Raw genomic sequence first — 57,671 nt, 5'->3', positions numbered from 1 at the left:
ATTTGTCCATTGTAGGATTGATCAGTAATTGCTTCTTGATATCCGCTCATCCCTGTTGTAAAAACAAGTTCGCCGATTGTTTCTATGTCGCTTCCAAAAGCCGTACCTTCAAAGTATGTTCCATCTTCAAAAACTAGGTATCTTTTCATATTTGTCCTCCGAATTGATAAAAATTTGATACATAAAAAGGGATGCTGATAAGCATCCCTAAAGTTAGTCCTAGACGATTGATTAGACTGAACTTTTGGGACCTCTCTGGATCCAATTAAAAATTCAAATTTAAAGACTTTTCACCAGTACGAATTGCTCAGAGAATCCTCTCTGTGGTTCTTTCGCCTTCAAGATCTCACAGGGTCCCATTAAAAGTTATTGTTCCCATAATACAAACATCTTCGTGAATCGTCAATAGTTTTATTAAAATAATTTTAATTTAAATCATAGTTTTATTAGATATTTTTAAATATATTAAATCTAAGGCAATAAAAAAACTTCCTCTGCCAGCAGACAAAGAAAGTTTAGTTTGAGAAGGTTCCCCTCCTAATTGATGCTTTCTAAGCCTCTCTGGACTTAATTAAAAGTTGTTGTAATTATAATACAAATCACTTGTTGATTAGTCAATAGCTATTACCGCTTAAAAATGTGCTCACGGTGGTATTGTAAATAATTTTTATTAGGAGAATATTCTCTATTCATATGTATTTTTCTATTTTTGTATTTATTTAGTGTTTTGTTGAGCTCTGGGTCGTCTGAACTTAGATCTGATAAGATTATATGTCCTTGGTCAGAAAATGTGAAATAGCCTTGTGTGAAGGCTTTTTTTAGTATCTTGGTTAGACAGATACCATTACGATAATCTAGGCGAGTGGTTTTGTTGTCTTCCCACGGGATGATTCTAGTGGCAACTAACTCATCCTCATCAGAGGTTCCAATTAGAGCTGATTTATAACGATAATTAAATTTTACTTGGTCAGAGAAATATTTATCTGCAGCTCTACGAGTTGGTATTCCTTTGGCAGTATCTTCAATTGTATATAACTCGTGCCTTTGAGCTTGATAGCATTTGACTGATAACAGCTCTTCATCACTAGACAAATCGTCAAATTCTGGAGATAGATTGCTTTGTCGCTCCAATAAGCCAAAGTAATCTTCTTTGGTTATTTGAGTAATACCGTTCATGTTGAAGAAGTTAGACCATTTGCCTTTGAATTTGCGAAACTTCCAGTCAAAGGTCCGTAAGTTTTGTTTCATTAGACGATGAGAGAAAAGATAAGGATTCTTCACTTCGAGTAAGCTGTTACCCGTTGTTGGGTCTACTTGGACTACATCCCCTAGTTGAGCTGCTCCGTATAGGTAGAATTCGTTGCCCCATTCCGATGCACTGCCGGACCTGCGATAGATTATCAGGTCTCCGGAGTGGAGTTGTTTGTTAGTTTGATTTTGGTAACTGTAGTATTTGAAATCTACATCGTTGTGGTTGGGGCTCGAACTGGAATCTATTATGAAGTAGTTGGTTTTGGGATTGGTTGTTTGAAATTGATATCCATACATATTTTTTCTCCCATCTTTTAATTATTACCTATATTTTATACTTTGAATTCAGTACATACCTACATTTGATATACTAGATCTATTGAAATAACGATTAATAGGAGTGGTCATATGGGTAAAATTCAAGTTGTAGGAGCAATCATTATTAAAGATCACAAATTACTTGCTGCTCAACGTGCATCTAATCGAGTTCTTGGAGGATATTGGGAATTTCCCGGTGGAAAAATTGAACCTTCAGAAACACCAGAAGCTGCTATGTCACGAGAATTAAAAGAGGAATTCGGTGCAAAAGCAACTGTATTTGAAAAATTTTCTATTGATGGAATTGCAGAATTAGAATTTGGAGAAGTAATACTTCATTGTTATTACGTTAGATTAGACAGTAATATTTCCAAAACTATTGCGCATGATGAATTACGTTGGGTTACCCCAGATGAAGCTCTTGCATTAGACTGGGCCCCTAGCGATGTTGCTGTAATTAAAGCCTTAGCAAAGACTGGATTCAATTATGAATACTGATTACGAAAACGACATAAGAAAAGGAATAGATTTTGGATTTATTGATAACTCAATCGAATCATTAGATCGTTATCAGCCTTCTCTTGTAACCAATCATAATGGAACCGTTCTTGATACCTTGGAAGAGGAATTACGTAGTACCAAATCGTTTACCATTGCTGTAGCATTTGTCACATCTGATGGCCTATTAGATTTAAAAAGTACCCTGGCTGACATCGCATCTCATGGTATACGAGGAAGATTAATTACATCAACCTATTTAAAATTTAATAATCCAAATATGTTTGAAGATTTATCTTATATTCCTAATCTAGATGTCAGAGTTTTACATCAAAATGGATTTCATACAAAAGCTTACTATTTTAATCATGGTAATTATGAAAGTATTTTAGTTGGAAGCGCCAATTTAACTCAGAATGCTCTGAAGAAAAACTTTGAATGGAATCTAAGAGTAACTTCTACTGAACGTGGAGATATTGTCCAAAGTATTAAAAGAGAATTGGACGATCTCTGGCAAAAGGCTACTCCTCTTACTAACTCTTGGATAGAAAAATATCGACAAAACTGGGAACCACCAGCTCTTTCAGTATCAGAACCTTCTCAAAAAGATCAAGCTCCTGGAACAATTTCACCTAATGAAATGCAAAATAACGCTTTAATGTCGCTAAAAGATTTAAGAGAAAAAGAACATGCAAAAAAGGCCCTAGTGGTCGCAGCGACAGGAACAGGAAAAACATATTTAGCCGCTTTTGATGTTAAAAACGTTAAACCTAAAAGAGTTTTATTTGTTGTACACCGTGCACAAATTCTGGAACAAGCAAAAGAAAGTTTCCAAAAAATTTTAGGTGGTCCTGATAAAGATTACGGCATACTTAGTGGAAGTAAAAAACAAATTGATGCTCGCTATCTCTTTGCTACAGTAAACATGGCTTCTGACGAAAATATTTGTAAGCAATTAGGTTCAAAGAGATTTGATTACATAATTATCGATGAAGCCCACCGAGTCAGTGAAAATCAATCTACCGAAAAACAAACAATGTATCAAAAACTAATGAACTTTTACGAGCCCAACTTTATGCTTGGTATGACTGCCACGCCAGAACGTACCGATGGTACAAATGTTTATGCATATTTTGATTACCATCTGGCCTATGAAATTTCCCTTTTAGATGCATTAGACCATAATTTTCTTACCCCATTTCACTACATTGGCGTAACAGACTATGAAATAAATGGTCATATTATAGACGACAAAACCAGTCTAAAATATTTAGTCTCCGATGAAAGAGTCAACTATATAGTAGACAAAACTAAGTACTATGGACCACGTGGAGAAAATGTTCATGGACTAATCTTTGTTAGTCGTATAGAAGAAGGTCGTGATTTAGTAGTCAAATTAAAGTTACGAGGTATAAATGCCCAATTCGTTTCAGCTGTGGACTCAATCGATACTAGAGAAAAAGCTGTTCGGAAACTAACCAAAGGTGAACTTCAATATATCGTAACTATTGACATCTTTAATGAAGGTGTAGATATTCCATGCCTAAATCAAATTGTTATGATGCGCCCTACTAAATCCAGCATTATATTTTTACAACAGCTTGGACGAGGATTACGTAAATTCCCTGGTAAAACATCAGTTACCGTATTAGATTTCATTGGAAATTACGACGAAAATTATATGATTCCAATGGCTTTTGATCAATCTAACACCAGTAATAAGGAAAAAATACGTAAACAAATTATTAGTCCTAGCATTTCTGGAGTCTCTACTATTCATTTTGAAGAAGTAGCTCGTAATCGAGTACTCAAAGCTGTCTCAAAAGCTTCACTAGAGAGCATGAAAAGATTCAGAGATGCCTATAATAATCTAAAAGATAAGATTGGTCTTCGACCACCTATGTTTATGGACTTTGCCAAATTAGGAACTATCACTGTTTCTGATATAGTGCATAAATTTAATACCATATATGATATGCAATTAAAATTTGAAAAGGGATTTTCTCAATCATTAAACGAAAAGCAATACGCATTTTTAGATTTTATCTCCAGGGAAATCACTGTTTCAAAACGTCCAATTGAAGCTTGGATTTTAAAACAATTATCAATAAAAAAGACATTAACCGATAATGAAATCTTATCTGGGCTTCGAGCCACAAATATCTTTTATGATGATGACTCTTTAAAAAACGTCGCCTCTATACTAGATTTAAGTTACTTTATGGATAGAAATCGTCAAAAATATGGTGACATACCTTTGATCAATCACTTTGACAACAAATGGGAATTAACTTTTGAATTCAAATCAGCTTTAAGCTCAAAAGAATTCAAACGATATTTTGAAGATGCTATTAATGTGAACCTATTAAAACTTCAAAATCATCCAACAGATTTCAATACTCGTTTTATTGTTGGCGAAAAATATTATCGTACTGATGTTATTAAATTATTGAATTGGTCAAAAGAACAAAATGGTCAAAATGTCGGTGGCTATATCATGAGATCTGACTCTAAGTTCTTACCTGTATTCATAGCATTAGAAAAAACAGAAAAATTTCAAAATAAAATGGCCTATGAAGATTCATTCTTAAGCCGTTCAACAATGAGATGGTTTTCAAAGAGCGGTCGTTCAACTACTAGTAAAACTGAGAGTAAAATTATTAGTAACAAAAATTTTGGAATGATTCAGTTATTTGTCAAAAAATCTGATGATGACAAACGTGAAGGTAAAGATTTTTACTATTTAGGATCTGCACGTGTTATAAAGGCTGAAGACAAAGTTGCCAAAAACTCGGACAATAAAAAAACAAAATTAATTGATTTTACTCTTCGATTACAACGGGAAGTAGATCTGAGTTTATATCGTGCTCTAATAGAAAGTTAACAAGAATTATAATTTTTAGACTCCTTGTAATAGGGGTCTATTTTTATATAAAGATTCTGCCCACTCCACCACAATTCCACATCTGCTATACTTATCCCAAAATCACTAAATACTAGGAGCTCACTAATGAATACCAATCAAGAAATCAATAAAGGCGTAAACTTTGGTTTTATCGACAACTCAATCCAATCACTATCTCGCTACCAACCAGCTCTAGTGACCAACCAAAATGGTACAGTTCTCGACACGATTGAAGATGAATTGCGCAATGCCACAACGTTTACGATTGCAGTCGCCTTTGTTACTTCTGGTGGTCTACTAGATTTAAAAAGTACTCTAGCTGACATTGCAACTCACGGCGTTCATGGAAAACTAATCACTTCAACTTATCTTGGCTTCAACAATCCTGAAGTTTTTGAAGATTTGCTCCAAATTCCTAATCTCGACGTTAGAGTTTTAGATCAAGATGGATTTCACACTAAGGCCTACTATTTCAACCACAATGACTACGAAAGTCTAGTAATCGGAAGTGCCAACTTGACTCAGAACGCTTTGAAAAACAATTTCGAATGGAATCTGCGCATCACTTCAACTGAGCGTGGCGAAATTGTCCGCAATGCCAAATCTGAACTGGAGAAACTTTGGCAACAAGCTACTCCACTGACTCAATCATGGATTAACGAATACAAAGAAGATTGGCAGCCAAACTACTCATCATTTTCTCGAAAGAAAAAAATTAAAAAATCTGGCAAAATAATTCCCAATCAAATGCAAAAACCGGCTTTAGAAGCTTTGAAACACCTTCGAGATGTTCAACATGCAAAAAGAGGTTTAGTCGTTGCGGCCACTGGGACTGGAAAAACTTATCTGGCAGCTTTTGATGTCCAACAATTCCAACCTAAGCGACTATTATTCGTCGTCCATCGAGAGCAAATTTTGCGTAAAGCGATGTCCAGTTTTCGAGAAATCTTAGGCGGCCCCAATAGTGATTATGGTATTCTCAGCGGCAGTCAAAAGAACCTCAACGCTCGTTATCTTTTTGCTACCGTCAACATGGTTTCTAAAAAATCAGTCCGTGAACAGCTCGGTGCCAGAGCCTTTGACTACATAATTATCGACGAAGCTCATCGAGTTGGTCAAAATAATCATGGCGAAAAAGAAACTATGTACCAGCATTTGATGAATTTTTACAAGCCACAATTTATGTTAGGAATGACTGCCACTCCCGAACGAACTGATGGAACAAATGTCTACGAATATTTTGATTACAATTTAGCCTATGAAATTTCTTTGCTAGATTCATTGGATCACAATTTGTTGACGCCTTTTCACTACATTGGTGTCACTGACTATGAAAAAAATGGCGAAATAATCGACGACAAGACTAGTCTCAAATACCTCGTATCCGACGAACGAGTTAATCATCTAATCGAAAAAACTAATTATTATGGCCCTAGAAAAGATGACGTCCACGGATTAATTTTTGTCAGTCGCATCGCCGAGGGTCGTGAATTGGCCCTCAAACTCACTAATAAAGGCATCAAATCTCAATTTGTTTCCGCCGAAGATACTGTTGAAGCACGCGAAAAAGCAGTTCACCGACTAACTAAGGGTGAACTGCAATATATCATCACGGTTGATATTTTTAATGAAGGCGTCGATATTCCGATTCTCAATCAAATTGTCATGATGCGTCCCACCAAATCCAGCATTATCTTCCTTCAACAACTAGGTCGTGGTTTGCGCAAATTTGCTCATAAAGAATATGTCACTATTTTAGATTTCATCGGTAATTATGACGAAAATTATATGATTCCGATGGCATTTGACTATTCACACACTAATAATAAAGAAAAAATCCGCAAACAAATCATCAGTCCCAGCATCTCCGGCGTTTCAACGATTCACTTTGAAGAAGTTGCCCGACAAAAAATTCTGGCTTCTGTTTCCAAAGCTCGTTTGAATGACATGAAACGATTCAAAACTGCTTATCAAAATCTCAAGGAAAAAATCGGTTTACGTCAACCAACGCTTTTAGATTTTGCCAAATTTGGTAGCATCGAAGTCTCTGATATAATTGACAAATTCGACACTCTCTACGATATGCAAAACAAATTTGAAGATGATTTTTCAAACGTCCTCACTGAGAAACAATATGCATTTTTAAAATTCATCTCCGCAGAAATCACTGTATCTAAACGGCCTGTTGAAGCTTGGATCTTGAAAAAATTATTAGATCAACCAGTCTTAACCGACGAAAAAATTTTATCAGGCTTAAAAGCTCAAAATATTTTTTGCGATAAAGAAACTTTGGACAACGTGGAATCAGTTTTGTGCTTCACTTATTTCTCAAAAGTAAAACAAAAGAAATACGGTCAAATGGTTATTATTAACCACATTAACAACAAATGGGCCTTCACTTCTAAATTCCAGCAACTATTGCAATCATTAATTTTTAAAAGTTATTTTGAAGATGCCCTTGATGCCAATCTCTGGAGTGTATCGCAAAGCCCAGAAATTTACCAAAACAGATTCACTATCGGTGAAAAATACTTCCGTCCGGATATTATCAAGATGTTAAATTGGCCCAAGGAACCCAACTACATAAATATTGGTGGCTATGCTCTAAGAGACGATGAACGTTTTCTTCCTGTCTTCATTTCTCTCCAAAAAAATAAAAAAGTTCAAAATAAGCTAGTCTACGACAATACTTTCCTCGACCGTTCAACGATTCCCCTATTTTCTAAAAGTGGACGCACAACTTCTAGTACGGTGGAGAGCAAACTCCTTGAACACAAAGATTTCGGCATGATTCAGCTATTCATCAGAAAGTCTAATGATGACCGAATTGACGGCAAAGATTTCTACTATCTTGGATCCGCAAAAACGCTCAGTGCTAAAGATGTCATCGAAGAAAATGTCGACGGCAAACCAACGAAGTTAGTTGAATTTATCTTACGATTGGAGCACGAAGTCGACCTAGGCCTATACAGATTTTTAGCTGAGGACTAAATCGGCAATCTTTTTCATAGCATCATTGAATTCTTTTTCGGTCACATAGGCAAACGAAATCCGTAACGACCGATTGTGTCGAAAGTCATAAATATCACCAGGATTCAAAAGTATCCCTTTATCCAAGGCTCTCTCAAACAAATCATCCACTTCTATATCAGGATTAAAGGTCAGCCAAATATAAAAACCACCGACTGGCACATCCCATGTAGCGATATCCTTAAAATATTTTTCCAAAGTTTCTAAGGCATTATCACGACGTTTCTTCAAAGTGATCTTCAAATCGGCCAAATACTGATCATACATACCGCTTTTCAAAAATTCTGTGAACACTAGTTGCGACAAGGAACTAGCGCCATAGTCCATTTGCATTTTGGCATCCCCTAGCCGTTTGATAACTGCTTCTGGAGCAATCACCCAACCAATTCTCAATCCTGGTGCTAAGGCCTTAGAAGCACTGCCCAGATACATCACCATACCGTTCTCATCAATTGCATTGAGTGGCAACGGTGCTTTTTCAAAACACAATTCCTGATAGACTCCATCTTCTATGATTGGCAGTCTATTTTTTATGCAAAAATTCATCAGTTCTTGGCGACGAACAGAACTCATTGTAATACCAGTGGGATTTTGATTGGTCGGTATCGTATAAAGGATTGCTGGCTCAGTTTCTTTTAAATATTTCTCCATTTGCCAATATTCCAAACCGTCATGATCCATAGAAATACCTTTCAAATTCAACCCGGTCGACTGGAACATCTGAATCGATTTCAAATAAGTCGGTGCTTCAGTAAAAACGGTGCTGCCTTCTTCCAACATGCACGACGAAATCAATTGCAAACCTTGCAGTGCACCCGAAGTTATCAAAATATTATCTACCGATACTTTTACTCCAATTTTTTTCATGTGCTCAACTATCGCCAAACGCAAATTCATCATTCCTAAAGGTTCAGCGTATCCCAAAGAAGTAACTTCAGTACTCAATTTTTGCATAATTTTTGACCACATTTTTTGTGGAAATAATCGTGGATCTAATTCACCAGTTCCTAAACGAATGATATCTGGTGAAAATTCCAGTTGATTTATTTGTTGTAACCTACGGTCACTTTCCTTTAAATATCCAGCCGAGATAAATTTTTTCCAACTTGGTTTTGTTGGCAACATCACCGACCAAGTATTACTGACGATTTTCGTTCCCGCACCGTGTTGACCAGAAATAATTCCATAAGATGTCAGTTCATCGACAGCTGTTGAAATGGTGCTGCGATTGACTTTGAACATTGTTGCTAAAGCCCGTTGCGATGGCAATCTTGAATTAATAGGCCAGGTCCCACTAGCAACTTGATCACAAACGTACTGCACGATTTGGCGATAAACTGGAATTTTAGCTTTTTTATCAGGTTGCCAAGTAATTTGTAATGGTATATTTTTTTGCATGATTAACTCCTTTTGGTTGGGTAAAGTTAATCAGTTTGGATGGTTACTTTACTCTCTAACACTTATATAATCGTTAATGTTGGTAAAAATCAATACAATTTGGTTGGTAAAGGGGGACTAATCATGAACTTTTTCTTACAAGGATTAACTATGGGGATTGCTTACGATGCACCAATCGGCTTAGCGAATTTATTCGTTATCAATTCTGCTCTGACCCAATCGCGCAAAAAGTCATTGTTAACGGCAATTATCATCATTATTTTTGACGTAAGTCTTGCCTTTGCCTGTTTCTTTGGTATCGGTGCTATCATGAAGAAATTCGAATGGTTACAACTAATCATCTTGTTAGTCGGCAGTTTGATCGTTATTTATATGGGAATAAATCTTCTGCGCTCGCAAACGACTGATATTAGTGCCGAAGCCACGACTGAAATGACGCTTTTCAAAACTATTTCTTCAGCCTTTGTAGTCATTTGGTTCAATCCACAGGCAATTATCGACGGTTCAATGATGTTGGGAGCTTTTCAAGTGACTTTGCCTAGTTACAGCCACCCTATCTTTATCGCCGGTGTGGGAATTGCCTCAGCTCTTTGGTTCATTTTATTGAGCATTATTGTTTCTAAATTTAAAGATAAATTCAATGCTAAAGTATTAAGAATTATCAATTTAGTTTGTGGAATTATTATTATTCTCTATGGTGGCAAACTATTTTGGAATTTTATTACTTTGTTAATAGCATAAAAAGAGCCTCAAGTTCTCAACTGAACTTGGGGTTTATTCATTCTTTGAGTTTTTCAATATTTCGGATCAAAGACTGGCTAGTTTCAATTCGTTGATTAATTTTATCGACACCTTCAAGAAATTTTTCAAATGATTCCTCCGATTTCGGACGATTCTGAAACGCTTGATAGTCCATCTGCAAATCCAGCATTAGACCATCTAAATCATCACGCAAATGAATTTTTTCTTTAGCCAAAATATTATCTAAAGATGGCCGCAACAAATTCATCATCTCATCGCTTAACCCATTGGTTTTATTGAATGGATTGTACGAATATGCTGTTACGACAATGTATTCATCCACGTTCAAAACTGCTAAAACATCGTCTAATTTGAAAATTTGTAACTCACCTGATTTACTATTTTCACATTCTTTAAAAAAAGTTGCCTGTGCTAAAAATCGATCTACCCATGCCTTAACTCGGTTTTTAGGAATATTGAATCTCGTATGGATTCTCATAGTTGCGTGTTTACTAATGGTGTATTTTTGCGAATTCGAAACTCCCATTTTGCTCATCCTTCAACTAAATATTTATAGCCATTATATCATTAAATGCGAATATATGTTCGCATATTATCATTAATTATCCTCTAATAATTCATGCCAAAATTAATAAAAATCAAATTTACTTGTTTACATTTTCAAAAAAGATGCTAATATTAGTGTCACAAGATAAAAAACGACAAGAAAGAGGAGTAGAATTTTCCACACTAACAGTGAGTTGGGAATGGTGAGAACCCAATTAGTAAATGGACTTTTCGAATAACACTTTCTTAATGTTTCTGGCTAAAATGAGCAATCAAAGTAAGTACAGACGTTAACCGGTACGTTACCATCGGTGGAACATGTTAGTGTTCTTATTGAGCTGGTCTATTTTATATAGGCAACTTGGGTGGTACCGCGAAGTCTTTCGTCCCAGTTATTATTAATTTAATAACTGCGATGAAAGACTTTTTTATTTTGCAAAGAATAAGGTTGACCAATCGGCCACTAATTGGAGGAAAACAATATGAACTTAATTATACCTAAGGATTATGATCCAAAATTATCTGTTAAAGAAACACAAAAAGCTATTCAATACATCCGTGAAACATTCCAAGATGAATTTGGTAAAGAATTGAATTTATCACGTCTCTCAGCACCTATGATGGTTGAAAAAGGTACTGGTTTGAATGATAACCTTAACGGTGTGGAATCCCCTGTTTCCTTCACTATGAAAGGTCTACCTGGCGAAACTATCGAAATCGTCCACTCTTTGGCTAAATGGAAACGTCTAGCTTTGAAACGCTACGGCTTTGGTATGCACGAAGGTATTTACACAAATATGAATGCTATCAGAAAAGACGAAGATCTTGATAACATCCACTCAATCTACGTTGACCAATGGGACTGGGAAAAAATCATCGCCAAAGATGAACGTAACACAGCTGCTTTGAAGCACACAGTTCGTCAAATTTTCAAAGTTATCAAGCACATGGAACACGAAGTTTGGTACAAATTCCCTAAGGCTGTTCACCACTTACCTGACGAAATTCACTTCGTAACAACTCAAGAACTTGAAGACAGATGGCCTGACAAGACACCTAAAGAACGTGAAGATGCTATTTGTAAAGAACTCGGCTGTGTCTTCTTAATGCAAATCGGTGGACCTATGAAGAGTGGTAAACGTCATGACGGCCGTGCCCCTGACTATGATGACTGGAAACTAAACGGTGATATTTTATTCTGGTATGAACCTTTACAACACGCCCTAGAAATCTCAAGTATGGGTATCCGAGTCAGTGAAGAATCAATGAGAGAACAATTAAAGATTGCTCATGCTGAAGACCGTGAAAAACTTCCATTCCACCAAATGTTATTAAATGGCGAACTACCATACACAATCGGTGGTGGTATCGGACAATCTCGTCTATGTATGTTACTTCTTGGCAAAGCTCACGTTGGTGAAGTCCAAGCTGCTGTTTGGCCAGAAGACTTACGTCAAAAATGTGAAGAAAACGACATTCACTTGCTATAAAACAAAAAGTCACTGATCAATTTCAGAGTTGTTAAAAAAATTGAGTTTTTAAACCTTTGAGCAAAAAGAGGAAATTAAAGTTAAAAAACTTTTAATTTCCTCTTTTTGTATTTCTTTTATTATTCAATTTCATTTCTCTTTATAAGTTGACACTTCCATACAAGCAATATTCACACTTTTCTACATAGAAAATCATTTTTTAACGATTAACATCTGAAGTTTTTTCACTTTTTTCTTTAATTATAAAAAGTAGAACTAAATACAGATCTCCGTAAATTCTTTTCCAAGAGTAGTTATCATCAAGCGTCCTTTTCCAATTGTAACAGTCGAATCAGCCTTTTTCTTTAGGGTATTCATATATTCAGAGCTAATAGTTACTTCGGTATTCAATCTTTCTTGGTACTCACTCTTTGCGGATTCAATTTGTTGGCCACATTGAAAGTATTCCGGTGTTTTGGAAAATAACTCGTCATAATCAAACTTTATTAGCCACTCAGAATATGATGTGTCTACTAATCCCATTCTAGATAAATTGATAATTGACGAGGAAGCCATTTTTCTATCATTAAGATTATCTAGTAAATTCATGGTAAGTACATCAGATTTAAATGTTAGAATTCCTTCATTATCATTAAATTTTTGTTGAATAGTGGCTATTGGTATATTGGGACCAACTTCATTTGAAAAAATAGCAAGTAGCTTAGCATCAAAAGGACTCATTTGTTTTACAAAGTCCACAAATACGGACCGTGTAATTTGCTCTTTACTCGAATCCATAGAACTAGCGACTAATTTGGAAAACATTTTTCTTAAAGCGGGCGCATCAATATAATACTTTGATGCTTCAAGGGCCGGACCAATTATATCCAATTGAGGCTGTTTTATATTTTCAGCAGGAATTTTTTTAACTTCATCAAAAATATCTTCTTTATAGGCTTCGATTTTTGATTCATTTAATAGTTGAGCCTCAGTACGACGAAGTTCAGTATTCTTACCAAAATGATAATACCACCAATCATTTAAAGATTTTATTGGACCTGATACTGCTCCGGCACTTACGGCCCCTCCAATAAAGCTTCCAACAGTTGGAAGTAAAGAATTGAAATCAATCATTTTGAACCTCCTAATACTTTATAAAACTAATTATACAATAGAAGGTACATTGATAATCCTTTCATATCTGAATATTTGCGTGGAGATAGTAAACAATACCTTATCTAAATTTAAGGATAATTATAAGTCATTAAAGCTTGAGTTCTTTAGAAAATAAAATCCATGTGTTAATACATTTGTCTGATATCTGCATCGGTAATAATAACTGTGCCGACTTCAGAATACTGTTAACCATCTTAGACAAGATTGAATATTAGCTTTTCAGCGACTTTTTTAGTTAATATCAAATAATTTTTTCATAGCTTCAAAGTTATCGGGATACTTGTTGGAACCAAAAATTTCTTTATTCTTACCGTTGTCAAAGGAAATCTTCAAACTCCATTGGGTACCATCCAAAATGTCATTATCACTATATTCATCCTGCCAATCTTCCAGATGTAAATCAGCAATTCTTTCTTGTAACGATTTGATTTGTTCTTCATTCAAATCATTTTTCACAGCCGAACCCGAACGTTCAGAATCCAGAATTCCCTTGCTATATTTAAACGTTTTATTCAGCAGATCTATTTCACCAAATTCTGGTACTCCAAAGAATCCGCCTTCTTCAAAGAATAGTTTAGTGATTTTCATAGGCTTACCTCGGACTAATTTTTCTTTATTATATCAACGTAATCTTAATATAAAAATAAACAGCCCTTTTAAATGGAACAACTGGCATTCAGCAGTTATCTAACTTCCTTTAAATAGTCGCTAATTTCGTCATATTCGCCTAACTTCATAACTTTATGAATATTTTCCTTCGTAATAGCTGAATCATTAGAAGAAAATTCATAGAAGTAGTCAGTTAGTAAATTAAACTTGGCAACTAACTCTTCATCCTCTAAATTGGTTCTCTCACGTAAGGCTTGCATGATAACTTGAGCCCATTGATCATAATCTTTAAAAATAAAAACTGGTTTAGCGCTGATTGAGAAGTCCAAAATTCGATCAATAACCAATGATGCAGCGTATTTAGCCGATTTTAAATCTGCATAACTCTTATCGGCCTTTAAGGTAGCATTTTGATAAGCCAATAAATGCAAATCACAAATCTTCAAATTATCAAAATAAGTTTCATCCGCCTCATTTTTCAAAAAATCATAATATTTAACTTTTGAATCTTGGTGCAATAAGTAAAAATAATACGAATCTAAATAATAATGTTCACTCTTACCCGCCTTTAAATTACGTAATTCTTGTCCCAAAATATTAGTATCCGTCGAAACAACTTCTTGAGAATAATTATTTACTTCTGGTTTCAACAGGCACAAAAATAAATTGGCCGATTGTGGATTCCCAACAACTTGACTTGGATTAACGTCCGTTTTACTAAAATCCAAAACTTCCCTATCTGTATCTAAAATTCCTTCATTTGTTTTAACCCAAGGGTTAATGTTTACCTTTAATCCCATAATTTCCTCCTATTTAATCCGAAATCGCTGTGCTGTATGAAAATCATCAGGCAGTCCATCCACCACATCCCCGATTCGACAATAATCAAACAAATTATTTTGATATGAACCATTTTTGTCATAAATACTAGCCACGACGAATTGGTTGTCATGATTTTTACTAATTCCAATAACAAATTCAACATCTGTTAAAATAATTTGTTTCATCGTAGCTTGTTTCAAAAGCTTCAATTCTTTTGGTTCCAAAAAGAAGAAAGATGTATTTTTAACAATGACTCGATGTACTTCTAAATCTTTTTCTTCTAAAGGAACTAGTAAAATTTTGCTATGCGGTTTACCGTCTTGATCATTTTCAACTTTCATTGCGACCTCCTTTATTTCTTCAACAACCATATTTTATAAAATGGGTGTGACATATTATGTCGTTTTGCCATTTTAAAGACAAAAAATGACAACTTTTTTTAATAAAAAATTGCCATCAATATTTTTATTCAATTTTTTCAAAATATAATTGTTCAGAAGGATAATTTCCCTTGAAACGACCTAATTTTAGACCGGCATTCATCAAAGCTGCCCCTGAATAAACTTTATCATTCACTCGATAATTGGCATCTTCATCTAGGCCTCTTAACTGCAGGTAAACAAACGGTGCATTGGCTACAACATTAGTCACAACAACACTTAGAAGGCATTTCGTTTTGTCTTTTGATACAATTTGCCAGGCTACTAAATCATTGTGATTATCAAATGGACTAAATAACCGATAATAATCACCACTAAACGTCAGTTTTTGAATTTTTTTATAAAATTGTGTATATTCTTTAGCTTGTTGTTGTTCTTTGTCACTTAACTCAGTAACATCCAATTCATATCCAAACGTTCCGGCCATGGCTACCGCTGCTCTAGTTGACAAAGGAGTCACACGACCATTTTGCAAATTAGGACTGGCTGAAACGTGTGAACCCATTGTAGAAAGTGGATAGAAGAAACTCGTCCCATATTGAATACCTAATCTATTAATAGGATCTGTATTATCTGATGTCCAAATTTGTGGTTCATAAGATAGCATTCCTAAATCAAACCGAGCCCCACCAGCTGAACAGCCTTCAAACAATACATCTGGATAACGTCTAGTTAAACGTCCTAATAGTTTATACAATCCCAAAACATACCGATGTTGTAGTTCACCTTGACGGCTTTGACTAAGATTCTTGGAATACCAATCCGTAATTGGACGATTCATATCCCACTTGATATAACTCACATTGGCACTATCCAAAATATCAACGATACGATCAAACAAATATTGTCTAACTCTTGCTTGAGACAAATCCAATACTAGTTGATTTCTATCCAGTAAAGCCTTACGTTTAGGAAAATTCAAAGCCCATTCAGGATGATGACGATACAATTCACTATCCTCATTAACCATCTCAGGTTCAAACCAAAGTCCGAACTCCATTCCCATATTGTTGATTTTTTGAACCAAATCTTTCAAACTGCAACCTAGTTTTTTTTCATTAACAAACCAGTCTCCCAATGATCGATTATCGTCAAAACGATTTCCAAACCAGCCATCGTCTAGAACAAATAAATCAGCACCAATATTTTTTGCGGCACGAGCAATTTGTAACAGTTTTTTACCGTTGAAATCAAAATAAGTTGCTTCCCAATTATTAACTAAAACTGGACGTGCTACTTTTTGATATTTGCTATGACATAAATTATTGCGAATAATATCATGGAAATTGTGTGACAACTGCGTCAATCCATCATTAGAAAAGCTCATGATAGCTTCAGGACTTTCAAACATTGCTCCAGGTTCTACCTTCCAAGTAAATTGATTATCGCCTAATCCTAAAGTTATTCGACTTTGTCCCAGCGTACCTTGTTCAGCGGTGGCACGAAAATTCCCACTGTAAACTAGATTGAAGCCATAACAATCGCCATGCATTTCATTAGTATCTTTCCCAAGCAAAATAAAACCAGGATTCTCTTTAGCGCTGGAAACACCATAATTTGAACCAAATGTCGTTACGTTGTGAGAAAGTGGTATCCGTTCAAAATTACGTTCAGATCCCCAACGACCGTGAAAATGAACCAAATCATATTGACCAGAAATTAAATCCAAAACTAATGATTGTATTTTTTGGATGCTAAGTGAGCTGTCGCCAAGATTACTCAAACGAGCAGCTCTAGTAATGACATCATATTTGGCATAAACTCCATAAAATAATTCGACTTCTACTCCAGAAACATCATCAACCAAAGTTATTTTTAGTGTTTGTGCTTCATCTTCTTTTGCGAAAAAACTAGGTAGATTTTCTAAATCATACTTACCATCTATAACTTCATAGTTTTTATATTTTAAATCGACTACTCTAGTGCCGTCATGATTTTTTATATCTAAGGCAACACTTCCCAAGTCACCGCTACCGACGGTTGGATATTCTTGCGACATTAAAGTCAAAGACCCAACACGGCCTTTAGATTCGTGAGGATAAGGTACATAATGCGAAGGTCCATTATAAAGTAAGTACGACAAATCTTGATGTTCAATCTTTTTACCATAATAAATATGATAAAGATGATCGAACCTGCCCACCTTCATTTGATAAGTTGTATTTTTAGTCTGCAACGTAAAAAGCTTTTTATTTTTATCAACTGAAATTGACATAAATCAAGTCTCCTCTCGTCTAACACGTCGATAATATAATAAAAAAGGTTGAAAAGTAAATGGATAGTTCTTTCTCAAGTTAGGTTAGTGTTGGCTGTCGTCGTCCGTTCTGCTTTGTGGATTGCTGGAACGTACTGGGCGCAACTTTAAGCCAATTCCAGAACCGGGAACTGTTTTAAAGCTTGACCTTTCACTAAGCAATAAATTGCTAAGTGAAATTTCAGTACTGAGCATCCACAAAGCTGCCACTCCCGACTGGAAAACATCATTTATTATTTATTTCAAATGATTTAAAGTTAAAAATAGCATCCATTCAAATATAGTTGATTAACCATTTATTTGACTGCTAAAAATATAAAACGTAGAATCTAGTCCGGAATAGCAAAGAAAATTGGCTCAGTAGTGAAGTTATTCTTTGCAACTTGTTGCTTAGAATAAGGCCGAGTTTTGAGATTTTGCGCACTTGGTTTATGCAAAAGCTTAAAATCGTGCCCACTACGTTCCAGCCAAATTTTCTTTGATATGGAGGACGGAATATTACTACTAACCCGACTTAAGAAAGAACAAATGGTTTCAGCAGTTTCTTAATTTTACGAGAAATGTTATCCTATTGTACAATTATTATAGTAGTTAAAATAGAGGTGGATTATATGCAAACAATAGACAAAGTAAAATCCGCTGGTTTGGCTAAATTCACATCCCTAGTATATTTATATACTGGTTTGGGAATTGCCTTTTGGATGATCAGCGCGCAAGCCATTGCTAATAACCAAGCATTTTCAATGGCAATATTCCAAGGAATGGCACAACATCGAATTATTTCCATGATTTTGATGATTGGTATTCCAATTGCTTTCATTAGCTTATGTGGACATTTCGCAACGAGATCATACTTCCTAACTTTTCTTAGTTATTTAGCTTTCTTGTTCACATTGTCCTTTATCGGAGTTCCAATTTTCTACATTTACTCAGCTAGAAGTATTGTTCAAATGTTATCTCTTACTTCAGTTGTCTTCGTTGTTTCAGCTGCTATCGGTTTCTTTACTAAAAAGGACCTGATGAAGTGGAACCGCACTTTGATGATTGGAATTATCTCAATTATCGCAATTGAAGCTATTAACTTATTGATTTTCAAGAGTACTCCATTGATGATGTTAGTCAGTGCAGCTATCGTTATTCTCTTCTTGTTCTACATTGCTTTTGATTCTCAAAATATCAAACGCATTTATCAAAACAATTCAACTTCAAATAGTCTTGGTGCAATTGCCTTACTTGCTTCAGTTACTTTGGTGCTTGACTTCATCAACGTCTTCTTGAGCTTGTTACAACTATTTGGGGATAATAACTAGATAAAAAATCGGACATTAATTTGTTCGATTTTTTTATTTTCTCATTGAAAGCCCTTTACAAATAACCTATGATTATCTTGTCCTTTAATAGGGAATTAAATATTTAGGAGGGAAATAATATGAGATTATCAAAAACTGCTTCAATCGTTGCAGCTTTAGCTCTAGGGGTTACAGGAGCCTTGACCTTTTCTCAAAGTACTGCTGATGCAGCTTCGGTTGTAACAGTCACTGCACCTAGATATGCCAGACTTTATACGTCTACTGGTCAATTAGTTCAAAATCGGGCATTAGCTTATAACACACCTTGGAAAGTTGGTAAAATCATCCAAATAGATGGTGAACCATACTATCAAGTAGCAACTAATGAATATCTTAAAGCTAGTGACGGGTCTTTGAATTATAATGCAAATCAAGTTTTGCATGGAAGAGTCGTTGGCAATGCTTCAATTTACAATGACCAAACTCATTCAATCGAATCACGAATTTTACCTAATGGTTCTGACTGGACTATTGGTAAAACAGTTCGCAATTCAAATGGTGACATCTACGCTCAAGTTTCATCACATGAATACATCAATGCAAATCAAGTTCTATTCGATGCTCCACCACAAAATACCATTGAAATTTCCGATTTTGGTCAAATCGATCCTAATGCAAATCAGAATAATAACACGAACACTAATTCATCAGTACCAAGTACCCAAGCAGTTCAACAAGCCTTCTTAACATCTATTAATAATGAAAGAGCTTCAAAGGGAATTGCTCCTTTAACCATGGATAATTCTCTTAATCAAACTGCGATGACTCGTGCCCAAGAAATAGATTCTGTCTTTGCTCACGTTAGACCTAATGGCTCTCCTTGCTGGTCGGCTTTTCCTAGTGGGAGTAACAATATGGAAGAAAACATTGCTGCCAGCTCTACTTATCTCTTTGGCAATTCAGCCACAAAATTTGCTGACAACATCATGAAATCATTCAGAGCAGAAAACTTCACGCCTAGTCATTACACAAATGTCATGTCAACTGACGTAACTAAAGTTGGTATTGGTGTTTATTATGATGCCAACAAACAATGGATGTACGTTGCCGAAGATTTTGCTAGTTAATATTCATTGACGAAACGTATCTTTTGATTTAACAAAAATAAGGTAGTATTATATGTAATCTACAAAAAGACCCGAAAACATTTAGCCCTCAGCTATGATTTCGAGTCTTTTTGCTTTTTATTATTTAAATTGTATCGGATAAAACCCAGTTCATTTCTCCAGAGTAATTACCACTAGCATTACTTCCGTTAGAACGTAACAATAATCCTTCTGAATCATTCCACATTTGGCTGACATTAGTAACTTGTTCACCGTCTTGAGTCTTACTACCACTAGCTATCATCGTATTAGAACTGTCATTTAAAATTTTTTCAATTCCGTTAGCATTTTTATAAATCACATTACCATTAAATTTAGTTCCAGAATCATATAATCCATCAGTTCCAGCTGATAAGTACCATGGATTGGAATCTTTTTCACGACTATCATCAACTACAATCTTCCAATCACCTTTTCTAGGAATCAATATAGAGGAAGCCACTTGGTTGATAGAACCAAAGGAATACTCATCAACTTTTAATGCTAAAGCTCCTCTTTTAGAAATTTTAACGGTCGAAGTAGTGGTTTTATTGCCATTAGGATCAGTTACGTAAACTTTCAAAATATTAGTATCTTCGGTCAATTTGTCTGCTGGTATTTCAAAGTTTAAATTCCCTGAAGCATCATCGTCACTCATCTTGAAATTATCCAAATCAGTTCCATTTAAATTAGTATGAACGGTCATATCAGAGTTCTTTACAGCTGTTCCATCTACATAAGAAACTGTTCCAGTAATTGGAGCTGATTTGTTAGGATTTACTGAAATATTATTTTTATCTAGCACCAGATTGATTGGTTTACTTTTTAAAATCGTAAATGGCAACATGTCGACATCTTTAATAAGGGTATCACTGTCAATTGTTGAACGAACTGAAGCTACATCAGTATTAGTGGTTACATTATTAGCTACACCATTAATCGTAATTGTTGCCATAGTTGGACCACCACGATCACTACTATCCAAATTTCTTTTTAAAACATGATCTAATGTATTGGTACCAGTTAATTCACTAGCATAAATTGGCTCAGAATCTTGACCATCGCCGTAATCGACACTACCAATAACATCACTAGAATTACCTGTTTGATAAGTAACATTTTCTGGCAAAACTAATTGTGCATTGATATTGCTCCATTTATCACGACCACTATCGTATTTCAAATTATACTTGATAGCCAATTGGTCGTTAGAATTAACTGTTCCATTAGATGTAACTTCTTTTTGTTGAGTAGTATCAGTAATACTAGGTGTGGCGTCCCCTTCAACTGAAGAAGGAATCGATTCAAAAGCTATCAAATTGGCTTCATACGCTGAACCTGTAGTGGCGGTAAAGCCCCATCTCAATTTGTGGTCACTCAAATTATCATAACCACCGAATTCTGCCGCTTTGACTGAAGGTACGTCAATTTCTACCGGATTAGTGCCAATCGAGCCATCAGGATTTTTATCATTGAAAACACAAGTGGCTTGAAATTTAACCGGGTCCCAAGTGACAGTCAAGTGATGCCAAGTACCATCGTGTAGATCAACTTGCTTAGTTCCTTGGTGATTCATACCATAATAATACTTATCTGATGTAAATGGGAATAATCCGTTCTTTGTCTTTTTAACATACGTATCGGGATCTCCAGGATATGCATAAGCAATGTGTTGTCCAGAAACCGCTGAATCAAAATAAGCAGCCGCCCCTGGAGTTGAATCATTATTCGTATGGGTATCGAATTCCATCGCCCAACTATTCTGAATTGCTGTAGCCGCAATACCAGCAGTCGTACTAGTGTCAACATTATCATCAACGCCCCAAGCACCAAGGGACTCACCCGTACCAATACTAGATCCATCATGGGCAATAGCATTAGCCCCATCACTGGATTTTTGCAAAACAAAGGCCATACCATCACCAAAATCTTTGCCATCAGTATGCTTTTTAGGTCCAAAATACATCCACATAGACATAGTTTGCTTCTTAGTGATATCGACGTAATTTCCACCCTCAAGGTTTGACCAAATGGCCCCAACTTGAGATGGTTGGCTAGTCATAAGAATAGCTCTAGAATCTCCACCACCAGCGGCCTTAGATTTGGCATTTTCATCAACTAAATTAGCAGAATTGAATCCGCCACCATATTGACTAAAATCTGCTTTAGTAAACATTCCACTATCAAGACCTAAATTATCTGGAGCTGATCCCGCTCCAGCTCTAGCTTCATCATATGCTGTACCTGAATACGCCAAAACTTCCAAAGGGCTAATAAAAAATGTCAGGATACTAAATAATATGATTATCAAATAACCATAATTTTGTTTTTGCATAAAATCCCCTCATTTACAAATAACATATAATTATCATTATTATACATTTTTATAAAGAGATATAAATAAAGCTAACAATTATATACAAATAATTGTTAGCTTTTATCATTTTATTTAATTAATCCTCTGTAAATATGATCAATATTCCATTTCATCATAGAATAATAAGTATCTCCGTCACTACCCTTTTTAGCTAAAGAGTCAGTGAACAATTTAGAATAAATCTCTAAACCAGATTCTTTCGATACTTTTTCCATTGACTTAGGTGAAACAGAAGATTCCACGAACAAGCTTTTAACGTCAGATTTTCTAATCTTACCCAAAACTCGTTGCATTTGTTCAGGCGTTCCTTGCGATTCAGTATTGATTTCCCAAATATAGGCGGGTGTTACGTGATAAGCCTTACCGAAATACTTGAATGCACCTTCTGAAGTTACTAACAAACGTTGTTTTTCGGGAATTTCTAAGTATTTTGATTGTGCTTGATGATGCAATTTCTCTAACTTAGCAATGTATTTATCAGCGTTTGCTTGATAGTAGCTGGCATTTTTCTTATCTTTTTCCTTCAAGACTTTCGTAATAGCTTGAACGTATTTGACCCCGTTGGCTAAATCTAACCAAGCATGCGGATCTTCTTCATTCGCGTTAGTCGTCAAATGTTCCGGCGTCACTTCACTACTAGCTGAAAAAACATCCTCGCCAAATTTCTTATGCGAAGTCTCGACTAATTTGTTGAACCAGCCATTTCCACCAGTTTCTAAATTCAAACCATTGTGGAAAATCACATTAGCTTCAGTTGCGGCTGAAACATCACTCGGTTGTGGTTCATATTCGTGTGGATCCGTTCCTCGTTTGACAATACTGTACAATTCGATTCGGTCGCCACCAACGTTTTTGACCATATCTTCCAAAATTGAATTAGTCGTCACAACTTGCAACTTATCTCCAGCGGTTAAATCAGCGGAATGATTATCTCGACTATGTAAAAAGAAATAAACTCCACTGATCATCGCAATCACAGCGACTAAAGTTACCCAAATTCTCTTCATCGAGCCACACTCCTTTTCAACTTAAAGAAGTTTTGTTTTGGTGAAAAGACAAATGATAAGGCGAACAAACTAGCTGCCACAATAACGATTGCCGGACCTGATGCCCAGTTGAAAGTGTAACTAAAATACAATCCAGTTATCGCTGAAATCATTCCCACGACCGCCGATAAAACTAACATAATATTTAATTTGTCAGTCCATAAAAAGGCTGTTGCGGCAGGCGTAATCAACATCGCTACCACCAAAATAATTCCGACTGTTTGTAAAGCGGAGACGGTAACTAAAGTTAACACCAACATTAAAGCGTAGTGAATAACCTGGACTTTCAAGCCGTACGTTCTAGCGTAAGTTTCATCAAATGACGTCACTAACAATTCTTTATAGAACACGACTACGAACAAGATGACTAAACCTAATACGACAGCTGTAGTCATAATGTCGCTGTCACTAACCGCCAAGATATTTCCGAATAAAATATGATGCAAATTAGTGGAACTTTCTGCCATCGAAATCAAGATAAATCCTAAAGCATAAAAGGCACTAAAGACGACCCCAATTGACGTATCAGTTTTAATTTTACTTCGTGAGGCAACAAAACCAATCAATAAAGCTGCTAGAACACCAAAGACTGATGCTCCCAATAAAATATTGATACCTAACATGTAAGCCACGGCTACTCCGGGTAAAACCGCATGCGAAATGGCATCTCCCATCAAAGACATCCCTCGTAAAATAATGAAACTACCGATTATCCCTGACATAATTCCGACCATAACTGCTGTCAATAAAGCACTTTGCAGAAAGTCGTATTTGGTTAAAGCGTTAAAAAACTCTATTATTGATGCCATCACTGCACACCTTCCTTTTCCGCAAACAAGACTGAAGAAAGATCTGCACTAAAAGCTCGTTCGATATTTTTTGGATTATAAACTTCATTAGTAGGTCCAAAGTCCACGATACCGTGATTCAAAATTACCAAATCATCAAAATAATCGTGAACTTTGTTCAAATCATGGTGGATGACGATAATTGTCTTACCAGCATCCCGCCATTGTTTCAAAATTCTCATAATAGCTGTTTCACTTTGCAAGTCGATTCCAACAAAGGGTTCATCTAAAATGATAATTTCTGCTTGTTGGACGATTGCTCGAGCTACGAAAACCCGCTGCAATTGCCCACCTGATAAATTCCCAATTTGACGTTTAGCAAATTCCGTCAGTGAAACTTGTGCCAAAGCATCTTGTGAAAGTTTCTTCTCAGCTTTGCCTGGATTTTTAAACAAGCCTAATTTTCCATAAGTTCCAGTAAGGACGACGTCAAAGACATCGATTGGAAAAGTTAAATCTAAGTCCTTTCTTTGTTCAACGTAAGCAACTTGCTTTTGAACTGATTTCATTGTCTGACCATCATAGTCAATGTGACCACTTTTGATTTTGATCAGATTTAAAATTGCCTTAATGAGTGTAGATTTCCCTGCACCGTTCGGTCCAATGATTCCAGTGATCTTACCTGCGTTAAAGTTAACGGCAACATCAGAAAATACTGGTGTGTCATCGTAAGCGACAGTGAGGTTCTTAACAGTTAACATAAAGAGCCTCCATTCTTAGGCGGATTAACCGCTCTATTCAAAGAGTAACATATACCTTATGGTGTTTCAAGAAAATTATTAGGTTTACTTAACTTGGATTTTAAATATAGTTTAATATTTTTTGGAGGGGGGTGGGAATAAATATGCCGTCGTCCGCAAAAGCTCTGTGATTGGCTGGAACGCTGCCGGCACTATTTTGAGCTTTTGCATGGCCCCAAAGACGCAAAATCTCAAAACTAGGCCTTTTACTAAGCAACAAGTTGCTAAGTAAAATCTGGCGGCTGAGCCATCACAGGGCTTTTGCTCCCGACTAGATTTCATCTTCTATTCGGATAGAATTAGACACATATCTTCTGAATAACTACTCTATTTCTTTGTAGCATTACATAAAAAAAGAAGATACTACCAGAACCACAGCAATATACTGCAATTCCAATAATATCTTCTATTAATTTTCTGAAGTTACTTATATAAAGATAGAAATTACTATCTAGTCGGGAGCGAGGCCCTGAAAAATGCTCAGCCGCCAAATTGTCCTTAGCGATTTATCGCTTAGGACAAGACCAATCTTGGAAACAATCCCCGATTTTGGGATTGGTTTCAAGTTGTGTCGGCAGCGTTCCAGCGTTTTTCAGGGCCGAACGGACGACGGCAGCTTAATCTCTACAAAAGATTATTTATTTTCAGCGACTGCCTTATTAACAGCATCCTTTTCGCTTTCAACCAATTGAACTTTAGTTTCAACAATCTTAATATCCATCTTGATTTCACGTGTCAAACCTGGTGTATTAACCTTTGGTTCAAAGAAATCTTTAAATTCAGCCAAACGTTCTGGTGTATGGAAAATCATTGAAGTAACTGTGATGTAAGTTGAGAATTCCATGTCTCCACCAACAGTCTTTTCTAGCCAGTTCCACTCATTTCTAATCCAGTCCCAAGCATCTTGTTGAGCATTTTCATTAGCTAAGGTTCCACGATACCATGCACGTAGGTCTTGAGGTTTGATGACATCAGCATTTTCAAATTGTTTAACGAGTTTTTGAATCAAGTTGGCATCTGGTGTACTTGTGATAGCTACTGCCAAGTCGGCTTTGTAACTAGGGTCACTTGATTTAACATAATCATTTAACAAATTATCGAACAATTCTGCACTACCATAATTCTTAACTTCATTTCTCAAAACTAACAAACGAATATCAGCTGATAATGCACCTAAGTTATCTTTGTTATTAGTAAAGATTTCGTGAGCTTGGGCTACGGTATCCTTGTTCTTAGCATACAAAGCAGCGTTGAGTACGTAAGGACGAGTCAATTGATCATCATTTGATTCATTTTCCTTTGGTTCCCAACCTAGACGAGCAACTTGGTTAGCACTCAATTTGTTGAAGAAGGCTTTCAAGTTTTCTTCAGCTTCTGAACCTGGTGTGACGAATTTCTTCAAGTTGTTAGCTGTACGATACAAAGCAGCGTTAACTACATTTGACTTACTGTCAGAAACTTTTGTCAACAATGGCACAATTGAAGCGTAAGAAATTTGATGAGCATCGGCCAACAATTGTAAGTCTTGAATAATACCGAGTTGAGAAATGGCATCGATTGAATCAATATTTTCCAAGATATCGCTTAACAAAGTATCATCATATTTAACGATAAAGTGTGAGTTATTACCGACATTTAGACGGAATGGCTCTCCAGCATCTTTATGCAATGTTTCGTAATCACCAATTGTGATTGTTTGATCAGCCATGATCTTAGGAGCAGCACCGTAGTTACTGTTCAAAGGAATTTGCCATAGACGGCCTTCATCTTTACCAGCACCAATAAAGAATTGTTGTTGTGACAATTGAATCTTACCGTCAACGACACTAGCTGAAACTACTGGATAACCTGGTTGTTGAAGCCATGAGTGCATAATCTTACCAACGTCGATACCAGAAGCATCACCTAAAGCATTCCAAAGGTCATCACCTTGAGCATTGCCGTACTTGTGAGCTTCGAAGTACTTCTTCAAACCAGCACGTAAGTTGTCGTCACCTAACAATGAACGTACCATAACTAGCATACGGGCACCCTTAGCATAGACGATAGCTGAGTCAAACAAGGCGTCAATTTCAGCTGGATTGTTGACTTGAACGTGAACTGATTGAACACCGTCAGTCGCATCACGTTGTAAAGCAGCCGGAACATCGGATGTTTGGAACAATTCCCAGACATTCCATTCAGGCTCGATAGCATCAACGGCAACGTATTCCATCATGTTGGCAAAACTTTCATTTAACCATAAGTCATCCCACCACTTCATAGTTACCAAGTCACCGAACCATTGGTGAGCTAATTCGTGAGTAATAACAGTAGCGACTAATTGCTTAGTATCAAGTGAAGTATTGTCAGGATCGACCATCAAGTAAGCTTCACGATAAGTTACTAGTCCCCAGTTCTCCATTGCACCGGCAGAGAAATCAGGAAGTGCCAATTGCCATGAATGTGGAAGTGGATATGATGTTTGATAGAAGTCTTCGTAAAATTCGATGGCACGTTTAGCAATGCTCAAAGCAAAATCTAATTCGTTAGCTTTGTGAGCTTTAGTTGCGAAAACGCCGACTTCAACACCACTCTTAGTCTTAATAACTTTACTTTGAAGATCACCGAAGGCAAAGGCGATTAAGTAAGTTGACATCTTAACGGTTGTATCGAAGTAGTGAATGCCATTTTCAGTTCTAATTTCAGGCATGTTAGCCAAAATTGTTTCGCCGGGCTTTTCATCAAACTTGATAGCCATGTCAAATTTAGCTTTAGCTTCAGGTTCATCGACACATGGGAAGGCTTGACGAGCAAAAGTAGTTTCAAATTGTGTACCGATAATTTGCTTCTTTTCGCCATTTACTTCGTAATATGAAGGATAGATACCCATCATCGAGTCAGTAAGTTTGGCATTGTATGTAATAGTTAAAGTTGTTTCACCAGCTTGTGGTAAGTCGATGTTAATGGCATCGTTGTCATCGTCAGTTGTGAATGGAACGTCTTTACCATCAGCTTGAACGGATTCAATATTCAAATACTTTTGGTGGATAGAAATTGATGGCACTTTAGCTTCACCATCAATAACAGTCTTACCAGAAAATTGTTTTGTGCCACGATTGATATCGATAAAGACATCGTAGCGGCTAGGTTGAAATTTATCATAAAAACGTGTTATTTCAGTCATAAGTTCCCCTTTAATCTTTTTTTAATACACTTCTAATTAATTATAATCTTTAGTTTAGATGAGTTTCAACAAATATGGAATGATTTGAATCAAAATAAAAAAGCTCATTGGGACTATAAAGGTTCTTTCTTAACTTTGACTAGTAGTAATATTCCGTCCTCCATAGCAAAGAAAATTTGGCTGGAACGTAGTGGGCACGATTTTGAGCTTTTGCAAAGTACGCAAAATCTCAAAACTCGGCCTTATTCTAAGCAACAAGTTGCTAAGAATAATTTCACTACTGAGCCAATTTTCTTTGCTATTCCGGACTAGATAGCGGTTTTAATCTTTTATAATCAAACAAACAAATAAAGAAGGAACGGACGACGTCATCCAGCACTAACCTAACTTGAGAAAGAGCCACCGTGAACTACATCGGCACTAAAGTACCGAGCTTCTAGGAACATTCCATACTTGCCAACTAGTATTTCAACTAGTCGGTAGAGGCTAGAACTATTTTACTAAGGCTTGTTCCAAGCCATTGTTCAATATGTTTTTACTTGCATTGATATCACGATCATGATGAATATCGCAATTAGGACAATCCCATTCCCTTATATCTAACTCATGTTTACCATCATCGTAACCACAGTTAGAACAGATTTGACTAGTCTTGAATGGATTAACAATTAGAAGTCTCTTACCGTACCATTCACATTTGTATTCAAGCATCAATCTTAATGCTCTCCATGATTGATTAGCGATAGCACGTGATAATTTATGGTTGCCAAGAAGATTTTTGGTTTTCAAATCTTCAATAACAATCAAATCATTATCTTCAACCAATTTGCGAGTTATCTTATGGAGATAGTCTTTTCTTTGATTAGCAATCTTCTCACTATATTTAGCTACCATGAGTTTAGCTTTCATATAGTTTGAATATTGTTCTAAAGACTTTGAATCAATCAATCCAAATTTCTTTTTATACTGGATATCTTTTAGAGCTTGAGCACGTCTTCTAGCTAATCGTTTTTCCCAATAATGTTTCTTTTTAGCAAGTTTCTTATCAAAACGAATAGTTTTATATTTATTTCCGTCTGAACAGATTACTAGATCAGAAACACCCATATCAAGACCAACGGCTTTGTTAGTTTTTGACAAGTGAGCAATATTTTCGTTAACAGTCAAAATTGCGTAATATTTGTTAGTTGATGATTTACGAATAGTCACGTACTTGATAGTACTAGGGATAGCTTTCTTGTTCTTATATTTCATTACTCCAAGTTTAGGTAATTTGATATAAGAATCATCAAAGATTTCAACATTGTTATTAACAAATTTAGATTGATAACTTTGTTTTGGATATTTCTTACTTTTGAATCGTGGGAATTTACGTTTTTTACTAAAGAATCCTTTATAGGCTTCAAATAAGTCTTTATTAGAAACTTGTAAACTAGTACTTTCAGCTTTCTTTAACCAACTATGTTCTTTTTTGAAAACTGTTAAAATGTAATTCAAGTCAAATGCTTTCAAAGATTTCAAATCAGGATTATTTTCATGACGTTTTATCATCATGTCTAGCATATTGTTCCAAACGAAACGATTAGCGCCAAAGTTGTATTCAATAAGTTCCTTTTGGTAATCATCTGGATAGATACGTAATTTGATACCCTTTAAGGCCATATGAACCCCCTCCCATGATTTGGTATCGTAATTATATCACGTTAAAGAGAACATATGTTTGTTAAAGCGTCTAAAATTGCATAATTCATTGATTCATCACGGCAATAAATTACCGTGTTTTCTCAATTAGCAATTTTTATAAACAAAATATCCAATTGCACCAATAAGTGATATTCCCAACCATAATACAATGATAATTAATAAGGCTAATATTACTGCTAACCCCTTTTGATCTATAGCGACAAACTGATTCTTTAAATCAACGAATTCATTAAATTCAAAAAATAACTTGCGTAATGTCCTCAACAATAGCCAGGCTACAACAACTGCTGCCGAGCGTTTGAAACATGTCCAAAAACTTATTTCTTCCATATTACCCCCCCATTTGAGATTTCTTTCAGGGTATCATAATTTATTTGGACACGAAAATTTGCTCTAATCATTCAATTCTTTAACCAAGTTATACCAAGTCTCACCAGCGTGTTCCGAATCTGCTACTCCAAGATTTTTAAAACCATTCTTCAAATAAAATGGTAGATTCTTTTCCAAACTAGTTAAAGAAATACTTTCTCGTTGGGCTTTTCTGGCGTTATTTTCCATTGCTTTCAACAACTTACTACCAATACTATGTCCTCTAAAATTAGGATCAACAGCGATGGTAAAGATAATTTGATTGCCGCCAGTTGGTAAATTTTTGGGTGTATTCTCATACATCCAGTCTTCTACAAATTTTTCTTTGACAGCTGGTCCTACTACAAAACCTACTACTTGTTCATTAATGCGAGCTATTAAAAAAGTATCTTGTAATTTCTCAATTCGATCTTGATATTGTTCTTTTGTCCCGGCTTCTTCAGGTGTGAAACCTAAGTTCTCAATTCTAACAATTTCTGGTAGATCTTTTAATGTTACTTTAGTTATTTCCATGTGTGACCTCAATTTAAATGATTAATATTTTGATTAATTTATACTATCATAATCATAGAGTTAAAAGAGGAGTGTTGATGTTATGGAAACTGAAAAAATGATTAGTTCTCGTAAAGCTGTTCGTCAATATAGTGGTCAAATTACTGACGAGCAACTCCACAAAATTTTACTAGCTGGTAATGCTGGACCTGTTGGTATGGGCGAATATGATAATTACCGTTTGACAGTTATTCAAAAACCTGAAATTCTTGATAAAATGAGCGGTATTTACGATGCTCCAACCGTTATCGTCGTTTCAGCCAAGAATCCCGATACTATGGAAGATATTTCTGCCGGTGCTATCGTCCATAACATGGAATTGGCTGCTGAAGATCAAGGATTAGGTGCCAATTACAATATGGCTAGTGTTGGTTCAATTCCTAGTGGCGTTATTCCCGATGGTTTTAAAGCAGTCTTTGCTTTAACTATTGGTCAAACTTCTGAGAAATTTGTTCCACGTGAAATACCTATGGATAGAATTAAAACTAATATCGTTAAATAGAAAAAGTGAGTAGACTGATTAATCTACTCACTTTTTTCATTTCTAAATTACTGTATCAATAATTTGATACCTTAAACTATTTAATCTAAACCATACTTATCTTTATTATCACGAATATAATTGTTTAAATAATCATGAACATATTCTTCTTGTTCTTCTTTATCTTTTTGTCTTTTTTCATCATATTCTTTTACATAATCTCTGTCCTCCTCATTCTTTTCGCTATAATCAGTATCATCCGCATCGTATTCACTAGAACAGGCCGTTAAACTTACTGAAAAAAATGACAAAAAAATAAATAAGCCCAAATATTTTGTTAATCCCCTAAACATATATGAAACCTTCTCTTTCTTTATACAACTAAGTTATTATCAAACAAATATATCATTTCCCTATTAGATTTCATATATAAACCATAAGATTTATCTATTGTTATTTGGAATACTATAAAACAATTTTTTTGATTACTAACAATAATAAAGATTACACGCAAACTATCAAATATTAAATCCATCCAAATTATCAAAAAAAGTAAACCAATTCAATTTTGGTAATCTAATACAAAATAGCAGCTGATTAGTTCTTGCTTTAATTTCAATTATGTCTTTCGTCACTATTTTTAACTATATTTATTATCATTTAATTCATCCAAAGAAACAAAAAAGGACATTCATCAGTCTACTCACTTTTTTCATTCTTCATTTCTTTTAAAAATTCCTCTGCCAAACGTGATAAAGTCCGTGATTTCTTCCAAATCAAGACAGTTTTGGTTGAATCTAAATAATTTAAACTCTTAAAGACTAAGTCTCCACTTTGATATTCTGGTTTATTAAAAGTAATCGCATACCCCATTCCCGACATGACCATTGCTCGCATATTATAATTCATATCATAAGTACCCGTAATTTTATAATCACGAACATACTCATCCAAATAAGATGTCAATTGTGAATGAACATCAATTTGCCTTGGTACTATTAAGTTCATTCCCTTTAAGTCAGCTGCCACAAAATTATTTTTACCGAAGTTGTCCTCTGATTTAGGCATTACAATTCCTGTTTCATTATCAATTGGCAATGATAATTTATTATAACGATCTAAAGAATCATTAGTATAAACGACACCAAAGTCCAAAATCCCTGCATCAAGGTTCTTAAATATTTGATCTGCATCCTGAGTTTCAAAGTTAACACTGATATTTTCACCCTTTTTAATCAACTTATTAAAGGCCTTTGTCAACATCGCATTTGCTTTTCCCTCACCGGCCGCAACATACAAATCTCCTGACAAAACTTTCTTATTCAAAATAGCGGAACTAGTTGATTCCACCAAACTATTAATTTCTTTAGCACGTTCTAATAAGAAATAACCGTCATCGGTCAAAGAAATTTCTCGTGGACCTCTTTTGAAAAGTGTTGTTTCCAGTTCTATTTCCAAATCTTTAATTTGTCGTGACAAAGTTGACTGCGAAATGTGTAATTTTTCCGCCGCTGAAGTGATGCTTTTATCATTTACAATCTCGACAAAATACCGTAATACTCGTAGTTCCATCTCATCCATCCCTTTTAGTCATGGCTAGTACTGCAATATAACTGTTTTACATCATACCTTTTAGCACTTATATTATAAACATAAATTGATTCACAGGAGGAATTTAAAATATGGATTTATCAAATAAAGTTGTCGTAATTATGGGTGCTTCATCAGGTATCGGAGCTGCCACAAGTAGATTATTAGCTAAGGACAATGCTAAATTAGTTATCGCTGCTCGTCGTTTAAATCGTCTAGAAGAAATTCAAAAGGATTTCCCAGGAAAGATTGATGCTTATAAAGCTGACGTCACAAAATTTGAAGATGTTAAAAATGTTATCGATAAAACAGTTGAAAAATATGGCCGTATCGATGTTCTTTACAATAATGCCGGTATCATGCCTACCGCTCCTTTAATTGAAGGACGTCGTGATGAATGGCAAAATATGCTTCAAATCAACATCATGGGTGTTTTAAACGGTATCGCTGCTGCCCTACCTTACATGGCTAAAGCTAAGAGTGGTCATATCATTACAACTGATTCAGTTGCTGGACACGTTGTTGGACCAGATTCAGCTGTATATAGTGGTACAAAATTTGCAGTTCGTGCCATCATGGACGGTCTTAGACAAGAACAAGCTGAGAACAACATTAAAACAACTATTGTTTCACCAGGTAGTACTGGTACAGAATTATTTAATTCAATTAATGATTCAGATCAAAAGAAATTTGCGGAAGATTTCTTCGAAAACGTTGATGGATTACAACCAGATCAAATTGCCTCAGCCGTTGAATTCGCTATTGGCACAAAAGATAACATGTCAGTCAGTGAAGTAATTGTTCGTCCAACTAGACAATCTCTATAATTAAGAAGGAATAAATATGAAAACTCTACTAGTCTATTATTCAAAAACAGGTATCGTTGATAAAATGGCTCAACTTATTGCAAAAAAATTGAACAACGTTGATTTATATAGAATTCAAACTGTTCGTAAATATGCAGAAGGAATGTATGATGCATGGGATCAAGCACAAGTTGAAATTGCAGACAACAAAATGCCAGAATTATCTGGAGAATTACCAAATCTTTCTAAATATGACAATGTGATTATTGGTGGTCCCGTTTGGGGATTCAATCCATCTAACCCTATTTTGTCATACGTCAGACAAAACGACTTCTCAAACAACAACATTGCTGCTTTTTGGACTTACTATGACCATGACGAAAAATACACTAGTGCCCTACATCGTGAGATACCTAACTTTGATCCTCAAAATGGACTAGCCTTGAGTATGTCATTAATAGGTAATGAAAAATTACTAAATCAAAACATCGATAAATGGATTGAGAAAATTAATTTCTAATCTAAAAAAATCAACTAATCGTTTTGCGGTTAGTTGATTTTTTTCATTTCTAAAGTTTTATTCCTGTAATTTTGGCTAATTGCTCTAAATAATCATTTTGTAATTTTTCATCATCGGCTCGTTTATCATAGTGACTTGGTCTTTGATGATGGAAATATCCACCGCTCAAGCTTTTATCATCAGAAGTAGCGAATTTTACTTGAGTCATATAACCTGCTGTTAAGTCGTCAGTTGCCATTTGACCACCCATTTTTGTCGGTACCCAACCGGGATCAACTGCTGTCGAAATCATTTCTGGATAACGTTTAGCTAAAGCTTTTACCAACAACACAATTTGTAACTTAGATGATGAGTAATCTGTCGTTTTAGCTAGATTATTAATATCTAATTTTGCTCCAACATGCATTCCTGAAGAAACATAAATACTGCGTTTAGGTTTATTAATCAAAGCTGTTAGTAAATAAGGTGCCACATCATTTACTTTGAAGGTCAATTCATGATCAGAAGTATAAATCCCCGCATTGTAAATAATCGTATCGAATTGTCCTAAGGCATTAACTTGTTTAGCAATACTTTCAACTTCTGATTGCTTGCCCAAATCACCAATAACAATATCTTTGACATTTATTTTTTGACGAACATCTGCTGCTCGTTGTTCATTTCTGGCATGTAAAACTACCTCATTTCCGTCTGCCAGTAGTTTTTTGGCAGCTAAGAAACCCAGTCCGTCAGTTGAACCAGTAATAAATATTTTTGCCATTTTGATCACCTCTCTTAGTATCAAATATAATATCTTTTACTATCCACGTAAAATAGTTATATTGGATGATTATCCATGACTAAAAGTAATAATCAAAAATTTTCCTTTGATTTAAAAAAATTCTAGTGATATTATCTTAAAGTATTTACTGCGTATAATGGTTCAGCGTAAAGCACACAAAAGTGTCTTTGCGCTTTTTTTGTGCAAAGACAAAGAAAGAGGTTTAATATTTTGGATTTTTACATGAAGCTTCCACGGAATAAAAGAGAATTTACATTGTTTATTGCAATCGTTTCAGTTCTCTCGGTTAACATCATTGCTCCACTCATTACTTGTTTTGAGGTAGGGTTTAGTTTTCACACTTGGGGACAGACTCTACAAGTTCTACCATTTATTTGGCTAGTAGTAGTCGCATTTGTTCTAATCACTAATGCACCAGCATCGAAAGTAACTAATCAAATACTTGATAAAGAAGACAGTTTCAACGCTCATATGATTATCAATTGCTTAGTAAACGTTCTGATGATGTCAGTCTTCTTAACTGTCATTGGAAGTTGGATCGGTACCAGACACATTTCTTGGCTACCAATTACCCAATTCTTTTACAAATGGCCTAGAAACTTCGCTATTTCATTTTTCGTTGAAGCAGTTTTAGCGCAGCCTTTTGCTCGTTTTATTTTGTTAAAGAAACATCAATTGGAGAAAAAATAAAAAATCAGCTTGACCTAAAGTCAACTTCAAGTAATAAGCTAAAGTTATTAAGAAAAATGGGGGAAATTATGAAAAAGCCATATATTATTTGTCACATGATGACTTCAGTTGATGGTCGTATCGATTGCAATATGACTGAGCACTTACAAGATCAAAGTCAACTACCACTGACTAAAGTCAGTGGCTTGCGAACTTCACTAAATAGCTCATCACTACTTAATTACTAGTCTCAACTTATTCAGATAAAGCATTGCATCATAATGTCTCATGCCGTAAAGCAATCGGAATCATAACGTCTTATGCGCTAATTACCAGAACTTAGGACGTGAGTTGCCAAACGTCCGCACTTATTACTTATATATTGGACTATCTTCAGTTAATGGTTTAGTTAATTCAATCAAACCCTTAGCTAAGATATTTTTAGAAGCATTCCAATCTCTAATATGATGAGTACCACAATTAGGACATGTCCATTCTCTATCCTTGAGAGTTAGTTTACGAGTATTATTCGTACCCATCCTAAAGCCACATTCACTACATTGTTGGGTCGTATAAGCTGGATCAACTTCAACGAAAGTTCGACCGTACATCGGAGCTTTATATTCCAACATACCTATGAATGTTCTCCAACCAACATCTGAGATGGACATGGCTAAAGCATGATTTTTTAACATATTTCTACTCTTCAAATTCTCCCCAACTATCAAATCGTGGTTTTTGATAAGTGTAGTTGAGAGATTATGAAGGAAATCTTTACGTTGATTTCTTACCTTAGCGTGAAGTTTAGCTACTAGTTTACGTTGTTTTTGATAGTTCTTAGACTTCCAAAGTTTACGTCCTTCTGATTTAGCTCGTCTAGCTCTTCGAGATAGCTTACGTTGTTCTTGGGCTAATCTACATTTGATAGAGCGGTAAAACCTAGGATTATCAATGGTATTGCCGTTACTATCAGTTAAAAAATTTTCAGTGTTTAGATCATAACCAACTTGAGAATTTGTTTTAGGTAGTTGTTCTTTAAATGGTTCATTACTCTTCAGTAAGAAAGAAACGAACCATTCTCCGGTTGACAAATGCTTGATAGAAACAGTAGCTATCCTAACTAATTTATTAGTCGGTAACTGCTTTGATAGTTTGACCTTGATACGACCAACTTTAGGTAGTCTAATATGCTTATTGTCTATGAATTTAATTGAACCATTGTATAAGGATGGAGCGCCACCATTTTTCTTAATGGTAGCTGAACTGTAATGATTAGAAGTTCTATATCCTTGATTTGGATTAGACTTTCGTTTGAAGTTTGGTGCTCCAGAATTATGTACTTTATGAAACAGATTCCAGGCTGACTTGTAACTCATTTCGGCTTTAGATAACATATCGCTATCAATATCTTTATCGCCTAACCATGGATATCTATCTTTAGTAATACGGGCCAGTCCTGTTGGACGGGCTGTGCTAGCTTTAAGTAATTTATCATTTTTGTTGTACTTCCAGTATTCTTCTGGAATGGGATATAATTTATCTAACTTATTACTATAAATTGATGAATCAGTCCAACTATTGGCAACCAATTTATTATAGATAAAACGAGAAGTATTGATATTCTTCCAGAAGATTTTTTCTTGTCGTCTGTTAGGATATATTCTCATTTTTAAGCCCATCATATATTTCATTTCAATCTTCATCATTTCACCCCCTTACCTTTATAGACATATAGTATACGAACTTATGTTCAAAGTCCCGTAATAAGGGTGCAATATAAGAAGTTCGATATCAAAAACTAATATATTAATAAAAAAGGAGGGCTTACCTCCCACGAATAAATTCGTGGGTATCACGCCCGGCTTAATGAATATTACGATACTTTAAAAGCCACTGAAGCTCCAACTACTATCAGTGGTCGTGTAACTGCTGAATTAGAGTTAGCCCAGGATGGAAAATTTGTTTCCAAGACTAACGAAGTTTTAGGCAAAGAATCCTTCTCTAAAAAAGTTACTGCCGATAATTTCAATATTGTCATGGATACGAGAGAAACTTTACTTTGGGAAGAAGATTCACAGTACAGCCGTCCTTACTTGATTGTTACTAGTGAAAATGTAAAGAAAGATTATTTAGAATATCTTGATTCTAAAAATATTTCTTGGATCGCCACTGGTAAGGAACATATTGATTTAAACCGTGCTGTTGAAATTTTGGCTACTGAATTCAACATTGAAAGATTAGCTATCGTTAGTGGTGGAAAAATCGACGGCGGTTTCTTGGATGCTGGTTTGATTGACGAAATTAGTATTTTAATGGGACCTGGCGTTGATGGTCGCACTAACGCACCTTCCGTTTTTGATGGACGTGCAAATGACAGTCATTCCCTACCTTTGAAATTGCAAAGTGTTCAAAGTTACGATAACGGTGCTATCTGGATTCGTTATCAAGTTCAAAAATAATACAAAAAATACCGTTGCTTAATTGCTAACGGTATTTTTTGTATGCTAGTTTTATTCAAGACATCCCTATATACTTAAATCATAAATGTTTCTATTAAAGGAGCGATACTATGCGTAAATTCACTTCTCTACTAACCATGGTACTTTGGGCGTTAATTGTTGCATTTGTGATTAAAAATACTTCAATCGAACACGGTCCTAATAATTTAAATTTGAGCATTTCCATTCATCAAGACTCTTTTGGTTATCTTTTAGTCAGCACTTTACTCGTCACTGCTTTTAATTACATTTACTATCATTTGATTCGTACTAGAAAATAAAAAAGAACGCCTATTTCAGCGTCCTAATTTTAGATTAAACTTCTTCTTCAACGATTTCTTCTGCTTCGGCTTTCTTAGCAGCAGCACTTTGCATTTTACCCAAAACTCCACGAGCAATAGGTCCAACGATAATCAATTGTAATGGTAGAGCAACAATCAAGTTAAAGATCCAAGTGTGACCATAAGTAGCTAATACATGGCCTTGTGATAACTTGCCTTCAACAGTGATACCGAAGAATGACATCAATGTTACCATTCCTAGAACCATCAAAACTGAGATTGTGATACCGATCAAAACGGTATTTTTCTTCATATAATCATTAATAATGTATTTGAAAGCTAATCCTTTAGCAATTGGTCCAACAATCAATAAATCTAAGATAATCGCAACGATCAAACCTAGTGGATAACCCTTTAAGATTTCCATAACTAGTCCACTACTTAATCCCTGTGCCATTGCGACGTTGTAACCTGTCATTACTAACACCATCAATCCGGCCATAATGGCTGTGAATACAACTTCTTCTTTTAAATTACGTGGCATATATTTCCCACACTCCTATTTTTTTATCAGCGAATATAAATATACCACGTTAAAAATTTCTTCATAAGTTACAATTTGATTACAAATTCAAAAAATCGCTTGCATTTTTAAATGAAAACGTACTCATTCAAATTAAATTGACAAAAGGCCTTTTCCAACTCAAACTAGTTATAAATAGAAGAAACGTAGGTACAAAAATGGACAAACAAACTAAGTTCGTTAAATTATCAAATATCGGCTTGGATAACCTGGAATTGTATAAAAAGGTAGAAACTGGTTATTTGGACAATGTGTGTTATTTATACACTAACAAAAACAGTCGCAGCGCCTTTGTTGCCATGAACTCAACTCAAAAAGTTTTGGATTTTTACAAATTCTATACTTCAATGGATAAAGATGACATCATCGATAAAATCAAGGCTATTTTCAGTAATGACGAAGCAACTGATTTCAAAAAGGAATTCGAAAATACTAAAGAATTCACTTTGACAGATAATGTTGTGGTTGAATTGCCTTTTGATAACGGTGTTTTCAAAATATAAACACTAAATAAGCTCAGCTAGAAATTAAATCTAGTTGAGCTTATTTTTTTAATTATTAAATTCGAATGCATTTTGACTAAACTCGGTATGGAACTATTTTACAAGAACTCAAAAATGCCTATTTAGATGAATTGAAACGGATAATTGCCTAGTGTTGATTTGCAGATTCAATCAAAATTTTCTTTTCCTACTAATGGGTCACTGAATGCTTCCTTTTGTGTAAGATCATGGGTATTAAGGAATTCCTCATCTTCAAAAGGATTAGCGATTTTCTTCAAATAAACTAATCCACCAAACCGTCCTTGGAAAACATCGTATTCTAAATTTTCAGCTTTTATGCTTTTGGGAACTGAAATTTTTCTCATTTTACAAAACCTTCCCGACTAAAAAATCATGCTAATAATTTTATTAACATGATTTTTTGTTTATTTTAATCTTCCAACTTCATTTAACTTAGCTAAAACTGAATGCTTATGTGGTGCGTGATTAATTACTTCCGAGAGATCCTGACCGGCAACATTTCCGTGGTGCTTTCCACCTTGCCAAGGACCAACATCAGTAACATCATAGATAATCCCATCAATTGCAACATAGGCAGGTCGACCTTCCTTTCCATCAAACTTCTTTAATTCGTCTAACGTCATTTGCTTATCCGGCACATCTACAACCTCACTTTCCTTCTATTTACATCCTTATTATTGCACGTTCCTATACAAGCAACATGTTATATGCTCATTCAAATTCAGAATGGGAAACGTGTTGTGGATAGAAGGCTTCTACTTGATCACGTTTTTCTAGTAAATCCCAATACGTTTGAGCTATTTTGTCTGGAGCCATCTGATCTGATGAACCAATGATTCCTTGAATAGTTACCAATCCAACAAAAATATCATCAGAAGCAACTTCTTTATGCAAAGTATAGGCGTAACTTCTCAAAGCGGCCTTGGTCAAAGACAATGTTGAAGCCTTATCGGATGGACGAATAGCTGCTCCACCACCAGTGAAAATTATCGAACGTGGCAAATTTGGATTAGTACTCTCAATAAAGGATTTGGCCGCATTGATAGCACTTAAAACATTAGTTTCAAAAATATCCCCAATTAAACCGACTGTACTGGATAATGCATTATCTAAATGTTTATTGCCAACGTTAAAAACTAAGTTATTAATTTTCCCATCTCGCATAATTAATTGTTGAATCATTTTATCTGTACCTGCAAAATCGTTGACATCACAGGCATAGTTAGCGGCCGCAATATGTTCTTTACGTAATTCTTTAGTAGCAGTATCCAGCTTATTTTGGTCGCGTGATACTAAGACTATTTTTTGACCATGTTGTCCGTATGATTTTGCGACTTCCAAACCGACACCACTATCTGCACCGATTACTATTGTTGTCATAATATTGCCCCCTCAAGCCAATTATAAACACAAAAAAGACTCATCAATTGATGAATCTTCTTATTTATTACGATAATCTTTAACATTAGAAAATCTTTTAAGTTCATCCAAATTGTTTTCATCTTTCAAGTGTTTAGTATACTCTTCTGCTAAATTTGGAATAACCTCATTTGTACCTTTCACAAAATGAATGGTTTCCGTACCTGCATCGACTGCAGTCTTATAATACCATTCTTTAAATTTCAAATAACTCATCGTATCTTGTAAATCTGTTATTTGTTGTTGGAGGTCTTTTCTATGTTCCTCTAAAAGATTGTACCTTTTAGTTAAAGTACTATCACCTTGTAATCTGAAGTTGATAAATTTAGAAATATCAGCGACTGATACGCCAGCATTTTTTAAACAAACTATTGTCCTCATTAAGTGAATATCATTATCAGTAAATTCTCTTCTACCAATTTCATTTCTCTTAACAAATGGCAATATACCAGACTTGTCATAGTAACGAATAGTGTCAATCGTTACACCTAATATTTTAGAAACTTGACCAATGCTATAAGTCATTTTGTTAACCTCATTAATCATCTGTTGATACAGAAAGATCACGTCGACTCTTTATTTCATCAACTATGCTCTCTAAATTACTAATACCACCCTCAAAAGCAAATTGTCCTAATGGTAGGTGTTTAGGTAATTCTTTTCCGTTTATAACTTGATTATAAATCACTTGAGCAATTTTTTGTGGATCTCCGGGTGCCGATGTAACAGAATCAGGAACGCTATTAATGTCATCTGAGAATTTTTGATAGTCATTAATCGTTGGTTTGACTTTCTTAGAAGAACGACCAGACCAATTGGTTCTAGCTCCACTAGGTTCAACATTCATTACTTGGATACCAAGGTCACTAACTTCTTGACGAAGAGTATCAGAATATCCTTCCACAGCATATTTAGTAGCACTGTAAAAACCCATTGTAGGTAGTGTCGTCAATGCCAAAGCTGAAGACAAATTAACAATGATTCCGTTCTTTTGTTTTCTCATGATAGGTAGAACTGCATTAGTCATATTTGCTAATCCAAAAACATTAACATCAAACATATAATGAACTTGTTGCATATCACTCTCTTCAATAGTAGAGAAATATCCTAAACCAGCGTTATTAACTAAGACATCAATTTTTCCGAAACGGTCATATGCACTCTTAACAACATCTTTAATCTTAGGTGTATCAGTTACATCCAAAATCACTTTAAGAATTTTACTATCATCGTATTTATCTAAATAATCTAAATCTGACATCTTTCTGGCAGTTGCGATTAAATTATTATCAACATTAGCGGCCACTATTTGTGCCAATTCTTTACCAAATCCACTTGAAGTTCCTGTTATTAACCATGTTTTTGTCATATTAATTTACTCCTTATTATTTTTTAGAAATATTGATCAAACCATCTAGCCACTTTTGATGACCGTTCAACATTGGATTAGGATCCCGTTTTGCTAAATCTTTAGCGGGTTTCTCAATTTGTGATTCTTGGGTAATTATTCTAATTCGACCATCATCTAATTTTTCAATCAAAAAAGCATGATAAACATCGAATTGAGTATCTTCATCACCATTTTGCCAACCGTGCCATGCCAATCTAGCAGTTTTTCCATCAACTGGTTTGACTAATTCCATTACTTGAGCATCAATTGGGAATCCAAAAGTGTCAAAATGAAATTTTTCGGCAAATTTTAATAAAGAACTAGATTTATCACTTAAAACGATATTTGTGGCATTGTCGTAATAAGTTTCCCATTTAGACGTATCAACTAAATTACTCCAAACTGTGTCGATGTCGACTTGATTACTGATAACTTCATTTGAGACGAAGTTATCTGTTGTTCCTGGTAAATATTCTGTAGACCAATTAATTGATTTCATATTAATTTTCTCCTTAAATGTTTGTTTGATTTTCTATTACTAATTTTCCGACCATATGGTGTCCACCAACAATCTCATGTGCTTTTTTTATTGTTTCAGCATTGAGTGGCGCCTTTATAGTCTTAGTTCTTGTGGAATGAATCTTATTTTCTGATATAAGTTCACCGAGTAAATTCAATAGTTCACCTTGACTTTGAGTACGGTAATTATATTTACTCTTGGTAAACATCAATTCCCAATCAAAGCTCAATGATTTCTGTTGTAATTTTCTAACATCAACTGGTGTATTAGTTCCCGTAATATTGACCAAATGTCCAAATGGGCGAACTAATTCCACTGTTTCGTCAAAATATCGTCCTGTATCGAATAAATTAATACTGTTGTCGATTGTTAAACCTAAATCATTAATCTGTTGAACTAAGTCTTTATGGTAATCAATTTGATAGTCGACATGGTTCTTCTTTAACCATTGATAATTTTTAGGACTACTAGTTGCTACTACTTTTAAACCAATCAAATGCGCTAATTGGGTCAAAATTGAGCCAACTCCACCAGCACCGTTGATTACTAAAATGGTTTCATTATTATTATCTGCAGGATTCTGAGAGTAATTTAATTTTTCAAATAAAATTTCCGCTGCGGTCAACCAAGTTAATGGCATTGCGGCTAAATCATTAAAATTATTATTAGGAGCTAAAGATACGAGATTTTCATCAACTAATTGTTCATCAGCATAACTTCCAGCTCTTTGTGTTGTTCCAGAATAAAAAACTAAATCGTCTTTATGAAATTTATTTACTTTAGATCCGGCTTCAATAACTACGCCTGCTGCATCAAATCCTAGAACTCTAGAATTAGCAGTGTGGGGATTCTTTTTTATATCAACTGGATTGATTGAAATTGCTTTAACTTTTACCAAAATATCTGAGCCAGTTGGATATAGTTCTCCCATCGGTTTATCAGAAAAACTACCATCGTCGTTAATTATTACTGAATTCATATGATTATTCCTTTCCATCAAAGAATAAACATACTTTATATCCTGGAGTCAGCTCCAGCACAAGCATTTAATTTATTTTTTTGCAAAAAAAAAGATGCTTTCGCATCTTTAAAAACATTTATTATCCTTGACCATTCATAAATGCTGGATAAAGTGTCATCCCACCATCAATGAATAATGTTGTTCCTGTAACATAACTTGATTCATCAGAAGCTAACCATGCAGCACCGGCAGCTACTTCTTCGGGTTTACCGATTCGGTTCATTGGAACCATAGAAACAGTTTGGTCATATTGTTCTTTGTCAGCAAATTTCTTAGCATTGATTGGCGTATTGATAGCACCAGATCCAATAGCATTGACACGAATACCATCTTTAGCATATTCCATTGCTATTGTCTTAGTGAACAATTTTACGCCACCCTTAGCAGCTGCATATCCAGCAAATGTTGGCCATGGAATTTGTTCATGAACTGATGACATGTTGATAATATTGCCTTTTTTATTATTCTTTTTGAAATAAGCTAAGGCAGTTTTAGAACCTAAGAAGACACCAGTTTGATCAATGGCAACCATCTTGTTCCAGTCATCAAGTGATAGTTCATGGGTAGCTGATTTGATTTCCATACCAGCATTGTTGACCCAAACATCCAAATCGCCGAAATTATCTAAAGCAGCTTGAAGTAATTTTTGATTACCTTCTTCAGTCGAAACATCGGCTTGAACGATAACAGCCTTACCACCATTTTTTTCTACAGCTGTAGCAGCTTCTTGAGCACCTTTTTCATCACTGTGATAATTGATTACAACTGACATATGTTCTTTACCGAATCTTTCAGAAATGGCCGTTCCAATTCCTTTTGAGCCACCAGTGATTACAGCAATTTTTTTATTCAAATCTTTGTACATAATTGATTCCTCCAAAATTTAAAATAATGTGGTAACAACGGCCCCTATAACAATCAATACTAACCCAAAAATCGTTAATTGTAATTCATGTCGACTTTTCGTTTCACGCAAGAAAACCATACCACCAATAGTAGAAATAACTACTGATAGTTGCGAAACGACAAAGGCCGAATTAACACCGTTGTCACGAACTGACAAGATATAAGTAACCGAAGCAATTGAAAAGATGAATCCTGCTAGTAAACTTTGCCAACTAGACTTTTCTTTCAATATTTTTGGCTGACGGGTGAATATTATATAGAGTAGTACCGCTATTACCATACCCACTGATTCTGGGAAAAAGATGGCTAGCCCGGAAGATGTCATAGCTTTAGGAATGGAATTATAGACTAGAAAACCTATTGTCGTTAAAATTAACATCACTAAGGTTCTGGTTTGATTGTTTGTCGAAGAACTCTTTTGATCTTTTTTAGCCGTCAAGAAAACGCCAATAATCAAAAGAATAATTCCTAAAAAGCCAAAAATTTTAGCATTAGTTGATACCCATTCTCCAAAAAGAAAAACTCCTATTAAAGATGTCCCAATCAGTTGAAGTCCCGTCGAAATTGGCATTGTTTGCGAAACACCGATTTCTCTATACGCATTATACTGTCCTAATTGACCGATGATCCAAAATCCACCTGCCAGGGCTGCTAATAGAAAGGTCCCAATGGAAATACTTGGCCTCATTATTAATAGAACAACTATACTGACTATCAATGTTCCAACAGCCGTTCCAAATATCTGATTAATAGGTTTCCCATTTATTTTTGATACAGCCAAGGGCAAAATCCCCCAAGCCAGAGCTGGTAATAACATTAAAATGATACTCATATTTTATCCACTTCCGTAATTTTTATATCTCTCAAACAACATAAGTAAGTGTACAGCTGTTGTTTCATGAAAAAAATTACTAGATAAGTATGATAGTATACTTTAAACGTATGCTTTTATTTCTTTAAAGGAATTATCAAATAAATTCTAGATATCAGCTATCAAGTTGCTTCTAAAGAATTCCACCTACTACCTAAAGATAGATATCAAATCGTAACTCAACACGATCCTGAAGAAATGATTATTGAAGATGTCGATTTAGGATTTACTCGAACAAAAGATTTCTTAATGTTTAGTTTGACTTCCAGTCCTAGAGAATTAGCTGACAAGGAAAACCTTTACTGCAAATTAGTTAAAGAACTACATGAAAAAACTGGTATTTCACCAGAAGACATAATGATAAATATCACGCCTAATACTAAAGAAGACTGGAGCTTTGGTAATGGTGAAGCACAATTTATCAACGGAAAATTAAATTAGAAATACATACACAAAAAATCCTACTAGATTAATTTCTAGCAGGATTTTTAATTACTTCAATTTAGCTAAACTTGAACCAAAGATTTGTTCAATCGTAACTGGATCACGGTGGTCAAAGAATTGACTTTCATTCTTATCCAAGCTGCTCATAACTTTCATATCATCAGCGCTCAATTCAAAATCAAAGACATCGATGTTTTCTTTAATTCTATCCTCGTGAACTGACTTAGGAATAACCACGATACCGCGTTGCAAGAGCCATCTAAGGATTACCTGGCCGTTAGTCTTAGTGTATTTCTTAGCAATTTTAGCAATCGTTTCGTTAGTAAAAATATCATGTTTTCCTTCAGCGAATGGTGCCCAAGCTTCGACACGAATATCTTCTCTGTTGGCAAAATCTACTTCTGAAGGTTGTTGATACCAAGGGTTAACTTCAATTTGGTTAACAACTGGTTTGATGTTAGTTGTTAGTTCCAAATCCTTCAATTGATCGGCGTAGAAGTTTGAAACTCCGATAGCACGAATTTTACCTTCTTTTTGGGCCTCTTCCAAAGCTCTCCATGCACCGACAGTATCACCGTATGGTTGGTGTAATAAATACATATCAAGGTAATCTAAGCCGAGATTTTTCAAAGAAGTATCGATACCTTTTTTGGCACGGTCATAAGTGAAGTCTGAAACCCACAACTTAGAAGTGATAAATAAATCTTCACGACTAACGCCTGATTCTTTGATAGCTTCACCAACGGCAGTTTCATTTTGATAGGCTGCAGCCGTATCGATCAAACGGTATCCATTTTTGATAGCTGTTAAGACTGCTTGTTTACATTGTTCCAAGTCTGTTATTTGAAAAACTCCAAAACCTAATTGGGGCATTTCCATTCCATTATTTAATTTAACGTTTTGCATTTTTACTACCTCTTCTTTTATCTGATGACTACATTTTATAATCATGGTTATCATTTGAAAATTACTTGTTTGATATGCTACCATACGTTCAATGTATACTGTGAGGTGCAAAATGATAGAAAACTACTTATTAGAAGAACTCGTTGCATTTAAAAAATACGGCACTCTAGCCGCCACGGCTCAACACTTATTGGTGACACAACCGACAGTTACTCGAGGGATGCAAAAACTAGAAGATGAATTTGGCGTGCAAATCTTTGATCGTCAACCTAATCGGATTACCCTGACCAAAACTGGTGAATTGGCTGCTAAAGGAGCTCAAAAAGTTATTGACCAAAACAATCAATTGATTGAAACAGTTAAGAAATATGACTACAACCACAAAAATATCACAGTTGGCTCGGTTGCCCCAGGTCCCTTGATTTTATTGGAAAAGATTCAATCATCCAAACTAGCTGATACCAATCTTGACTTGGACCACAAGCTAATGGATACAAAAGATGTTTCTGGAAAGCTTTTGAATCACGATTACTCATTCATTTTGACTAATCAGGAACTCATGACCGACAAAATTGAATCATTATATATCGGAACTGAACGTTTATCCGTCAACCTCAACCAATTCACACTCTTAGCCAATAAAAAGTCAGTTTCATTTAATGATTTGAAAGGTCTGAGTTTTATCGTCCTATCAGATATTGGCGTTTGGAAAAAAGTTGCTGAAGGTAAAATTCCTGATGCCAAATTTCTTTATCAAGAACAACGTGAAGCCTTTTCTGAAATTACTAAATATTCTGATTTTCCTTACTTCACAACTAATATTTCTAAAATTAATCCTGATGACAATTTCTCCGATCACGACCAAATCAACGTTCCTATCAGCGATGAATCTAGTAAGATGGATTTTTACGCTGCTTATTTGAAGACTAACCAAAAACAAGTTGCATCTGTTCTTAAAACAATGTCTAGTTCTTGGAGTAAATATTTAAATTAGTCTTTCGAAATTGTGACATTAACATCATTCCCCATATTCTTTACGACGTCTTTATAATTGTCTGAATCAAAAGATCCGATAATATGAATTCCTTCATAATAATCTTCTGTACCATAGTAAAAGACGATTCGTTGTTGTGGTGACCAATAGCCAATGGCACCTTTAGTTCCTTTATGACCTTTGGGCATCCCTTTAGTTATTAAAGAATGATTCAAGTCAGCAACTTTTTCTGGCATATCCATGAAATCTCTAAACTTTAAATTTGTTGGCAATTCCTTGGCAAAAGCTTTCGCAGCACTAGAGTTATTCAAATGTGCTTTTAACTTGGTTCCATTAATATTGACTGTTATTTTGGTCCGTTCGTTTTTTTCTGAAGTTGTTACTTGACTGACACGATTGTTTGAAGTGCTAGTTTGCGAAGTTTGTTTTTTCTGTCCGCAACCGACTAAAAATACCAGCACCATTGTAAAAATTATTAATTTTGAAATTTTTCTCATTAAAATAAACCACCTACGTTTTAGATTAGATTTATTTTAAGCGGAAATGAGTTTCATGTTAAATACTTATATCCTATTATTAACTATTACATTTTATTATGCATGTGTCTCATGTACATTCAATTTTTTATGCAAAATAAGAGCTCCCAGGCATAACAATCTGAGAGCTCTTTTCTTATCTATTATTAATCATTAGCGTGGACATCAAAAGCATTCAACAACATATCTTCAACACCAGGTGCATCAGGATTGTGCATGCCTTTACCATTACGGTCCAAGGCTCTGATTGAATCCATTTCATCTGAAGTCAATTCAAAATCAAAGATATCTTTGTTAGATTTAATTCTTGCTTCGTGAACTGACTTAGGAAAAACGATCACACCTTCTTGATGTTCGAAACGTAGGATAATTTGTCCAACATCTTTACCGTATTTCTTAGCTAGGTCATTCAACAATGGTTCGCTGAACAATTCCTTACTACCTTGGCCAAGTGGACCCCAGGCTTCTAGAGTTACGTGTGCTTTAGCCATAATTTGACGTAGTTCCTTTTGTTGGAAATATGGGTCAAATTGAACTTGGTTAACACTAGGCATTGTCGCAAACTTAGGCACAAATTTATTCCAAATCTTAGGAGTCATGTTAGAAACACCAATTGAACGAATCTTGCCAGCTTTTTTAGCCTCTTCCATAGCTTTCCAAGCTTCGTCAACTTTGCCGTATGGTTGGTGAATCAAGTATAAATCAATATAGTCTAAACCTAATTTTTTAAGTGAAAGATCAATCGCCTTTTTAGCATCTTCATAGGCATAATCTTGGAGCCACATTTTTGAAGTTACCCAAATTTGGTCACGAGGAATGCCACTGTCTTTGATAGCTTTGCCGACTTCTTGTTCATTGAAGTATGCGACCGCTGTATCAATGTGACGATAGCCGAGTTTCAAAGCATCGCTAACTGCCTTATAAGTAGTTCCGTCTGCAGGAATTTGGAAAACTCCGAAACCAAATGATGGAATTTCTGTGCCATCGTTTAATTTGAATGTAGGAATGTTTGTCATATAATTACCTCTTCTTGTTTATTCGTTATGACTAGTATAAGACGTAATTCATGATTAAAAAATTACTAAAATAACATAGTAGTATACATCTAATGTATACCTATATTTTGGCAAAAAGATTCAAAATCTGATTTGCCAACATTTGATCAATAACTCTTTCATCTGCTTTAAATTGAACTAGCGCTTTTACGATGGTTTTTTCTTTTACCATTCCAGAATCAAAGGAACCAGCAATCATTTGCCAAGTTTCTATCGACCAATTTTTCGGTATTTCTAAAGTTCTTGCATATATTCTTGTTTCTAGTGAAACGACGTATGCCATAGCATCAATAGCTTTCAAATATTTAGGTAGTTTATATTTGTCCTTATCAAGCCATACTTTTATGCCATCTTTTATACCATTACGCTCAATTCGTTCAAATTGCTTTCTGCTCCAACGATGATTGTTGTGTACACTAATATGCTCATCTGCAATCTCTTCCAAACCAACTGAAAACCTATCAATGATACTATCCAGATGTTCAGGATGATTCAAAACAAAACGCATTTCTTCTTCAGTAAAGTTATGCTTATCAACTATTTCTTTTGGCAAAAGACTATCGATTCCACCATTATCATTTACTTCTTGAATAAACTTTTCAACTTCAGCTCTATTGTTAATATCAAGCCCACGGCGTTGCATTTCTTGATAAATCAACTTGCTGGCGCCATAATTTCCTGGGTCCTTAGCCGCTTCTAACATGTCAGCTTCACCAGCCGCTAAATACCTTTTATAATTTTCGACTTTCTTAGAATTAAGTAATGCTCTTTTACCAAGATAATCTAACATTGAAGACATTGCAGGGACAATCAATTTATATTCATCAACGCTTAAATCTAATTTCTCTACAAATTGATTTCTCATTACTTCACAAATAACAAATTTGGTCCAAGTTTTGGGAGTTTTCCGGTAAACATTATAGGCACTCTCCGTCATCAACTTCATCAAAATTTCTATCATGCCTTTGTCTACGCCTTTAGGACGTTTTTCCCAAGCTGAGCTTTCTTCATAAAGTTTCAACCATTGTGAAACATAAGTAGAAATGTTATCTGCTACATGAGGTGTCCATTGTGGTAAATACGGATCTTGATATTCTGGCTCTAAGATAAAACTATCGGTTTTTTCAAATAGAGTTTGTGATTCAATAAGTTGAAGCAAATTATCCATCATAACAGCTGATATTTTTATCCGTTTGGTTCTGGCCAAAAATTTCAAAACTGACTTTAAAACTTCATAAGTCAGATTAAACCATTCTAAAGAATATTGTGTTTCATCGCTTAAATTTCTGATCAATCCCAACGTAAAGGGAGCTATAAAATCAGCATCCCATTTCGTATAATCTCCATGACCAGTATATTCGGCTGTATCTCCAATACTCTTTACCAAAGCTTGCGCATTTTCTTTGGATTGACTACTCAATCTAAAATATTCTTCACTTTTTAAAAAATCTGATGTTATATCTGATAAATGTCTTTTTTTCATAATTTCTTCTCCTAGTAATAGGATACCGAAAGACATCAAAAAGAGATGGAATTTAACTTAAAAATCCCATCTCTTCCTATTTAGTTTTCTATTTCAGAAAAATTATATCCATTATCACTATAATACTATCCCAATTCCACATCCTGCGACTCAATCAACTTCTGAAAATGTAATTGTGAAGCATTATTAGTTACTTTTTCTTTGAAAGGAAATTGTGCATCAAAGATATCCACTTCGATTTGGTTCACACCATAAACTTCATCTTCAACATATTTACCTGCACAATCTTTTAAAGCACCTTGGTACAATGGCGCAACTTGCAAGACTGTCGCAAACTTATCATTAGCCATTCTAATATTGTAATTCTTAGCTGGTTCAAAACCTTTTCTACTATAGTAATTAGGATCTCCGTACAAGATAATCCCGTTGTAACCTAATTTCAAAGCTAGTTTTTTCGAATGCTCAATTAATCGTCCACCGAGGCCATTTTGTTGATATTCCGGTGCTACTGCCAAAGGTCCTAAACACAAGATAGAATGTGTTTTGCCGTCGTCACCTTGGATTTTATCTTCCAAAAAGGCGGCACAACCGACAATTTCATCGCCTACTACTGCGACCGTATCCAACTCTGATACAAAACGAGGATGGTTTCTAATTTTATTCATTAAATAATGTTCGACACAGCCCGGTTGAAATTCATTCCAAAAAGCATTGCGCAACATGATTTCTGTTTTCTTATAATCTGATTTTGTTTCTATTCTTAATTTAATTTCTTTAGTCAATTTTTTATATTCCTTCTTGATTAGTAAATCGCCTCTCAGAATACAAAAAAAGTGCAGTCGACAAACTGCACTTAAGGACTTTTATCAAAACACTTTGATAATATCTGTAAGGCAATTTGGGTACAACAAAGAAAGCTATTTTTCTCTGTTCAAATTTTATAATCCTTACTTAGATACAATCATCAAGCATTTCTCCTGAATTTTTATTATCTTAAAGATAACATGTTGCTCTAGATTTTACCACCGAATACTGGAAAAGCACTAGCATCTCCATAATTCATTTGATCGATTTTTGCCAAAGTCTTCATATCTTCAGCTGAAATTTCAAAGTCGATATCAGCATTTGACTTCATGTGATCTGGGTTAGCTGTTTTTGGTAGAACGACAACATTTAATTGCCAATCATAGCGAATGCACAATTGTGGAACAGAAACATTGTACTTGGCGGCCATTTGCTTGATTGTTTCATCATTCATAGCAGCACCGTGAGCAATTGGTGAGAAGGCTTCGACAACAATGCCATTATCTTGAGAATACTTAATCAAATCACTTGGTGTATCGCCGATGTGGATTTGAATTTGATTAACTGCAGGCTTCGTGTCAGAATTCTTGATCAAATTGTCCAAATCTTCTTTTTGAAAGCTAGAAACACCGATAGTCTTTAACTTACCAGCTTTGACAGCATCTTCCATAGCACGCCAAGTTTCCAAATTTCCTTCAAAGTGACGGTCGTTACCTTGATTTACTTCTTTCCAAGGTTGAGGATTGTGGATAATCATCATGTCCAAATAATCTAAGCCCATCTTTTCCAAAGTTTCATCGATAGATTTCTTAGCTTCATCATAGTTCTTGATTTCAGCTGCAACTTTAGAATTAACGAATAACTTATCACGTGAAACTCCAGCGTTTTTAACACCTTCACCAACACCACGTTCGTTGCCATAAGCTTGAGCAGTATCGATGTGACGATATCCAATCTCCACAGCAGATTTAACGGCGTCAGCTACCTTATCATCAGGAATTTCCCAAACTCCTAAAGCTAGTTTTGGAATCTTAACTCCATTGTTCATTGTGAATGTTTCATCAAAAATTGACATAAACTTCCTCCTCTTTTTGTATCGCTTTCATTATATATTCTATTAGACTTCTTGTCCTGTAGGACGAATTACCATTTCGTTGACGGCCATATTCTTTGGTGTATCAATGACAAAAGCTACTGCTTGGGCAATTTCTTCTGGATTCAGGGATGTCATTTGTGTTCCTGAAGCTTGCATAACTTTTTCCAAACCATCATGAGCTGCACCATTATTAACTGACTTATACAGTTCTGTCTTAACAGATCCTGGAGCAATAATAGTGGTCTTGATATTGTTTTGGTGTTCTTCTTGACGAAGTCCTTCCATGATTGCTCTAACGGCATACTTAGTTCCTGAATAAGCAGCATAGCCTGGCAATACTTCATAACCTAAAACTGAAGATGTTGTAATGATATGACCGCTCTTTTGCTTTTTCATAACTGGTAAAGCAGCTGCGATTCCATTGAGAACACCTTTAACATTAATATCGAGCATGTTTTGCCATTCGTCTTGCGCGATTTGGTCTAAGTTGTTTACTGGCATAATTCCTGCGTTATTGTAAAGAGCATCGACACGACCGAATTTAGCAACGGTTTGATCGACAACATTTTGAACTTCTTTTGCTTTAGTAACATCAGCCTCAACTGCCAAAATATCACTATCAGGATTTGCTTGTTTGATTTCTTCCAAACGATTCATTCTTCTGGCTGCAATCGTAACCTTAGCACCTTTTGAAGCTAATAATTTAGCTGTGGCAGCTCCAATTCCACTTGAGGCACCCATAATTACTACTACTTTATCTTGTAAACTCATTAATTTTCTCCTTTAATAGTTCTAATAATTTGTGCCGGTACACCACCGACGATGGTATTAGCGGGAACATTTTTAGTAACGACCGCTCCAGCACCAACGATAGAATTTTCTCCAATGACGACACCTGGAGTAACTGTGACATTACTGCCAATCCAAGCGTTATCGTGAATGTAAACTGACTTTAAATCTAAATGACGTCTCTGTTTAGGATCAATGCGATGATTAACTGAAGCAATCGTAACATTCGGTCCAATCAAGACGTTATCTCCTAGATAAATGCCACCCATATCGGTAAACATTGAACCTGAGTTGATAAAAACATTTTTACCAATGTGTAAGTTGCGACCAAAATCTGTCCAAAATGGTAATCTGATTTCAGTCGATGGATCTATTGTTTCATTAATAATTTGACTAACAGTTTGACGAACTTCATCACTACTGTGAGCACCAGTATTTAATTCTTGGACTAATTTTTGATTAATCGGAATAATTTTTTCAATCTGTTCATAGGCTTTGGTATCTAAATTCATTTGTGATTCCAACAAAACACCTCACTTCTCTTAATGATTGAATTTATTATACGAACTGTTTATTATAATGTTAAATACTCATTGATAATGGTTATCTATAACATTTACTTATAATAGAGGTGTGACAATGGATATTAGAGTTTTGAGATACTTTATTAAAATTGCTCAAGAACAAAATATGTCAAAAGCTGCTCGAATGTTACACGTTTCCCAACCGGCTTTGTCCAGACAAATCAATGAACTAGAAACCAGACTAGGTACCAAGCTCTTCATTCGTGGAAAAAGACAACTACAATTGACTCCTGATGGATATTACTTATTCGAACGAGCACAAGAAATTTTGGCTTTAGTGAACAAGACAACTTATAACCTTCAAAAACAAGACGTTGTCAGTGGTACACTCGATATCGGTGCTGGTGAAAGTATGGCGTTAGATTGTGTCATGGAAACTATCAAAGATATCATGCACAAATATCCCGAAGTTCATATCAACTTCAGAAGTGGTGATGCCGAAACGATTCAAGCTGATTTAAACAGTGGCATCTTAGAATTTGGTATCATCATGGGGCATCGAAAACTTGATAATTACCATACCTTACAATTACCTGCCGAAGACCGCTGGGGAATTATTATGAAACGTGATGAACCACTAGCTAGTCATGAAAGCATCTCTTCTAGTGATTTAATTGGTAGATCACTGTTGGTTTCTCGCCAAGTTCAAGGTAAGAAGACCTTCCAAGATTGGAGTAACGGTTTGATTGAGCAGTTCAACTTTGTCGGAACTTACAATTTGATCTTCAACGCTGCACTATTAGTTAAAACCGGTGCTTGCATGGCTCTGACCTATGATAAATTAATCGATACGACTTCAATCGACGGTTTGGTTTTCCGTCCATTAAAGCCACAACTGACTGAACCCAACACAATTATTTGGAATAAAAATCGTAACTTACCAACTGTTGGTAAATTATTCTTAGAAACATTACGCAAAAATATCACTAAAAAGGAAGTTTAATATGGAATTTGAAAAAGTACTCAACGACCGTCATTCTGTCCGTGACTTTAAAAACACACCGGTCAAAATGAATTTAATTAAAGAAATTGTTCAAGAAGCTCAAAAAGCTCCTTCATGGGTCAACTCTCAACCTTGGAAAGTCTATGCCGCTACTGGTAAAACTTTGGACAATATCAAACAAGCTTATTTAGACAAAGACTCTCAAAAAGGATATCCCGACTTTCCGGTCATGCACCGAGAAGATTGGAGTGAAGCCGCTCAAGCTAATATGAAACAATGGCGTCACGAAATAGTGCATCACTTTGACGACTTTGATCAAGCTCACGAGAAAATGAGTTTCGCTAGTTCTCACTTATACAGCACTCCTGCTATGCTTTTCATCACCATTCCGAAGAACTCTTCCAAGTGGTCAATTTTTGATGCCGGGGCCTTCAGTCAAACTTTGATGTTAGCCGCTCAAAACAAAGGGCTCGATACGATTCCTAATTACACCAGTGTTCGCTTCCCTGATGTCGTTAGAAAATTCACCGATATCCCTGACGATGAAACTTTAGTTGTCGGTATCGCAATTGGTTATGCTCAAGATTCAACTATTAATACTTATCGTTCAAAACGTGTGCCTGTAGATGATATTTTAAAAATCAAAGGCTAAAAAAACCTTGCTAGATTGTAGAAAAACTACATTCTAACAAGGTTTATTTTTTAATCTAACATGAATTTTGTCGCAATGTTCAAAGCTTCTTGACGAGAATTATTAATTTCAAATCCATGATCTGCATCATCTAACAAATGCAATTTATCGTTGGTATAACAGTCATCGTAACGTTTCGAAGCAATATTATTTACCACGGTATCTTTCAATCCGTGAACTAAACAAACTGGCCCGTGATACTGACTAGCTATCTCATAAATTGGCAAAGTTTGAGCTGTTCGTAAGTAAAAACCACCCAAAGTTAAACCTTTTTTGATAGGTAAAGTATCAGGGATATTTTTCGGATCATACGTATAGCCTTGAGTGTCACCTTTTAGGGCATCATCTTTTAAAGTTGCGGCCGGAGCTAACAAAGCTAACTTAGCAATTTTCTCAGGATAGTAACCAGCCAACATGCTAGCCACGACTCCACCTTGAGAATGTCCCAGTAAATAAATATTTTCGACACCATCAAGACTGCGAGCGTAGTCCAAAATAGCTTTACCATCGGCAATTTCATTCAAAACCGTCATATCTTGAAAACGTCCGTCACTTTCGCCATGACCATTGAAGTCAAAACGCAATGTGCCTAATCCTTCAGCCACAAAGCGTTGAGCCAATTGATACAGTAATTGACTAGGTTCTATCCCCCGATTAGAAGTAAAACCATGCATCAAAATAACTAAATTAAATTTATCAGTTTTTGGTTTAACAAAATCTCCTCGTAAAGTTAATCCATCTCTTTTAATTTCTACCTTCATTTTTTCAACTCCTTTTGATTATTCTAATACTAAAAGATATATGATTAAGATAAAAATAATTGTATTGAGGTGGGATAATGGAAAAATTTCTAATTATCGGTGGAACTGGTAACATTGGTTTCCCATTGATAGAGTTCTTAAATAAACAAAAAAATGTTCAAATCGTAGCCGGATCACACAATCCTGATAAAGCTCAAGAAAAATTCCAAGATATGGAAAATGTTGTAGTTAAGAAATTTGATTTTTTGGACAATACTACTTTTGCTGACGCTTTTGACGGTGTATCGAAGGTCTTCTTCGTACGTCCGCCACAATTAGGACATCCCAAACAGGATATGTTGCCATTCTTGCGTTATGCTCAAAATCACGCTATCGACCAAATCGTCTTCGTTTCACTGTTAGGTGTTGAGAAAAATCCTATGACACCACACCATCAAATCGAACAAATGATTCTAGAATTAAATATTCGTTACACGTTCATTCGTCCTAGTTTCTTCATGCAAAATCTCGACACAACACACTTATACGACATCAAAAATCATCATGACCTCTTCATCCCCGCTGGCAATTCTCGGACAAGTTTCATCGACACCCGCGATATTGGTAAAATTGCTGGTATCACAATGCTTGACGACAAATATCTTTTCCAAAAGCTCAATATCACTGGTCCTCAAGCTTTGAACTACCAAGAAATCGCTCAGGTCATGACTCAAGTTTTAGGTACCAAAATTACTTATAGCAAACCTAGTTTATTGAAATTTCGCAAAACGATGCTAAAACGTGGTCTCAAAAAGGATTTTGTCAACGTGATGGTGATGCTCTACTTGATTACCCAATTAGGCAATGCCAAAGAAGTCACCGATACTGCTGAAAAAGTCCTCGGTCATAAACCTAGAAATATCAAGGATTATATCGAAGATTATCGTGATTATTTTATTTAAAATCGTATTGAAATATTTATAAAATCCACCTATGATTAAATCATCCGATACTTAGGAAAAAATTATAGGG

The 57,671-nt window shown here is 35.2% G+C and carries 61 protein-coding genes and 1 other annotated feature (1 of these 62 only partly in view); of the genes, 21 read left to right on the top strand and 40 right to left on the bottom strand.

Going from position 1 to position 57,671, the window contains the following annotated elements:
- On the bottom strand, positions 1 to 149 hold the beginning of the coding sequence (locus tag G6534_RS11740; protein ID WP_182082955.1) for a carbamoyl phosphate synthase small subunit. It extends 910 nt beyond the left edge of the window; the window shows 149 of its 1,059 coding nt (coding positions 1–149); the start codon lies at positions 147 to 149; its stop codon lies off the left edge, out of view.
- Positions 150 to 624: 475 nt separating this feature from the next.
- On the bottom strand, positions 625 to 1,548 hold the full coding sequence (locus G6534_RS11735) for an HNH endonuclease (RefSeq protein ID WP_059074928.1): 924 nt from the start codon (positions 1,546 to 1,548) through the stop codon (positions 625 to 627).
- A gap of 111 nt (positions 1,549 to 1,659) precedes the next feature.
- Here G6534_RS11735 and G6534_RS11730 point away from each other — a divergent pair, with 111 nt between their 5' ends.
- The 3 genes from G6534_RS11730 to G6534_RS11720 all read left to right on the top strand — a co-directional run bounded on the left by G6534_RS11730 (position 1,660) and on the right by G6534_RS11720 (position 7,963).
- Positions 1,660 to 2,067, top strand: a complete 408-nt coding sequence (locus G6534_RS11730; RefSeq protein WP_059074929.1) for a (deoxy)nucleoside triphosphate pyrophosphohydrolase — start codon at positions 1,660 to 1,662, stop codon at positions 2,065 to 2,067.
- Entirely contained in the window at positions 2,057 to 4,951 is a 2,895-nt protein-coding gene (locus G6534_RS11725; RefSeq protein WP_182082954.1) for a DEAD/DEAH box helicase, read from the top strand. Before G6534_RS11730 ends, G6534_RS11725 begins: the two co-directional genes overlap by 11 nt.
- Before the next feature lie 126 nt (positions 4,952 to 5,077).
- Complete coding sequence (locus G6534_RS11720; RefSeq protein ID WP_182082953.1) at positions 5,078 to 7,963, top strand: DEAD/DEAH box helicase; 2,886 nt, start codon at positions 5,078 to 5,080, stop codon at positions 7,961 to 7,963.
- Here the strand turns inward: G6534_RS11720 and G6534_RS11715 are convergent.
- On the bottom strand, positions 7,949 to 9,400 hold the full coding sequence (locus tag G6534_RS11715) for an aminotransferase-like domain-containing protein (protein ID WP_182082952.1): 1,452 nt from the start codon (positions 9,398 to 9,400) through the stop codon (positions 7,949 to 7,951). The genes G6534_RS11720 and G6534_RS11715 overlap by 15 nt on opposite strands.
- Positions 9,401 to 9,523: 123 nt before the next feature.
- Between G6534_RS11715 and G6534_RS11710 the strand changes: the two genes are divergently transcribed.
- On the top strand, positions 9,524 to 10,141 hold the full coding sequence (locus tag G6534_RS11710) for a LysE/ArgO family amino acid transporter (protein WP_059074935.1): 618 nt from the start codon (positions 9,524 to 9,526) through the stop codon (positions 10,139 to 10,141).
- 37 nt (positions 10,142 to 10,178) lie between these two features.
- Here the strand turns inward: G6534_RS11710 and G6534_RS11705 are convergent, their stop codons facing one another.
- Positions 10,179 to 10,688 (bottom strand): hypothetical protein, encoded by a 510-nt coding sequence (locus tag G6534_RS11705; RefSeq protein ID WP_182082951.1) that lies wholly within the window; start codon positions 10,686 to 10,688, stop codon positions 10,179 to 10,181.
- Between the two features lie 166 nt (positions 10,689 to 10,854).
- Positions 10,855 to 11,102 (top strand) — a binding site (T-box leader).
- Between the two features lie 88 nt (positions 11,103 to 11,190).
- On the opposite strand from G6534_RS11705, the gene asnA reads away from it, so the two are divergent.
- The gene (gene asnA / locus G6534_RS11700) at positions 11,191 to 12,198 is read left to right on the top strand and encodes an aspartate--ammonia ligase (protein ID WP_059074937.1); all 1,008 of its coding nucleotides are present in this window, start codon (positions 11,191 to 11,193) and stop codon (positions 12,196 to 12,198) included.
- A 255-nt stretch (positions 12,199 to 12,453) separates the two neighbouring features.
- Here asnA and G6534_RS11695 read toward each other — a convergent pair whose 3' ends face one another.
- The 5 genes from G6534_RS11695 to G6534_RS11675 form a co-directional block, all read right to left on the bottom strand.
- Entirely contained in the window at positions 12,454 to 13,311 is an 858-nt protein-coding gene (locus G6534_RS11695; RefSeq protein WP_059074938.1) for a DUF4393 domain-containing protein, read from the bottom strand.
- Positions 13,312 to 13,584: 273 nt separating this feature from the next.
- The gene (locus tag G6534_RS11690; protein WP_059074939.1) at positions 13,585 to 13,941 is read right to left on the bottom strand and encodes a hypothetical protein; all 357 of its coding nucleotides are present in this window, start codon (positions 13,939 to 13,941) and stop codon (positions 13,585 to 13,587) included.
- A gap of 95 nt (positions 13,942 to 14,036) precedes the next feature.
- Positions 14,037 to 14,762 carry a hypothetical protein gene (locus G6534_RS11685; RefSeq protein WP_059074940.1) on the bottom strand — a complete coding sequence of 242 codons (726 nt, stop codon included), beginning with the start codon at positions 14,760 to 14,762 and terminating at the stop codon, positions 14,037 to 14,039.
- 9 nt (positions 14,763 to 14,771) lie between these two features.
- A complete protein-coding gene (locus tag G6534_RS11680; protein WP_059074941.1) occupies positions 14,772 to 15,125 on the bottom strand; it encodes a hypothetical protein in 354 nt (117 codons plus the stop codon).
- Positions 15,126 to 15,249: 124 nt separating this feature from the next.
- Positions 15,250 to 17,439, bottom strand: coding sequence for an alpha-galactosidase (locus tag G6534_RS11675; protein WP_059074942.1), 2,190 nt, complete (start codon positions 17,437 to 17,439; stop codon positions 15,250 to 15,252).
- A 650-nt stretch (positions 17,440 to 18,089) separates the two neighbouring features.
- Between G6534_RS11675 and G6534_RS11670 the strand changes: the two genes are divergently transcribed.
- Both G6534_RS11670 and G6534_RS11665 read left to right on the top strand, forming a co-directional pair.
- Positions 18,090 to 18,788, top strand: a complete 699-nt coding sequence (locus G6534_RS11670) for a Bax inhibitor-1/YccA family protein (RefSeq protein ID WP_059075231.1) — start codon at positions 18,090 to 18,092, stop codon at positions 18,786 to 18,788.
- Between the two features lie 119 nt (positions 18,789 to 18,907).
- A complete protein-coding gene (locus tag G6534_RS11665; protein WP_182082950.1) occupies positions 18,908 to 19,894 on the top strand; it encodes a CAP domain-containing protein in 987 nt (328 codons plus the stop codon).
- 124 nt (positions 19,895 to 20,018) lie between these two features.
- On the opposite strand, the gene G6534_RS11660 is transcribed toward G6534_RS11665, so the two are convergent.
- The 5 genes from G6534_RS11660 to G6534_RS11640 all read right to left on the bottom strand — a co-directional run bounded on the left by G6534_RS11660 (position 20,019) and on the right by G6534_RS11640 (position 28,089).
- Positions 20,019 to 22,247, bottom strand: coding sequence for a hypothetical protein (locus G6534_RS11660; RefSeq protein ID WP_182082949.1), 2,229 nt, complete (start codon positions 22,245 to 22,247; stop codon positions 20,019 to 20,021).
- A gap of 110 nt (positions 22,248 to 22,357) precedes the next feature.
- Positions 22,358 to 23,296: a metal ABC transporter substrate-binding protein gene (locus G6534_RS11655; RefSeq protein ID WP_182082948.1), complete on the bottom strand. Its 939-nt coding sequence runs from the start codon at positions 23,294 to 23,296 to the stop codon at positions 22,358 to 22,360.
- On the bottom strand, positions 23,293 to 24,144 hold the full coding sequence (locus G6534_RS11650) for a metal ABC transporter permease (RefSeq protein WP_182082947.1): 852 nt from the start codon (positions 24,142 to 24,144) through the stop codon (positions 23,293 to 23,295). Before G6534_RS11650 ends, G6534_RS11655 begins: the two co-directional genes overlap by 4 nt.
- Positions 24,144 to 24,884 carry a metal ABC transporter ATP-binding protein gene (locus G6534_RS11645; protein WP_059075227.1) on the bottom strand — a complete coding sequence of 247 codons (741 nt, stop codon included), beginning with the start codon at positions 24,882 to 24,884 and terminating at the stop codon, positions 24,144 to 24,146. The genes G6534_RS11650 and G6534_RS11645 overlap by 1 nt, the downstream gene beginning before the upstream one ends.
- 673 nt (positions 24,885 to 25,557) lie before the next feature.
- Positions 25,558 to 28,089 carry a M1 family metallopeptidase gene (locus G6534_RS11640; RefSeq protein WP_059075226.1) on the bottom strand — a complete coding sequence of 844 codons (2,532 nt, stop codon included), beginning with the start codon at positions 28,087 to 28,089 and terminating at the stop codon, positions 25,558 to 25,560.
- Positions 28,090 to 28,173: 84 nt separating this feature from the next.
- Between G6534_RS11640 and G6534_RS11635 the strand changes: the two genes are divergently transcribed.
- Positions 28,174 to 28,401: a hypothetical protein gene (locus G6534_RS11635; protein ID WP_182082946.1), complete on the top strand. Its 228-nt coding sequence runs from the start codon at positions 28,174 to 28,176 to the stop codon at positions 28,399 to 28,401.
- Between the two features lie 180 nt (positions 28,402 to 28,581).
- Here G6534_RS11635 and G6534_RS11630 read toward each other — a convergent pair whose 3' ends face one another.
- The 3 genes from G6534_RS11630 to G6534_RS11620 form a co-directional block, all read right to left on the bottom strand.
- The gene (locus G6534_RS11630) at positions 28,582 to 29,751 is read right to left on the bottom strand and encodes an RNA-guided endonuclease TnpB family protein (protein WP_182082945.1); all 1,170 of its coding nucleotides are present in this window, start codon (positions 29,749 to 29,751) and stop codon (positions 28,582 to 28,584) included.
- Positions 29,752 to 29,877: 126 nt separating this feature from the next.
- Positions 29,878 to 30,123, bottom strand: a complete 246-nt coding sequence (locus G6534_RS11625) for a hypothetical protein (RefSeq protein WP_059073869.1) — start codon at positions 30,121 to 30,123, stop codon at positions 29,878 to 29,880.
- 63 nt (positions 30,124 to 30,186) lie between these two features.
- Positions 30,187 to 30,675: a GNAT family N-acetyltransferase gene (locus G6534_RS11620; RefSeq protein WP_059073868.1), complete on the bottom strand. Its 489-nt coding sequence runs from the start codon at positions 30,673 to 30,675 to the stop codon at positions 30,187 to 30,189.
- 82 nt (positions 30,676 to 30,757) lie between these two features.
- Between G6534_RS11620 and G6534_RS11615 the strand changes: the two genes are divergently transcribed.
- A complete protein-coding gene (locus G6534_RS11615; RefSeq protein WP_182082944.1) occupies positions 30,758 to 31,216 on the top strand; it encodes a nitroreductase family protein in 459 nt (152 codons plus the stop codon).
- An 80-nt stretch (positions 31,217 to 31,296) separates the two neighbouring features.
- Here the strand turns inward: G6534_RS11615 and G6534_RS11610 are convergent, their stop codons facing one another.
- Positions 31,297 to 31,548: a hypothetical protein gene (locus tag G6534_RS11610; protein WP_182082943.1), complete on the bottom strand. Its 252-nt coding sequence runs from the start codon at positions 31,546 to 31,548 to the stop codon at positions 31,297 to 31,299.
- A gap of 346 nt (positions 31,549 to 31,894) precedes the next feature.
- Entirely contained in the window at positions 31,895 to 32,767 is an 873-nt protein-coding gene (locus G6534_RS11605; protein ID WP_059073865.1) for a LysR family transcriptional regulator, read from the bottom strand.
- A gap of 110 nt (positions 32,768 to 32,877) precedes the next feature.
- Between G6534_RS11605 and G6534_RS11600 the strand changes: the two genes are divergently transcribed.
- Both G6534_RS11600 and G6534_RS11595 read left to right on the top strand, forming a co-directional pair.
- The gene (locus tag G6534_RS11600) at positions 32,878 to 33,612 is read left to right on the top strand and encodes an SDR family oxidoreductase (RefSeq protein WP_182082942.1); all 735 of its coding nucleotides are present in this window, start codon (positions 32,878 to 32,880) and stop codon (positions 33,610 to 33,612) included.
- 16 nt (positions 33,613 to 33,628) lie between these two features.
- A complete protein-coding gene (locus tag G6534_RS11595) occupies positions 33,629 to 34,111 on the top strand; it encodes a flavodoxin (RefSeq protein WP_182082941.1) in 483 nt (160 codons plus the stop codon).
- Between the two features lie 49 nt (positions 34,112 to 34,160).
- Here the strand turns inward: G6534_RS11595 and G6534_RS11590 are convergent, their stop codons facing one another.
- On the bottom strand, positions 34,161 to 34,871 hold the full coding sequence (locus tag G6534_RS11590) for an SDR family NAD(P)-dependent oxidoreductase (RefSeq protein WP_182082940.1): 711 nt from the start codon (positions 34,869 to 34,871) through the stop codon (positions 34,161 to 34,163).
- A gap of 276 nt (positions 34,872 to 35,147) precedes the next feature.
- Between G6534_RS11590 and G6534_RS11585 the strand changes: the two genes are divergently transcribed.
- Together G6534_RS11585 and G6534_RS12385 are read left to right on the top strand one after the other, a co-directional pair.
- Positions 35,148 to 35,582, top strand: a complete 435-nt coding sequence (locus tag G6534_RS11585) for a hypothetical protein (RefSeq protein ID WP_238788902.1) — start codon at positions 35,148 to 35,150, stop codon at positions 35,580 to 35,582.
- Positions 35,583 to 35,650: 68 nt separating this feature from the next.
- Positions 35,651 to 35,809 carry a hypothetical protein gene (locus tag G6534_RS12385; RefSeq protein WP_238788901.1) on the top strand — a complete coding sequence of 53 codons (159 nt, stop codon included), beginning with the start codon at positions 35,651 to 35,653 and terminating at the stop codon, positions 35,807 to 35,809.
- A 123-nt stretch (positions 35,810 to 35,932) separates the two neighbouring features.
- Here the strand turns inward: G6534_RS12385 and G6534_RS11575 are convergent, their stop codons facing one another.
- Positions 35,933 to 37,267: an RNA-guided endonuclease InsQ/TnpB family protein gene (locus G6534_RS11575; RefSeq protein ID WP_369833257.1), complete on the bottom strand. Its 1,335-nt coding sequence runs from the start codon at positions 37,265 to 37,267 to the stop codon at positions 35,933 to 35,935.
- Between the two features lie 330 nt (positions 37,268 to 37,597).
- On the opposite strand from G6534_RS11575, the gene G6534_RS11570 reads away from it, so the two are divergent.
- Both G6534_RS11570 and G6534_RS11565 read left to right on the top strand, forming a co-directional pair.
- Positions 37,598 to 38,020 carry a dihydrofolate reductase family protein gene (locus G6534_RS11570; RefSeq protein WP_182082938.1) on the top strand — a complete coding sequence of 141 codons (423 nt, stop codon included), beginning with the start codon at positions 37,598 to 37,600 and terminating at the stop codon, positions 38,018 to 38,020.
- A 110-nt stretch (positions 38,021 to 38,130) separates the two neighbouring features.
- Positions 38,131 to 38,340 (top strand): hypothetical protein, encoded by a 210-nt coding sequence (locus G6534_RS11565; protein ID WP_182082937.1) that lies wholly within the window; start codon positions 38,131 to 38,133, stop codon positions 38,338 to 38,340.
- Between the two features lie 34 nt (positions 38,341 to 38,374).
- Here G6534_RS11565 and G6534_RS11560 read toward each other — a convergent pair whose 3' ends face one another.
- Positions 38,375 to 38,884, bottom strand: a complete 510-nt coding sequence (locus tag G6534_RS11560) for a DUF2798 domain-containing protein (protein WP_182082936.1) — start codon at positions 38,882 to 38,884, stop codon at positions 38,375 to 38,377.
- Positions 38,885 to 39,081: 197 nt separating this feature from the next.
- On the opposite strand from G6534_RS11560, the gene G6534_RS11555 reads away from it, so the two are divergent.
- Complete coding sequence (locus G6534_RS11555; RefSeq protein ID WP_119318788.1) at positions 39,082 to 39,426, top strand: hypothetical protein; 345 nt, start codon at positions 39,082 to 39,084, stop codon at positions 39,424 to 39,426.
- A 167-nt stretch (positions 39,427 to 39,593) separates the two neighbouring features.
- Here the strand turns inward: G6534_RS11555 and G6534_RS11550 are convergent, their stop codons facing one another.
- The 9 genes from G6534_RS11550 to G6534_RS11510 all read right to left on the bottom strand — a co-directional run bounded on the left by G6534_RS11550 (position 39,594) and on the right by G6534_RS11510 (position 45,535).
- Positions 39,594 to 39,791, bottom strand: coding sequence for an antitoxin of toxin-antitoxin stability system (locus G6534_RS11550; protein WP_182082935.1), 198 nt, complete (start codon positions 39,789 to 39,791; stop codon positions 39,594 to 39,596).
- A gap of 60 nt (positions 39,792 to 39,851) precedes the next feature.
- Positions 39,852 to 40,070 carry a cytochrome b5 domain-containing protein gene (locus G6534_RS11545; RefSeq protein WP_369833473.1) on the bottom strand — a complete coding sequence of 73 codons (219 nt, stop codon included), beginning with the start codon at positions 40,068 to 40,070 and terminating at the stop codon, positions 39,852 to 39,854.
- 88 nt (positions 40,071 to 40,158) lie between these two features.
- The gene (locus tag G6534_RS11540; RefSeq protein ID WP_182082933.1) at positions 40,159 to 40,827 is read right to left on the bottom strand and encodes an SDR family NAD(P)-dependent oxidoreductase; all 669 of its coding nucleotides are present in this window, start codon (positions 40,825 to 40,827) and stop codon (positions 40,159 to 40,161) included.
- 60 nt (positions 40,828 to 40,887) lie between these two features.
- Entirely contained in the window at positions 40,888 to 41,391 is a 504-nt protein-coding gene (locus G6534_RS11535; protein ID WP_182082932.1) for a MerR family transcriptional regulator, read from the bottom strand.
- Between the two features lie 13 nt (positions 41,392 to 41,404).
- The gene (locus G6534_RS11530; RefSeq protein WP_182082931.1) at positions 41,405 to 42,235 is read right to left on the bottom strand and encodes an SDR family NAD(P)-dependent oxidoreductase; all 831 of its coding nucleotides are present in this window, start codon (positions 42,233 to 42,235) and stop codon (positions 41,405 to 41,407) included.
- A 16-nt stretch (positions 42,236 to 42,251) separates the two neighbouring features.
- Positions 42,252 to 42,755, bottom strand: a complete 504-nt coding sequence (locus G6534_RS11525; protein ID WP_182082930.1) for an SRPBCC family protein — start codon at positions 42,753 to 42,755, stop codon at positions 42,252 to 42,254.
- Between the two features lie 13 nt (positions 42,756 to 42,768).
- Positions 42,769 to 43,755, bottom strand: coding sequence for a zinc-binding dehydrogenase (locus tag G6534_RS11520; protein ID WP_182082929.1), 987 nt, complete (start codon positions 43,753 to 43,755; stop codon positions 42,769 to 42,771).
- Positions 43,756 to 43,876: 121 nt separating this feature from the next.
- Positions 43,877 to 44,662, bottom strand: coding sequence for a glucose-1-dehydrogenase (locus G6534_RS11515; protein WP_182082928.1), 786 nt, complete (start codon positions 44,660 to 44,662; stop codon positions 43,877 to 43,879).
- Positions 44,663 to 44,680: 18 nt separating this feature from the next.
- Positions 44,681 to 45,535, bottom strand: a complete 855-nt coding sequence (locus tag G6534_RS11510) for a GRP family sugar transporter (protein WP_182082927.1) — start codon at positions 45,533 to 45,535, stop codon at positions 44,681 to 44,683.
- Between the two features lie 237 nt (positions 45,536 to 45,772).
- On the opposite strand from G6534_RS11510, the gene G6534_RS11505 reads away from it, so the two are divergent.
- Entirely contained in the window at positions 45,773 to 46,015 is a 243-nt protein-coding gene (locus G6534_RS11505) for a tautomerase family protein (protein WP_338025392.1), read from the top strand.
- 51 nt (positions 46,016 to 46,066) lie between these two features.
- Here the strand turns inward: G6534_RS11505 and G6534_RS11500 are convergent, their stop codons facing one another.
- A complete protein-coding gene (locus tag G6534_RS11500; RefSeq protein WP_182082926.1) occupies positions 46,067 to 46,924 on the bottom strand; it encodes an aldo/keto reductase in 858 nt (285 codons plus the stop codon).
- 112 nt (positions 46,925 to 47,036) lie between these two features.
- Here G6534_RS11500 and G6534_RS11495 point away from each other — a divergent pair, with 112 nt between their 5' ends.
- Positions 47,037 to 47,918, top strand: coding sequence for a LysR family transcriptional regulator (locus tag G6534_RS11495; RefSeq protein ID WP_182082925.1), 882 nt, complete (start codon positions 47,037 to 47,039; stop codon positions 47,916 to 47,918).
- Here the strand turns inward: G6534_RS11495 and G6534_RS11490 are convergent.
- From G6534_RS11490 to G6534_RS11460, 7 genes are all read right to left on the bottom strand, one after another.
- The gene (locus G6534_RS11490; protein WP_182082924.1) at positions 47,915 to 48,415 is read right to left on the bottom strand and encodes a cyclophilin-like fold protein; all 501 of its coding nucleotides are present in this window, start codon (positions 48,413 to 48,415) and stop codon (positions 47,915 to 47,917) included. The genes G6534_RS11495 and G6534_RS11490 overlap by 4 nt on opposite strands.
- Positions 48,416 to 48,600: 185 nt before the next feature.
- Entirely contained in the window at positions 48,601 to 49,470 is an 870-nt protein-coding gene (locus G6534_RS11485; protein WP_059073843.1) for an aldo/keto reductase, read from the bottom strand.
- A gap of 100 nt (positions 49,471 to 49,570) precedes the next feature.
- Positions 49,571 to 50,992 (bottom strand): hypothetical protein, encoded by a 1,422-nt coding sequence (locus G6534_RS11480; RefSeq protein WP_182082923.1) that lies wholly within the window; start codon positions 50,990 to 50,992, stop codon positions 49,571 to 49,573.
- Positions 50,993 to 51,117: 125 nt separating this feature from the next.
- Complete coding sequence (locus G6534_RS11475; protein ID WP_182082922.1) at positions 51,118 to 51,774, bottom strand: GNAT family N-acetyltransferase; 657 nt, start codon at positions 51,772 to 51,774, stop codon at positions 51,118 to 51,120.
- A gap of 230 nt (positions 51,775 to 52,004) precedes the next feature.
- Entirely contained in the window at positions 52,005 to 52,871 is an 867-nt protein-coding gene (locus G6534_RS11470) for an aldo/keto reductase (protein WP_059073840.1), read from the bottom strand.
- Between the two features lie 42 nt (positions 52,872 to 52,913).
- Positions 52,914 to 53,663: an SDR family oxidoreductase gene (locus G6534_RS11465; RefSeq protein ID WP_059073839.1), complete on the bottom strand. Its 750-nt coding sequence runs from the start codon at positions 53,661 to 53,663 to the stop codon at positions 52,914 to 52,916.
- Positions 53,663 to 54,205: a DapH/DapD/GlmU-related protein gene (locus tag G6534_RS11460; RefSeq protein ID WP_059073838.1), complete on the bottom strand. Its 543-nt coding sequence runs from the start codon at positions 54,203 to 54,205 to the stop codon at positions 53,663 to 53,665. The genes G6534_RS11465 and G6534_RS11460 overlap by 1 nt, the downstream gene beginning before the upstream one ends.
- A gap of 115 nt (positions 54,206 to 54,320) precedes the next feature.
- On the opposite strand from G6534_RS11460, the gene G6534_RS11455 reads away from it, so the two are divergent.
- Together G6534_RS11455 and G6534_RS11450 are read left to right on the top strand one after the other, a co-directional pair.
- Entirely contained in the window at positions 54,321 to 55,208 is an 888-nt protein-coding gene (locus G6534_RS11455) for a LysR family transcriptional regulator (protein WP_059073837.1), read from the top strand.
- A 1-nt stretch (position 55,209) separates the two neighbouring features.
- Entirely contained in the window at positions 55,210 to 55,860 is a 651-nt protein-coding gene (locus tag G6534_RS11450; RefSeq protein ID WP_182082921.1) for a nitroreductase, read from the top strand.
- 50 nt (positions 55,861 to 55,910) lie between these two features.
- Here the strand turns inward: G6534_RS11450 and G6534_RS11445 are convergent, their stop codons facing one another.
- On the bottom strand, positions 55,911 to 56,660 hold the full coding sequence (locus tag G6534_RS11445; protein WP_059073836.1) for an alpha/beta hydrolase: 750 nt from the start codon (positions 56,658 to 56,660) through the stop codon (positions 55,911 to 55,913).
- A gap of 77 nt (positions 56,661 to 56,737) precedes the next feature.
- Here G6534_RS11445 and G6534_RS11440 point away from each other — a divergent pair, with 77 nt between their 5' ends.
- Positions 56,738 to 57,601 carry an SDR family oxidoreductase gene (locus tag G6534_RS11440; protein ID WP_182082920.1) on the top strand — a complete coding sequence of 288 codons (864 nt, stop codon included), beginning with the start codon at positions 56,738 to 56,740 and terminating at the stop codon, positions 57,599 to 57,601.
- Positions 57,602 to 57,671 lie beyond the last annotated feature (70 nt).

Origin of the sequence: Companilactobacillus pabuli (genome assembly GCF_014058425.1) — a bacterium.
Classification (GTDB): domain Bacteria; phylum Bacillota; class Bacilli; order Lactobacillales; family Lactobacillaceae; genus Companilactobacillus; species Companilactobacillus pabuli.
Note: the sequence above shows the minus strand (reverse complement) of the source record. Positions and strands in the feature narration are given on the sequence as shown.

Coding starts and splice junctions, on each gene's coding strand:
- G6534_RS11735 (WP_059074928.1), bottom strand. CDS start 1,548: ATGTATGGATATCAATTTCAAACAACCAATCCCAAAACCAACTACTTC.
- G6534_RS11730 (WP_059074929.1), top strand. CDS start 1,660: ATGGGTAAAATTCAAGTTGTAGGAGCAATCATTATTAAAGATCACAAA.
- G6534_RS11725 (WP_182082954.1), top strand. CDS start 2,057: ATGAATACTGATTACGAAAACGACATAAGAAAAGGAATAGATTTTGGA.
- G6534_RS11720 (WP_182082953.1), top strand. CDS start 5,078: ATGAATACCAATCAAGAAATCAATAAAGGCGTAAACTTTGGTTTTATC.
- G6534_RS11715 (WP_182082952.1), bottom strand. CDS start 9,400: ATGCAAAAAAATATACCATTACAAATTACTTGGCAACCTGATAAAAAA.
- G6534_RS11710 (WP_059074935.1), top strand. CDS start 9,524: ATGAACTTTTTCTTACAAGGATTAACTATGGGGATTGCTTACGATGCA.
- G6534_RS11705 (WP_182082951.1), bottom strand. CDS start 10,688: ATGGGAGTTTCGAATTCGCAAAAATACACCATTAGTAAACACGCAACT.
- asnA (WP_059074937.1), top strand. CDS start 11,191: ATGAACTTAATTATACCTAAGGATTATGATCCAAAATTATCTGTTAAA.
- G6534_RS11695 (WP_059074938.1), bottom strand. CDS start 13,311: ATGATTGATTTCAATTCTTTACTTCCAACTGTTGGAAGCTTTATTGGA.
- G6534_RS11690 (WP_059074939.1), bottom strand. CDS start 13,941: ATGAAAATCACTAAACTATTCTTTGAAGAAGGCGGATTCTTTGGAGTA.
- G6534_RS11685 (WP_059074940.1), bottom strand. CDS start 14,762: ATGGGATTAAAGGTAAACATTAACCCTTGGGTTAAAACAAATGAAGGA.
- G6534_RS11680 (WP_059074941.1), bottom strand. CDS start 15,125: ATGAAAGTTGAAAATGATCAAGACGGTAAACCGCATAGCAAAATTTTA.
- G6534_RS11675 (WP_059074942.1), bottom strand. CDS start 17,439: ATGTCAATTTCAGTTGATAAAAATAAAAAGCTTTTTACGTTGCAGACT.
- G6534_RS11670 (WP_059075231.1), top strand. CDS start 18,090: ATGCAAACAATAGACAAAGTAAAATCCGCTGGTTTGGCTAAATTCACA.
- G6534_RS11665 (WP_182082950.1), top strand. CDS start 18,908: ATGAGATTATCAAAAACTGCTTCAATCGTTGCAGCTTTAGCTCTAGGG.
- G6534_RS11660 (WP_182082949.1), bottom strand. CDS start 22,247: ATGCAAAAACAAAATTATGGTTATTTGATAATCATATTATTTAGTATC.
- G6534_RS11655 (WP_182082948.1), bottom strand. CDS start 23,296: ATGAAGAGAATTTGGGTAACTTTAGTCGCTGTGATTGCGATGATCAGT.
- G6534_RS11650 (WP_182082947.1), bottom strand. CDS start 24,144: ATGGCATCAATAATAGAGTTTTTTAACGCTTTAACCAAATACGACTTT.
- G6534_RS11645 (WP_059075227.1), bottom strand. CDS start 24,884: ATGTTAACTGTTAAGAACCTCACTGTCGCTTACGATGACACACCAGTA.
- G6534_RS11640 (WP_059075226.1), bottom strand. CDS start 28,089: ATGACTGAAATAACACGTTTTTATGATAAATTTCAACCTAGCCGCTAC.
- G6534_RS11630 (WP_182082945.1), bottom strand. CDS start 29,751: ATGGCCTTAAAGGGTATCAAATTACGTATCTATCCAGATGATTACCAA.
- G6534_RS11625 (WP_059073869.1), bottom strand. CDS start 30,123: ATGGAAGAAATAAGTTTTTGGACATGTTTCAAACGCTCGGCAGCAGTT.
- G6534_RS11620 (WP_059073868.1), bottom strand. CDS start 30,675: ATGGAAATAACTAAAGTAACATTAAAAGATCTACCAGAAATTGTTAGA.
- G6534_RS11615 (WP_182082944.1), top strand. CDS start 30,758: ATGGAAACTGAAAAAATGATTAGTTCTCGTAAAGCTGTTCGTCAATAT.
- G6534_RS11610 (WP_182082943.1), bottom strand. CDS start 31,548: ATGTTTAGGGGATTAACAAAATATTTGGGCTTATTTATTTTTTTGTCA.
- G6534_RS11605 (WP_059073865.1), bottom strand. CDS start 32,767: ATGGAACTACGAGTATTACGGTATTTTGTCGAGATTGTAAATGATAAA.
- G6534_RS11600 (WP_182082942.1), top strand. CDS start 32,878: ATGGATTTATCAAATAAAGTTGTCGTAATTATGGGTGCTTCATCAGGT.
- G6534_RS11595 (WP_182082941.1), top strand. CDS start 33,629: ATGAAAACTCTACTAGTCTATTATTCAAAAACAGGTATCGTTGATAAA.
- G6534_RS11590 (WP_182082940.1), bottom strand. CDS start 34,871: ATGGCAAAAATATTTATTACTGGTTCAACTGACGGACTGGGTTTCTTA.
- G6534_RS12385 (WP_238788901.1), top strand. CDS start 35,651: ATGAAAAAGCCATATATTATTTGTCACATGATGACTTCAGTTGATGGT.
- G6534_RS11575 (WP_369833257.1), bottom strand. CDS start 37,267: ATGATGAAGATTGAAATGAAATATATGATGGGCTTAAAAATGAGAATA.
- G6534_RS11570 (WP_182082938.1), top strand. CDS start 37,598: ATGGATACGAGAGAAACTTTACTTTGGGAAGAAGATTCACAGTACAGC.
- G6534_RS11565 (WP_182082937.1), top strand. CDS start 38,131: ATGCGTAAATTCACTTCTCTACTAACCATGGTACTTTGGGCGTTAATT.
- G6534_RS11560 (WP_182082936.1), bottom strand. CDS start 38,884: ATGCCACGTAATTTAAAAGAAGAAGTTGTATTCACAGCCATTATGGCC.
- G6534_RS11555 (WP_119318788.1), top strand. CDS start 39,082: ATGGACAAACAAACTAAGTTCGTTAAATTATCAAATATCGGCTTGGAT.
- G6534_RS11550 (WP_182082935.1), bottom strand. CDS start 39,791: ATGAGAAAAATTTCAGTTCCCAAAAGCATAAAAGCTGAAAATTTAGAA.
- G6534_RS11545 (WP_369833473.1), bottom strand. CDS start 40,070: ATGACGTTAGACGAATTAAAGAAGTTTGATGGAAAGGAAGGTCGACCT.
- G6534_RS11540 (WP_182082933.1), bottom strand. CDS start 40,827: ATGACAACAATAGTAATCGGTGCAGATAGTGGTGTCGGTTTGGAAGTC.
- G6534_RS11535 (WP_182082932.1), bottom strand. CDS start 41,391: ATGACTTATAGCATTGGTCAAGTTTCTAAAATATTAGGTGTAACGATT.
- G6534_RS11530 (WP_182082931.1), bottom strand. CDS start 42,235: ATGACAAAAACATGGTTAATAACAGGAACTTCAAGTGGATTTGGTAAA.
- G6534_RS11525 (WP_182082930.1), bottom strand. CDS start 42,755: ATGAAATCAATTAATTGGTCTACAGAATATTTACCAGGAACAACAGAT.
- G6534_RS11520 (WP_182082929.1), bottom strand. CDS start 43,755: ATGAATTCAGTAATAATTAACGACGATGGTAGTTTTTCTGATAAACCG.
- G6534_RS11515 (WP_182082928.1), bottom strand. CDS start 44,662: ATGTACAAAGATTTGAATAAAAAAATTGCTGTAATCACTGGTGGCTCA.
- G6534_RS11510 (WP_182082927.1), bottom strand. CDS start 45,535: ATGAGTATCATTTTAATGTTATTACCAGCTCTGGCTTGGGGGATTTTG.
- G6534_RS11505 (WP_338025392.1), top strand. CDS start 45,773: ATGATTATTGAAGATGTCGATTTAGGATTTACTCGAACAAAAGATTTC.
- G6534_RS11500 (WP_182082926.1), bottom strand. CDS start 46,924: ATGCAAAACGTTAAATTAAATAATGGAATGGAAATGCCCCAATTAGGT.
- G6534_RS11495 (WP_182082925.1), top strand. CDS start 47,037: ATGATAGAAAACTACTTATTAGAAGAACTCGTTGCATTTAAAAAATAC.
- G6534_RS11490 (WP_182082924.1), bottom strand. CDS start 48,415: ATGAGAAAAATTTCAAAATTAATAATTTTTACAATGGTGCTGGTATTT.
- G6534_RS11485 (WP_059073843.1), bottom strand. CDS start 49,470: ATGACAAACATTCCTACATTCAAATTAAACGATGGCACAGAAATTCCA.
- G6534_RS11480 (WP_182082923.1), bottom strand. CDS start 50,992: ATGAAAAAAAGACATTTATCAGATATAACATCAGATTTTTTAAAAAGT.
- G6534_RS11470 (WP_059073840.1), bottom strand. CDS start 52,871: ATGTCAATTTTTGATGAAACATTCACAATGAACAATGGAGTTAAGATT.
- G6534_RS11465 (WP_059073839.1), bottom strand. CDS start 53,663: ATGAGTTTACAAGATAAAGTAGTAGTAATTATGGGTGCCTCAAGTGGA.
- G6534_RS11455 (WP_059073837.1), top strand. CDS start 54,321: ATGGATATTAGAGTTTTGAGATACTTTATTAAAATTGCTCAAGAACAA.
- G6534_RS11450 (WP_182082921.1), top strand. CDS start 55,210: ATGGAATTTGAAAAAGTACTCAACGACCGTCATTCTGTCCGTGACTTT.
- G6534_RS11445 (WP_059073836.1), bottom strand. CDS start 56,660: ATGAAGGTAGAAATTAAAAGAGATGGATTAACTTTACGAGGAGATTTT.
- G6534_RS11440 (WP_182082920.1), top strand. CDS start 56,738: ATGGAAAAATTTCTAATTATCGGTGGAACTGGTAACATTGGTTTCCCA.